Consider the following 57,671-nt stretch of genomic DNA (forward strand, 5'->3'; position numbering starts at 1 on the left):
TCGTTGCCGGTCTTGCCGACCGTGCACAGCGCGGTATTGCCCGCCGTCACGCCGGACAGCGCGACGGATTTCTTCGGCTTGAAACCACCCGCTGCTGCGGGCGCGTCGGTCGTTGCGGTATCGCTCATTGCTTCAAGTCTCCTGTGAACGCTCGTGCAGCAGCGTCGTCTCTTTTGCTTGAAAGGCGCGCCGGGTATTCGGCCCGTACGCGGCGTAACGAAACCTTTGCATTCAAGCCGCGCTTCCCGTCGATGCCGCTGCGAACAGCGGGGCGCATTCGTCGGGGATCGCGTGGCCGGTCGCTTGCGCGCGGCGCAGCACGGACCAGTAATAGCGATAGCTCGCGCGATCGTGGAGCGTGTCGCCGTGGCGCGTCGGACCCCACTGCGCGCGTTGCGCGGCCAGCAGAATTTCGGCGGCGAGCGCGATCTCGTCGGCGCGCGGCGAAAAGGCATCGACGATGGGCCGGATCTGCGACGGATGAATGCTCCACATGCGCGTATAGCCGAACTCATTGCGGGCGCGGGCGGCATCGTTCGCGACGACGCTCATGTCCCGCACTTCCGTCGACACGTTATGCGAGGGCGCCTTGCCATGCGCGTGACATGCGGCCGCGATTTCCAGCTTCGCGCGACGCACGAGCGGATGCTCGAACTGGCCGGGCGAGCGCATGGCGGTATCGGGAATGGCGCCGTTGTGCGCCGACACGAAGTCCATCAGGCCGAAACTCAGCGATTCGACGCCGGGCAGCGCGGCCAGCTCGAAGACTTCCGCGAGTGCGCCGTGCGTTTCGATCAGCAGATGACACGGAATGGATTGCGCGATGCCGAACTCACTGCGCGATGCCTCGATGAACGCGATCATCTCGGCGGCGTCGAACACGCTGCGTATTTTCGGCAGCATCACGAAGGCGGGCGCTTTCTTCGCCTGGCGAAGGATGATGCGTACGTCGTCCCGCCACGCGCGATGATGAAAGTCATGGATGCGAACGCCGACGCGCCCGAAACGGTCATTCTCGCCGCCGACGAACGACGCCACCATCTCCGCATGTCCGGCTTCGTGGCCGACCTGCGCGCCGTCCTCGCAATCGAGCGTGATGTCGAACACCGGCCCGAGTTCGGCCTGCAGCGCGAGCGACTTCCGGATCAGCTTTTCGCTGCCGGCATAGTGGTCGCAGGGCGGCAGGACGGCGGGCTGCGGCTCGCCGTCGAACAGCACTTCTGCGGGTGTGAGAGCGGGCATTGTCGGCGTCGGCTCCGATTAAAAAGAGAGTTCGATGCTGCTCGTGCTTCTGATTCGGACGCGCTCGAAGGCTTGCTGGCTTTCGTTCAAGCGCGATCGGATCAGCCGCGAACGCCGCGAAGCGTTCGCGCTGACGGGAACCGCGAAGGCTCCCGATGATGCCGTGCTGCTTACTTGCCCAGGAGATGCGCCACGCCGTCGCGCTCTTCGAGCAGTTCGTTCAGCGTGCCGTCCATCTTCTCGCGCGAGAACGCGTCGATTTCCAGGCCTTCGACGCGCTTGTACTCGCCGTTTTCACACGTGACCGGGACGCCGTAGACGATGTCTTCCGGAATGCCATACGAGCCGTCCGACGGAATGCCCATCGTGACCCACTTGCCGTTGGTGCCGAGCACCCAGTCACGCACGTGATCGATGGCCGCGTTAGCCGCCGATGCCGCCGACGACAGGCCGCGCGCTTCGATGATCGCCGCGCCGCGCTTGGCGACGGTCGGGATGAACGTGTTGCGGTTCCATTCGTCGTCGTTGATCAGCTTCGTGAGGCTTTCGCCTTCGGCGGTTGCGAAGCGGAAATCGGGGTACATCGTCGGCGAGTGATTGCCCCACACGACGAGCTTTTCGATCGACGCGACCGGCTTGCCCGACTTGGCCGCCAGTTGCGACAGCGCGCGGTTGTGGTCCAGGCGCAGCATGGCGGTGAAGTTCTTCTTCGGCAGATCCGGCGCCGACTTCATCGCGATATAGGCGTTCGTGTTCGCCGGGTTGCCGACGACCAGCACCTTCACGTCGCGGCTCGCGACATCGTTCAGCGCGCGGCCCTGAACCGTGAAGATTTCGGCGTTCGCCGACAGCAGGTCCTTGCGTTCCATGCCCTTCGAACGCGGACGCGCACCGACCAGCAACGCGATGTCGGCGTCCTTGAACGCGACCTTGGGATCGTCCGTGACGACCACGCCCGCGAGCAGCGGGAATGCGCAGTCTTCCAGTTCCATCACGACGCCCTTCACGGCGGCTTGCGCTTGCGGCAGATCGAGCAACTGAAGGATCACGGGCTGGTCTTTGCCGAGCAGATCGCCATTGGCGATACGGAACAGCAGCGAGTAGCCGATTTGACCTGCGGCGCCGGTTACGGCAACGCGCTTTGCGGACTTAGCCATTGAAACTCTCCTGACGGTGCGTGGAACGCTAGGGAAAAACGCTATTTTATGCGCGTTACGCGAAGCGTTGATGAAGACATGCCGGCGATGCCGCAGCGCTCTCCGATAGCGGCGCAACGCATGGCTCCGCATGAAAGCGTGACGGCATGGCTGTCATGCCATGAATCCTTCTTCGAGCGAGAGGCTGCGCGGCGTGACGTGAGGAAACGGCGATTCGCTAGAGTCTGACGGACAAGCGCCCATTCGAGACGGCGCTGGACGTTGCGAGGCGGTAGGCAGGCAGCGGCGCGCGAATCGATTGGCCGATCGGCGTGAGGCGAAAGCGAAAGGGCGTGCCTGGCGGTTGGCGGCGCTGCCCGCGATGTGCCGAACGCACCGTTCACCGGCGAAATGCGCCGATTGAACCGGTCCAAACGAACTTCTCACGGACTGCGCGGCGACCCGCAAACCCTTGCTCGCCAAGGAGTGTAGGATTGGTCGGAGGCAAAGTCAACAGTATCTTATGTCTTATATAAGACATAGGATCATGCGTGAAATTGTGGACGCGCGGCAGCCCTTTGTGTTGAAATGCGCGGCATGAATTCCAACGCGGCAAATCCGGCGAGCACTACCTCACCCAACGGCAACGCACAGTCGGCCGAGGGCGCGCCGTCGCCGACGTTCAGTCCGCTGTATCAGCAGATCAAGGCGCTAATTACGCAGGGTCTCGAATCGGGCGAGTGGAAGCCGGGCGAGCTCATCCCCAGCGAAGTGGAGCTGGCCGCGCGCTATAAGGTGAGCCAGGGCACCGTCCGCAAGGCCATCGACGAACTCGCCGCCGACAATCTTCTCGTGCGCCGTCAAGGCAAGGGCACGTTCGTTGCGACGCATAGCGAAGATCGCGTGCAGTTTCGCTTTCTGCGCCTTCTGCCCGACGACGGCGACGTTCATCCCCACGTAAGCCGCCTGCTCGAATGCCGGCGCCTGCGTGCGCCCGCCGAAATCGCGCGTCAGCTCGATCTCAAACCCGCCGATCCCGTGGTGCTCATCAAGCGCCTGCTGCAGTTCGACGGCGAAACGACCGTGTTCGACGAAATCTGGCTGCCGGGCGCGGTTTTCCGCGGACTGACGGCCGAGCGGCTTGCCGATTACAAAGGGCCGCTGTACGCGATGTTCGAAACGGAGTTCGGCACGCGCATGATCCGGGCGTCGGAGAAGATTCGCGCGGTGGCGGCGGACGAGCCGGTCGCGCAATTGCTGCAAGTGCAGCCGGGTTTCCCGCTTCTTTCGGTCGAACGGATCTCGTACACGTACGGCGATCGCCCGGTCGAAGTGCGGCGCGGCTGGTATGTGACGACCGGCTACTACTACCAGAACGACTTGAGTTGACCGAATGAACAGACGCGGCGGGCATCGGCCGGGCAGTCCGCGAAGCATCGACAAAGCATTCACGTTCGCCATTCTCACGCGTGCAGCAATAGTCTCTTGGGCGGGTTTTCCCTGCAGCGTGAAATAAAAAGGCGCTAAAATCGCGGGTTAGTGTAATAACAAGTTGGGGTCTAGCATGGCTGAAGCCGTAAAAAAACCAAGGCCCGAGTACCGGAACATCGGGCTTGGACAGATTGCGAAATATCGCTTGCCGCTAGCAGGGAAGGTCTCCATCCTGCACCGTATCAGCGGCTTGCTGCTCTTCGTTGCACTGCCGTTCCTTCTCTATCTGCTCGATCAGAGTCTGACGTCGGAAATTAGTTTCGACGCATTCAAAGGCTTCCTCGCTCACCCCATCGTCAAAATCATCACGCTCGTGCTGTCCTGGGCGTATCTGCATCACTTCTGCGCAGGCATCCGCTTTCTCGTGCTCGACACGCACGTCGCCGTGAACAAGGAAGGCGGCCGTCAGACGGCGCTTGCCGTGCTCGTCGTGTCGCTGCTGCTGACGCTCGTCGTCGCCCTGAAACTTTTCGGAGCCTTCTAAACATGGGTACCCAGAACCGAGTCGGCTCCAAGCGCCTCGTCGTCGGCGCGCATTACGGCCTGGGCGACTGGCTCGCCCAGCGCGTGACCGCAATCGTCGTTGCCGTGTACACCCTCGTCCTGCTCGTGCTGTTCTTCGGCGCGCACAGCTTCTCCTATGAAGGCTGGGCGTCGATCTTCGCGATGCAGTGGATGAAGCTCGCCACTTTCGTAGCCTTGCTTTCGCTCTTCTATCACGCGTATGTCGGCGTGCGCGACATCTGGATGGATTACGTGAAGCCGGTTGGCTTGCGCCTGTTCCTGACGGTGCTGACCGTGCTCTGGCTCATCGGATGCGCCGGCTACGCTGCACAGATTCTCTGGAGAGTTTAAAGAATATGGCTGCAATCAAGACTTCCCTGCCGCGTCGCCGTTTCGACGTGGTCATCGTCGGCGCGGGCGGATCGGGCATGCGCGCATCGCTGCAACTCGCCCGTGCGGGCCTGTCGGTCGCGGTGCTGTCGAAGGTGTTCCCGACGCGCTCGCACACGGTCGCGGCGCAAGGCGGCATCGGCGCATCGCTCGGCAACATGAGCGAAGACAACTGGCACTATCACTTCTACGACACGATCAAGGGTTCCGACTGGCTCGGCGACCAGGACGCGATCGAGTTCATGTGCCGTGAAGCGCCGAACGCGGTTTACGAACTCGAACACATGGGCATGCCGTTCGACCGCAATGCGGACGGCACCATTTATCAGCGCCCGTTCGGCGGCCACACGGCGAACTACGGCGAGAAGCCGGTGCAGCGCGCCTGCGCGGCAGCCGACCGTACCGGCCACGCGCTGCTGCACACGCTGTATCAGCAGAACGTCGCAGCCAAGACGCACTTCTTCGTCGAATGGATGGCGCTGGACCTGATACGCGACGCCGACGGCGACGTGCTCGGCGTGACCGCGCTCGAGATGGAAACCGGCGAAGTCTATATCCTCGAAGGCAAGACCACGCTGTTCGCCACGGGCGGCGCGGGGCGCATCTTCGCGGCATCGACGAATGCGTTCATCAACACGGGCGACGGCCTCGGCATGGCGGCGCGTTCGGGCATCGCTTTGCAGGACATGGAGTTCTGGCAGTTCCACCCGACCGGCGTGGCCGGCGCGGGCGTGCTGATCACCGAAGGCGTGCGCGGCGAAGGCGGCATTCTGCGTAACTGGAACGGTGACCGCTTCATGGAACGCTATGCGCCGACGCTGAAGGATCTGGCGCCGCGCGACTTCGTTTCGCGTTCGATGGACCAGGAAATCAAGGAAGGGCGCGGCGTGGGTCCGAACAAGGATCACGTGCTGCTCGACCTGTCGCACATCGGCGCCGAGACGATCATGAAGCGTCTGCCGTCGATTCGCGAGATCGCGCTGAAGTTCGCGAACGTGGACTGCATCAAGGAGCCGATTCCGGTTGTTCCGACCATCCATTATCAGATGGGCGGGATTCCGACGAACATGCACGGTCAGGTCGTCGGCACGGCGAACGGCTACAACGAGCCGGTGAACGGCTTCTACGCGGTGGGCGAATGCTCGTGCGTTTCGGTGCACGGCGCGAACCGCCTCGGCACGAACTCGCTGCTGGACCTGGTGGTATTCGGCCGCGCGGCCGGCAATCACATCATCAAGTACGCGAAGGAAGCGCGGGAGCACAAGCCGCTGCCGGCCGACGCCGCCGATTTCGCGCTCGAGCGCCTCGCCGTGCTGGAAAAGTCGACCTCGGGCGAATACACGCAGAACATCGCGAACGACATCCGCTCGACGATGCAGGCGCATGCCGGCGTGTTCCGCACCTCCAAGCTGCTGTCGGAAGGCGTGGACAAGGTCGCGGAACTGGCCGAGCGCGTGAAGCACGTGCATCTGAAGGACAAATCGAAGGTGTTCAACACCGCGAAGGTCGAAGCGCTGGAACTGGCGAACCTGATCGAAGTCGCCCGCGCGACGATGGTCTCGGCGGAAGCACGCAAGGAAAGCCGTGGCGCGCACGCGCACAGCGACTACGAGCATCGCGACGACGACAAATGGATGCGCCATACGCTGTGGTTCAGCGAAGGCAATCGCCTCGACTACAAGCCGGTTCAGATGAAGCCGCTGACCGTCGAATCGGTGCCGCCGAAGGCGCGCACCTTCTAAGGGCAAGGGAATCGAAATGGCAAAACGAATTTTTGAAGTCTACCGCTACGATCCGGACAAGGACGCGGCCCCGCGCATGCAACGTTACGAGCTCGAAATCGACTCGCACGAACGCATGCTGCTGGACGCATTGGTGAAGCTGAAGGCGCTGGACGAAACCTTGTCGTTCCGCCGTTCGTGCCGCGAAGGCGTGTGCGGTTCGGACGCAATGAACATCAACGGCAAGAACGGCCTCGCGTGCCTGACGAACCTGAACGACCTGCCGGAGCGCATCGTGCTGCGTCCGCTGCCGGGCCTGCCGGTTGTGCGTGACCTGATCTGCGACTTCACGCAGTTCTTCAACCAGTATCACTCGATCAAGCCGTACCTGATCAACGACACGCCGCCGCCCGAGAAGGAGCGTCTGCAGTCGCCCGTCGAGCGCGACGAGCTGGACGGCCTGTACGAGTGCATTCTGTGCGCCAGCTGCTCGACGTCGTGCCCGAGCTTCTGGTGGAATCCGGACAAATTCGTCGGACCGGCGGGCTTGCTGCAAGCCTATCGTTTTATCGCGGACAGCCGCGATGAAGCGACGGGCGAACGCCTCGACAATCTGGAAGATCCGTATCGTCTGTTCCGCTGCCACACGATCATGAACTGCGTCGACGTGTGCCCGAAGGGGCTCAATCCGACGAAGGCGATCGGCAAGATCAAGGAATTGATGGTGCGCCGGGCTGTCTGAAATGGACAATGCGATGGTCGACCAGCAAGACAGCGCTCACCAGTCCGACCCTCTTCGCCGTGCGCGCCTCCGGTGGCGTGCACGGCGCGGCCTGCTGGAAAACGATCTGATCTTCGAGCGTTTTTTCAGCCGATATGAGCATGACCTCAGTGACGCCGACGTGGCCGCTTTGACCCGCCTGCTGGAGCTGAGCGACAACGAACTGATGGACCTGCTGCTCGCGCGGACCGAACCGGAAGGCGAGCTTGCCACGCCGGACGTGATTCGCCTGATTCAGATCCTGCGTTCCGTGTGATTTCGGCAGAGATCCGCGGAGTTTTGCACAATGCGCCGTGAGTCCGCGCGCCAAGCGGTTGAGAGCGGACAGCGGTCGATCGTGCAGTCCTGCCGCGCAGCTTCCGTCGTGCAAATTATCGAAAACCTGTATCCATACTTCGATTGAGGATGTGCTATGACCCCGTCAGATGTTAAAGCCACGCTATCGTTCAGCGACAACTCGCCGAGCGTTGAAATGCCGATCTACAAGGGCACGATGGGCCCCGACGTGATCGACATCCGCAAGCTGTACGGTCAGACCGGCAAGTTCACGTATGACCCGGGCTTCATGTCGACGGCGGCGTGCAATTCGGCGATCACCTACATCGACGGCGACAAGGGCGAGCTGCTGTATCGCGGCTACCCGATCGAGCAGTTGGCCGTGAACGCCGACTTCCTCGAAACGTGCTACTTGCTGCTGAAGGGCGAACTGCCCACGGCTGCGCAGAAAGAGGAATTCGTGGACACGGTCACGCGTCACACGATGGTGCACGAGCAGATGCACTTCTTCTTCCGCGGCTTCCGTCGCGACGCGCATCCGATGGCCGTCCTGGTGGCGGCGGTCGGCGCGCTGTCCGCGTTCTACCACGACTCGCTGAACATCAACGATCCGCGTCACCGCGAAGTCTCGGCAATCCGCATGATTGCGAAGCTGCCGACGCTCGTCGCGATGGCGTACAAGTTCAGCATCGGCCAGCCGTTCGTGTATCCGCGCAACGAGCTGTCGTACAGCGCGAACTTCATGCACATGATGTTTGCGAACCCGTGCGAAGAGTACAAGGTCAACGACGTGCTCGTGCGCGCGCTCGACCGCATCCTGATTCTGCACGCGGATCACGAGCAGAACGCGTCGACGTCGACGGTGCGTCTGGCCGGTTCGTCGGGTGCGAATCCGTTCGCGTGTATCGCAGCGGGTATCGCGTGTCTGTGGGGCCCGGCGCACGGCGGCGCGAACGAAGCCGCGCTCAACATGCTGGAAGAGATCGGCTCCGTCGACAACATTCCTGAGTTCATCAAGCAGGTGAAGGACAAGAACTCGGGCGTGAAGCTGATGGGCTTCGGTCACCGCGTGTACAAGAACTACGATCCGCGTGCGAAGCTGATGCGCGAAACCTGCCACGAAGTGCTGAACGAACTGGGCCTGCACGACGACCCGCTGTTCAAGCTCGCGATGGAACTGGAAAAGATCGCGCTGGAAGACGAATACTTCGTGTCGCGCAAGCTGTACCCGAACGTCGACTTCTACTCGGGCATCGTGCAGCGCGCGCTGGGCATCCCGACGTCGATGTTCACGTGCATCTTCGCGATGGCGCGTACGGTGGGCTGGATTGCGCAGTGGAACGAGATGATCGCTGATCCCGAGCAAAAGATCGGCCGTCCGCGCCAGTTGTTCATCGGCCACACGCCGCGTGAAGTGAAGCCGCTCGACAAGCGGTAAGTCGGTTAGTTGGAGCGATATTCGAAAAAGCCCCGGCGGGCGACTGCCGGGGCTTTTTTGCGTCTGGCGGGAGTTCAGCGGTGCGGCGCAAGAAGCGTATTCTCGAGCGGCTGGCCCGTGAGCGAACCTGGGCGAGCCATAAGCGCTTGCATACAGTCGCACCGTAGCTTGCGGTGGCCGCGACGGTGCGGACGGCCGCGACGGTGCGCTTCCGAATCAAGCAGGTAGTCCCAATCCAGGTATCGCCACCACTACGATAACCCACTGAATTTGCACGCTTTTTTCGTTTAGCCTAGTACCACGCGCCGTGATGGAAGTGGCATAATCGTCCAACAGGCCGCACCCCATAACACCCCGCAGTCACCTACGAAAGCGCTCACCATGTCCCAGACTCTCTACGACAAGTTGTGGAACACGCACGTTATCCACACGGAAGAGGACGGCACCTCGATCCTCTATATCGATCGTCATCTGCTGCACGAGGTCACGAGCCCGCAAGCGTTCGAAGGTCTGAAGCTGGCCGAGCGCCCGGTGTGGCGCATCAGCGCGAATCTCGCCGTGTCCGACCACAACGTGCCGACGACCGACCGCTCGCACGGCATCGCCGATCCCGTTTCGAAGCTGCAAGTCGACACGCTCGACGCCAATTGCGATGCATTCGGCATCACGCAGTTCAAGATGAACGACCTGCGTCAGGGCATCGTGCACATCATCGGGCCGGAGCAGGGCGCGACGCTGCCCGGCATGACGATCGTCTGCGGCGATTCGCATACGTCGACGCACGGCGCGTTCGGCGCGCTTGCGCATGGCATCGGCACGTCGGAAGTCGAGCACGTCCTCGCCACCCAGACGCTGCTGCAAAAGAAGAGCAAGAACATGCTCGTCAAGGTCGAAGGTCAGTTGCCGCGCGGCTGCACGGCGAAAGACATCGTGCTCGCAGTCATCGGCAAGATCGGCACGGCGGGCGGCACGGGCTATGCAATCGAATTCGGCGGCTCGACCATTCGGTCGCTGACGATGGAAGGCCGCATGACCGTCTGCAATATGGCGATCGAAGCGGGCGCGCGCGCGGGCATGGTGGCCGTCGACGATACCACCATCAACTACCTGAAGGACCGTCCGTATTCGCCGCAGGGCGTCGAATGGGATCAGGCGGTCGAATACTGGCGTCAGTTCAAATCGGACGATGGCGCGCAGTTCGATCGCGTCGTCGAGATCAACGCGGCCGAAATCGTGCCGCAAGTGACGTGGGGCACATCGCCGGAAATGGTGACGTCCATCGACGGCCGCGTACCCGATCCCGAGCGTGAAAAAGACCCCGTCAAACGCGACGCGATGGAGCGCGCGCTCACTTACATGGCGCTGCAGCCGAATACGCCAATCGAATCCATCAGGCCGGACAAGATCTTCATCGGTTCCTGCACGAACGCGCGCATCGAAGACCTGCGCGCGGCGGCGTATGTCGTCAAGTCGCTCGGCAAGCGCGTCGCGCCGAATGTGCGGCTCGCGATGGTCGTGCCGGGTTCGGGTCTCGTGAAGGCTCAGGCCGAACGCGAAGGTCTCGACAAGATTTTCACGAACGCCGGTTTCGAATGGCGCGAGCCGGGTTGCTCGATGTGTCTCGCGATGAACGCCGACCGCCTCGATGCAGGCGAGCGCTGCGCGTCGACGTCGAACCGCAATTTCGAAGGGCGTCAGGGCGCGGGCGGCCGCACGCATCTCGTCAGCCCGGCGATGGCTGCCGCCGCCGCGATCGAAGGCCATTTCGTCGACGTGCGCAAGCTCGCGTGATCAATCGGGACACTGAGAAAGACCATGGAAAAATTCATCGTTCATAGCGGGCTCGTGGCGCCGCTGGATCGCGAGAACGTCGACACGGACGCGATCATCCCCAAGCAGTTCCTGAAGTCGATCAAGCGCACGGGCTTCGGCCCGAATGCGTTCGACGAATGGCGCTATCTGGATGTCGGCGAACCCGGCCAGGACAACAGCAAGCGTCCGCTCAATCCGGATTTCGTGCTGAATCAGTCGCGCTATCAGGGCGCGTCGATCTTGCTGACGCGCAAGAATTTCGGCTGCGGCAGCTCGCGCGAGCACGCGCCGTGGGCGCTGGATCAATACGGCTTTCGGGCGATCATCGCGCCGAGCTTCGCGGACATTTTCTATAACAACTGCTTCAAGAACGGCTTGCTGCCGGTCGTGTTGTCGGAGCAGCAGGTCGACAAGCTCTTCAACGAAACGTATGCGTTCGTCGGCTTCAAGCTGACGATCGATCTGGAAGCGCAAGTCGTGCGAACCGGCGACGGCACCGAGTACGCGTTCGATGTCCCCGGCTTCCGCAAATTCTGCCTGCTGAACGGTTTCGACGATATCGGCCTCACGCTGCGTCACGCCGACAAGATCAAGGCGTTCGAAGCGGAGCGGCTCGCGAAGCAGCCGTGGTTGAACAATCGCTTGATCGGATAAATCAAAGGAAGAGACAGATGAAAATCGCAGTGTTGCCCGGCGACGGGATCGGCCCCGAAATCATGGCCGAAGCGGTCAAAGTGCTGAACGCGCTCGGCGAAAAGTTCGAGCTGGAAGAAGCGCCCGTCGGCGGCGCGGGGTATGAAGCACATGGCCATCCGCTGCCGGAATCGACGCTCAAGCTGGCGAAAGAAGCCGATGCGATCCTTTTCGGCGCCGTCGGCGACTGGAAATACGACAAGCTCGAACGCGCGCTGCGTCCCGAGCAGGCCATCCTCGGGCTGCGCAAGCATCTGCAACTGTTCGCGAACTTCCGTCCGGCGATCTGCTATCCGCAATTGACGGCCGCGTCGTCGCTGAAGCCGGAAATCGTGTCGGGTCTCGACATCCTCATCGTGCGCGAACTGAACGGCGACATCTACTTCGGCCAGCCGCGCGGTGTGCGTCAAGCGCCGGACGGTCCGTTCGAAGGCGCGCGCGAAGGCTTCGACACGATGCGCTATTCGGAGCCGGAAGTGCGCCGCATCGCGCATGTCGCGTTCGCCGCCGCGCAGAAGCGCCAGAAGAAGCTGACGAGCGTGGACAAGGCCAACGTGCTGGAAACTTCGCAACTCTGGCGCGACACGATGATCGACGTCGCCAAGGAATATCCGGAAGTCGAGCTGTCGCACATGTACGTCGATAACGCGGCGATGCAGCTCGTCAAAGCGCCGAAAGCCTTCGACGTGGTCGTTACCGGCAACATGTTCGGCGACATTCTCTCGGACGAAGCCGCGATGCTGACCGGCTCGATCGGCATGCTGCCGTCGGCGTCGCTCGACAAGAACAACAAGGGCTTGTACGAGCCGTCGCACGGCTCCGCGCCGGACATCGCGGGCAAGGGCGTGGCGAATCCGCTCGCGACCATCCTGTCGGCGGCAATGATGCTTCGCTATTCGCTCGGCAAAGCGGAACAGGCGGATCGCATTGAAAGCGCGGTGAAGAAGGTGCTGGAGCAGGGCTACCGCACCGGCGACATCGCGACGCAAGACGGCAAGACTGTCGGCACTAAGGAAATGGGCGCCGCAGTGCTGGCTGCGCTTTGAACGGTCGATAAAACGATCGGCCGTTTCTTTTCGAAGCGGCCGATCCGGTAGCATTGACGCGTCGTTCGAATCGATCCACGGCGCGCGCCGCAACCGCGGACCAACGCGCCGCAGATCGTGTATATTGCTAGGTCATGGCGAAGAACTCTCAATTCTCTACGGATTCCATCGGTCGCGGCATCGACGCTCGCGCGACGGGTCTCGTCATCGTCAAGCGCATCGGCGTCATTACGTCGAAAACGCGCATTACGAAAGTCTCCATTAAAGCGATCACGATTCGCTGATCGTCCCTCGTGTCCGAGCGTCTTCCCCGCGCGGCCACGCCGGGCAAGGATGCGGGGAAGAATCCACACATAAGGTTAGTCATGAACGTAGGTCTCGTTGGTTGGCGCGGTATGGTCGGCAGCGTCCTGATGCAGCGCATGCAGCAGGAAGGCGATTTCGACCTGATCGAACCGGTGTTTTTCAGCACCAGCAATGCGGGCGGCAACGCGCCGTCGTTCGCCAAAAACGAGACGAAGCTCAAAGATGCAACGAGCATCGACGACCTGAAGAAATGCGACGCCATCATCACCTGCCAGGGCGGCGACTACACGAACGACGTGTATCCGAAGCTGCGCGCGGCGGGCTGGAAAGGCTACTGGATCGATGCGGCATCGGCGCTGCGCATGAAGGACGACGCGGTCATCATCCTCGACCCGGTCAACCTGAACGTCATCAAGGATTCGCTCGTCAAGGGCGGGCGCGATTTCGTCGGCGGCAACTGCACGGTCAGCCTGATGCTGATGGCGCTGGGCGGCCTGTTCCGCGAGAACCTCGTCGACTGGATGACGGCCATGACGTACCAGGCCGCGTCCGGCGCGGGCGCACAGAACATGCGCGAACTGCTGTCGCAAATGGGCGCGCTGAACGCGTCGGTCGCGGACGATCTCGCGAATCCGTCGTCGGCTATTCTCGACATCGACCGCAAGGTTCTGTCGACGATGAACAGCGACGCCATGCCGACCGAGCATTTCGGCGTCCCGCTCGCCGGGTCGCTGATTCCGTGGATCGACAAGGATCTCGGCAACGGCATGTCGAAGGAAGAGTGGAAGGGCGGCGCGGAAACCAACAAGATTCTGGGCAAGCCCGCGATGGGCCAGCCGGGCTCGATTCCCGTCGATGGCCTCTGCGTGCGGATCGGCGCGATGCGTTGCCACTCGCAGGCGCTGACCATCAAGCTCAACAAGGACGTGCCGCTCGACGAGATCAACGGCATTCTGGCTTCGGCGAACGACTGGGTGAAGGTCGTGCCGAACGAGCGTGAAGCGTCGATGCGCGATTTGTCGCCGGCCGTCGTCACGGGCACGCTGACGGTGCCGGTCGGCCGTCTGCGCAAGCTGGCGATGGGCGGCGAGTATCTGTCGGCGTTCACGGTCGGCGACCAGCTTCTGTGGGGCGCCGCCGAGCCGCTGCGCCGCATGCTTCGCATTCTGCTGGACAAGTAAAGTAAACTACGCGCCAGAAAGCGCGGACCTCGAAGAAAAAGCGTCGCGTTATCGCGGCGCTTTTTTGTTTGTGCGCCCGATGGTGTGGCGCTGTGCGCGAATGGCCGGTCATGACCGTTTCGGGCGCGCGAGTCTTCGTTCCTGTCTCAATTCTTCGCCGTACCCTGGAGTTTCAATGATTCGACGACCCCGCCGGTCTTTCATCCCGTCATCGCGTGCGGCGCTCGCCGCGGCAAGCGTCGCCGTCTGCACGCTGCTCTGGACGAACCCCGGCGCGGCGCTCGCGCAGGCGAGCGGCGCCGCCGCTGACACAGCCTCGGCGGCCGTCGCGGGCGCGTCCGGCCAGCGGTACGCGGTCAAACCGGGACAGTCGCTCAACGACGTCGCCGCGGAAATCACCGGGTCGAAGGAACGCGTCGTTCGGGAAAAAATGGCGCGTGAGCTCTTCGACGCGAATCCGAACGCGTTCGCCGGGCACGACATCAACAGGCTCAAGCTCGGCGCGGTGCTCAACGTGCCGGCGGGCGATACCGGCGCTGCATCCGCGACGCAGGCTCCGGCCGGCGCCGATCAGGCGAGTGCGCCAGCGGTCAGTCCTGCTGGCCCGGTTGCGTCGTCGCCGGAAGCGCCGGCGGAGGCCGCTTCGGGCATCGCGCCGGCTTCGGGTATCGAACAGGCTTCGGAGCCGCAGCCCGCGCCCGCCGTCGCACCAACGGCCAGCGCACCAACGGCCAGCGCCCCGGCGCCGGAAACGGCCCCCACGCGCCGTGTCGGCCCCGATCCGATGCTGTTCGGTCTCGCGATCGCGGTACTCGTCCTGCTGTTCCTGCTGATGATGTGGCGCAGCGCAAAACGCCGCCGTGCGGTGGCGCAAGCCGAAGCCGATGCGCGAAATAGCGAGCGCCCCGTGACGCCCGCGTTCCCCGCACCGCCGGCAGGCTCCGGCGCGGCCGAACTCGAGGGCAAGGCCGTCGAGCGCGATCAGTCGGAATTGAACGCGGTGGCGGCGAGCATCGAGAGCTACGAGGCGGCTCAGACCTTCGCCGCCCCGTCCGACGACGATGCCGTGCCCTCCGTCGATACGCCGCCGGCGTCTCTGCCGACCGCGCTGCACGAAGCCGAACCGGCGACGCCGCACGCGCCCGAGTCCGTCGAAACACGCGCCGAGCCGCCCGCGCCGTTCATGCCGTCGCCGCCCGCGGCGATTCACGCGGGGTTCGTGCCGCCGCTGCAACACTCCGGCACGGCGGACGGGCAGGACAGCGATGCTAACGAGGGAGACATCGCCGCTCGCGAAGCCGCCGCCCGCGAAGCCGAAAAGTGGGAAGCCGAAGAACGTCAGGCAGCCGCCCGGCAAGCCGCGACGCGCGAGGCCGAAGAGCGCGAGATTCGCGCACGCGAGGCAGCAGCGCGCGACGCGCTCGCCGCCGAAATGGCGCGCCACGAAGGCGAAGCCGCCGAACAGGAAGCGCAGGCGCAACATGCCCGCGAGGCGGCTGCGCGGGAGATCATCGCGCGCGAGGCTGAATTGCGCGAGGCGCAGGCGCAGGCTGCCGATGAGCAACGCGCGGCGGAGCAGGCGGCGCGCCGCGAGAGGCATCCGGAAGAAGCTGCGGACGACGACGAACCGACGCGCGGCGATCGCTTCCCGATGCCCAAGTTTCCGACCGAAGCCGTCGAGGCCCTCGGCTCGCTCGACCTGAGCTTGCCGCCGCGCATGGATTTGCAACTGGGAACGCCGGGCGATGCCGGCGCTGCCCCCGCTTTGCGCGAGTCGCAAACGCCGATCGAGCCGGTGCCGTTCGTGCCGCAGCCCGTCGCCGGCACGGACGCCGGGCGACTCCGAAAGATGGAGCCGCCCTCGGCCGCCGCGCAGATCGAAGCGGGAACGGCCGGCGCTGCGTCGGTCGCCGGTCTTGGCGCGACGCCGTACGGGCCGCTCAGCCTGGATTTCGATCTGAATCTGCCGTCGAGCCATACCGAGCCCCTGCCGGCGCTGACCCCGGCGCAACTGGCGACGATCGCACGCAACAAGCTCGAGCTGGCGGTCGAGTACATTGAACTGGGCGATCTGGGCGGCGCGCGCACGCTGCTGCAGGAAGTCATCGCGTCGAACGATACGGCCACGCGCCAGCAAGCCGCCGCGCTGCTTTCGACGCTCGCACCGCATTCCTGATATGCGCATTGCGTTAGGCGTTCAGTACGACGGCGCCGCGTTCAGCGGCTGGCAATCGCAACCGCACGGCAACACGGTGCAGGACGAACTCGAACGCGCGCTCGCGGAATTCGCGCAGACGCCGCTGCAAACGGTTGTCGCGGGCCGCACGGATACGGGCGTTCACGGTCTCGGTCAAGTCGTCCATTTCGATACGGACCTCGAGCGCACGGTGTTCTCGTGGGTGCGCGGCACCAACGCGTTCCTGCCGGAATCGGTCGCGGTGCAGTGGGCGAAGCCGATGCCCGACGATTTCCACGCGCGCTTCGCGGCATTCGAGCGCACTTACTATTACGTGCTGTACGTCAATCCGGTGCGTTCACCCATGCTCTCGAAGCGCGCGGGCTGGGTGCACACGCCGCTCGATGTCGCCGCGATGCGCGAATCGGCGGCGTGTCTCATCGGAGAGCACGATTTTTCGTCGTTTCGTGCAGCGGATTGTCAGGCGAAAACGCCGGTCAAGCATATGTATCGGATCGACGTGCGCGAGCAGGGCGATTTCGCCCACTTCCGTTTTCGCGCCAACGCGTTCCTGCATCACATGGTGCGTAATCTGATGGGATGCTTTGTCGCGATCGGGCGCGGCCGGCACCCCGTCTCGTGGATGGCCGACGTCCTCGCCGCCCGCGACCGCCGCGCCGCTGCGCCGACGTTCATGCCCGACGGACTTTATCTGGCGGAAGTGGGCTATCCCGAACGCTTCGCGGTGCCGCCGCCGCATATCGCGAGCATGCCGTGGAGCGCCATTTGGACCGATCAGACATGAACGACCAGAACTTGCATCGAACGAGAATCAAGCTCTGCGGATTGTCGCGCGTGGATGACGTCAAGCACGCCGTCGCGCTCGGCGCGGATGCGGTGGGCTTCGTCTTCTATCCGCCGAGCCCGCGTTCGGTGAGCATCCCGCAAGCCGTCGAACTGGCGCGGCACGTGCCGCCGCTCGTCTCAGCCGTCGGCCTGTTCGTCAACGCGACGCCCGAATGGATCGCGGAAGTCACGTCCAGCGTTCCGCTTTCGCTTCTTCAGTTTCACGGCGACGAAACGCCCGAGCAATGCGCCAAACTTGCCGCGATTGCGGGTTTGCCCTATTGGCGCGCAGTGCGTGTCGGGCCTGATGCGGCTGCAAGCGATTTGGTAGAATCGTCGCTTAAATATGCAGCCGCAGGCGGCATCCTGCTCGACGCGCTCGTCGAGGGCTTCGGCGGCGGTGGAAAGGTATTCGATTGGTCACTTATCCCAACAGATCTCGGGCATCGGGCCGTTTTGAGTGGTGGGTTGAACACGCAAAACGTCAGTGAAGCCATCCGGCGCGTGCGCCCGTTCGCGGTCGATGTCTCCAGCGGCATCGAAGTGCCGGGCGCCAAGGGCGTGAAGGATCATGCCCGAATGACGGCGTTCGTGCGCGCGGTGCGCGAAGCGGACGCCGCCTGATTCCGAATGCGGCGCCGACTTGAATTGTCGGACCGCCACCGAGAGAGTGACGCAATGTACAACTTGCCTGACGAAAGAGGCCACTTTGGCCAGTATGGCGGCGTTTTCGTTTCCGAAACGCTCATTCATGCCCTCGACGAACTGCGCCGCGCCTATGACGCGGCCCGCCAGGACCCCGAGTTCCAGGCGGAATACGACTACGAACTGAAGCACTACGTCGGCCGTCCTTCCCCGATTTATCACGCGAAACGCTGGAGCGAGATGCTCGGCGGCGCACAGCTTTATCTGAAGCGCGAAGACCTGAATCACACCGGCGCGCACAAGGTGAACAACGTGATCGGCCAGGCGCTGCTCGCGCGCAAGATGGGCAAGCCGCGCGTGATCGCCGAGACGGGCGCGGGCCAGCACGGCGTCGCCACGGCGACCATCGCGGCGCGCTTCGGCATGGAATGCGTCGTCTACATGGGCGCGGAGGACGTGCGGCGGCAAGCGGCGAACGTCTATCGCATGAAGCTGCTCGGGGCGACCGTCGTGCCGGTCGAATCCGGCTCGCGCACGCTCAAGGACGCGCTCAACGAAGCCATGCGCGACTGGGTCACGAACGTCGAAAACACGTTCTACATCATCGGCACAGTCGCGGGTCCGCATCCGTATCCGATGATGGTGCGCGACTTCCAGCGCGTGATCGGCGACGAATGCCGCGTGCAGATGCCTGAAATGGCGGGCCGTCAGCCGGACGCGGTCATCGCGTGCGTGGGCGGCGGATCGAACGCTATGGGCATTTTCTATCCGTATATCGACGACACGGACGTGCGGCTCATCGGCGTCGAGGCCGCGGGCGATGGCATCGACACGGGCCGTCATGCGGCGTCGCTGATGGGCGGCAGCCCCGGCGTCCTGCACGGCAATCGCACGTATCTGCTGCAAGACGACGACGGCCAGATCATCGAGACGCATTCGGTGTCGGCGGGGCTGGATTATCCGGGCGTCGGTCCCGAGCACGCGTGGCTGAAGGACGCGGGCCGCGCCGAGTACGTCGGCATCACGGACGACGAGGCGCTCAAGGCGTTCCACGACTGCTGCCGCATCGAAGGCATCATCCCGGCGCTCGAATCGAGCCACGCGCTTGCCTACGGCGCGAAGCTCGCGAAGACGTTGCCGCGCGACAAGGTGCTGCTCGTCAACCTGTCGGGCCGTGGCGACAAGGACATGCACACGGTCGCGGAGCGATCGGGCATCCAGTTCTAAGCCGCAGATGCGCACTGTCATCGACGAACCGTTGTCCGCCGGCGCGCTGCAAGGCGCCGGCATCGACATTCGCAACCGCGATTTCCTGGCCGATGCCGCGAACATTCCCGATGCGTCGATCGACCTGATCGTCGCCGATCCGCCCTATGGACTGGGCAAGGATTACGGGAACGACTCGGATATGTTGTCGGGCGACGCCTTTCTGGAATGGACGTATCGCTGGCTCGACATGGCGATTCCGAAGCTCAAGAAGAGCGGCTCGCTGTATATCTTCTGCACCTGGCAATACTCGCCCGAACTGTTCGTGTTCCTGAAGCGCCGGTTGATGATGGTCAACGAGATCGTCTGGGACCGGCGTGTGCCGAGCATGGGCGGAACGACGCGCAAGTACACGTCGGTGCACGACAACATCGGTTATTTCGCGGTATCGAGGGATTACTACTTCGATCTCGATCCGGTGCGCATCCCTTACGACGCAGCGACGAAGAAAGCGCGCTCGCGCAAGATCTTCGAAGGCAGCAAGTGGCTGGAGCTGGGCTATAACCCGAAGGACGTCTGGTCGGTATCGCGGCTGCATCGCCAGCACGCGGAACGCGTCGATCATCCGACGCAAAAGCCGCTGGAAATCGTCGAGCGCATGGTGCTGGCAAGTTGTCCGCCGGGCGGCCGCGTGCTCGATCCGTTCATGGGCAGCGGCACGACGGCGGTTGCGTGCGCGCGCCACGGACGTTTGTTCACGGGTTACGAAATCAACGCCGATTACTGCGCGATCGCGGAAGGCCGCATCGCGCACGCAAATGCGGCGCCTCCGAAGCCTGCAGCCGTTCCGCTTGCCGCCGAAGCGCAAGCCGCGCAATAGCGTCGCTGACCGCGTCTATCGACGCCTACCGAATACGACTACGAGAATCACCATGTCCCGTATCAAGAACACGCTCGCGGCGCTCGCCGCTCAAGGCAGGAAAGGGCTGATCCCGTTCATCACCGCGGGCGATCCCAACCCCGAACAGACCGTCGAATTCATGCACGCGCTCGCGAAGGGCGGCGCGGACGTCATCGAACTGGGCGTGCCGTTCTCCGACCCGATGGCCGATGGCCCTGTCATCCAGCGTTCGTCCGAGCGCGCACTGGCGCGCGGCGTGACGTTGAAGCGCGTGCTCGCCGATGTCGCGCGCTTCCGCGAAACCGACGACACAACGCCCGTCGTGCTGATGGGCTACGCGAATCCGATCGAGCGCATGGGCGCTGAAGCGTTCGCGCAAGCCGCGAAGCAGGCGGGCGTGGACGGCGTGCTGGTCGTCGATTATCCGCCGGAGGAATCGGAAAACTTCAGCACGACGATGCGCGCCGCAGGCATCGATCCGATCTTCCTGCTCGCGCCCACGTCGACGGACGAGCGCATCGCGGCGGTCGGCAAAATCGCCAGCGGCTACGTCTATTACGTGTCGCTCACCGGCGTGACCGGCGCCGCTAATCTGGACGTTTCCCGCATCGCGAGTAAAATCCCGGCCATCAAGTCGCACGTGCCCCTGCCGGTCGGCGTCGGTTTCGGCATTCGCGACGCCCAAACCGCCCGTGCCGTGGCCGAAGTCGCGGATGCCGTGGTCATCGGCAGCCGGCTCGTGCAGTTGCTCGAAGAGGCGCCGCCCGAAACAGCTGCGGCGTCGCTTTCGAGCTTCATCGCGGAAATCCGCACGGCGCTCGACTCCGCCAGGTAATTTTCGCCGCCGCGCCGCGCGACTCGCGCGCCGCGGCCCCCGAACAGTCAAGGAAAAACGATGAGCTGGCTCGACAAACTGCTGCCGCCCAAGATCAAGCAAACCGACCCCAAGAGCCGCAAGGGCATCCCCGAGGGCCTGTGGGTCAAGTGTCCGTCGTGCGAAGCGGTGCTGTACCGCAATGACGTCGAGGCGAATCTGCATGTTTGCCCGAAGTGCAGTCATCACATGCGTATCGGCGCGCGCGAGCGGCTCGATCGCCTGCTCGATCCGGAAGGCCGCTATGAAATCGGCCAGGAAGTCGTTCCGGTCGACGCGCTGAAGTTCAAGGACAGCCGCAAGTACCCGGATCGTCTGAAAGAGGCGATGGAAGACACCGACGAAACCGACGCGATGGTCGTCATGGGCGGTGCGATCCACACGTTGCCGTGCGTCGTCGCGTGCTTCGAATTCTCGTTCATGGGCGGCTCGATGGGCTCGGTCGTCGGCGAGCGCTTCGTGCGCGGCGCGCGCAATGCCATCGAGCAGAACGTGCCGTTCATCTGCTTCACGGCGTCGGGCGGCGCGCGCATGCAGGAAAGCCTGCTTTCGCTGATGCAAATGGCGAAGACCACCGCGCTCCTGACCAAGCTGTCCGAGGCGAAGCTGCCGTTCATTTCCGTGCTGACCGATCCGACGATGGGCGGCGTGTCCGCGAGCTTCGCGTTCCTCGGCGATGTCGTGATCGCGGAGCCGAAGGCGCTGATCGGCTTCGCGGGTCCGCGCGTGATCGAGCAGACCGTGCGCGAAAAGCTGCCGGAAGGCTTCCAGCGCGCCGAATTCCTGCTGCAGAAGGGCGCGGTCGACATGATCATCGATCGCCGGAAGATGCGCGAGGAAATCGCCCAGTTGATGGCGTTGATGACGGGGCAGCCCGCCGATTCCGTCGCCTGAGGCCGTTTCCGTCCCGCGCCGCGCCGCGCGTGAACCCGCGAGGTTCCGCGCGGCGTTTTTGCTTTCTCGATCTCGACAATGAACACTTTCCCCACACTCGACGCGTGGCTCGCCCATCTTGAGGCGGCGCATCCCGTCGGCATCGACATGGGTCTGACACGGATCGGCCGCGTGAAAGACGCGCTTGGGCTGACGTTCGACTGCCCGGTCATCACCGTCGGCGGCACCAACGGCAAGGGCTCGACCTGCGCGATCCTCGAAACCATTCTGCTGCGCGCCGGGTATCGCGTGGGCTGTCACACGTCGCCGCACTTGCTCGCGTTCAACGAGCGGGCGCGGATCGACGGCGCGGAAGCCAGCGACGCCGAGTTGCTCGAACATTTCGAAGCCGTCGAGAAAGCGCGCGCGAGCCTGCCTGAGCCGGTTTCACTGACGTATTTCGAATTCACGACGCTCGCGATCCTGCATCTCTTCGCGTCGCGCGGACTGGACGCGGTAATTCTCGAAGTCGGGCTCGGCGGGCGGCTGGATGCCGTCAACATCGTCGATACGGATTGCGCGGTGATTACGAGCATCGACATCGATCATACGGACTACCTCGGCGATACCCGCGAGAAGATCGCATTCGAGAAAGCGGGCATCTTCCGTTCGGGAAAGCCGGCGGTGTGCGGCGATCCCTCGCCGCCGCAGACACTGATCGATCACGCCGAGGCCATCGGCGCGGATCTGTGGCTCGTCGGCCGCGATTTTCGCTACGAAGCGCAGCCGGGCAACGAGCGGCAGCAATGGAGCTACATCGGGCGCACGCAGCGGCGCTCGGCGCTCGCTTATCCGGCGCTGCGCGGCGCGAATCAGTTGATCAACACGTCGGCTGCGCTGGCCGCCCTCGAAGCGTTGCGCGACCGGCTGCCGGTGTCCGCGCAGGACATTCGCCTCGGGCTTGCGAACGTTGAGCTTCCGGGACGATTCCAGGTGCTGCCGGGCAAGCCGCAGATCATTCTGGATGTCGCTCACAATCCGCACGCCGCCGCCGTGCTGGCGCAGAACTTGGGCAACATGGGCTACTTCCCGTACACCTACGCGGTGTTCGGCGCGATGAACGACAAGGATATCGACGGCGTCATCCGCCAGTTCCGCGGTGAAATCGATCACTGGAACGTGACCGCGCTGCCGACGCCGCGGGCGGCATCGCCGGAGCGGCTGGAAGCGGTGCTGCGGGAAGCCGGTGTCAACGAAGGCCCCGACAGCAGCGTTGCACGCTTCAACAGCCCGGCCGATGCTTTTCAAGATGCGTTAAGCCGGGCGTCCGAAAATGATAGAATCGTGGTTTTCGGTAGTTTCTATACGGTGGCTGGGGTCATGGCCTACCGCAAATCGCAGCATCACTGAGACGGTCGGCCAGGCCGGGCGTCCAAGCATCTCGCACCAAGCCATACATGGGACTTTTCTCGTTCGGCAAGAAAGACGACGCACGCGCGGCGAGCGACGCATACCCCGATTCCCCGCGCGGCTCGCGTCATACCGTGCGCACGGAACGCCGCACGCGCCGCTCGGAGCGCACGGACGCCGACGCGATGATGCTCGACCCCACCCTACCCGAGAAGCAGCGCGCGCGCCGCAGGCTGGTCGGCGCGATCGCGCTGGTGCTGGCGGCGGTCATCGTTCTACCGATGGTGCTGGATTCGCGCCCGAAGCCCGTCACCGACGACATTTCCATCGACATTCCTAGCCGCGCCGCGCCGGCCGCGAAGCAATCGCGCGACGCGGAAGACGCCGATACGCAAGCGGGCGTCGCGCATGACGGTCCTGCGCCAACATCGGCGCCGGCCGTGGCGCAAACGCAGCAGCCGCAAGCGTCCGCGCCGGTTGCGCAAGCGAAGCCTGAACCGAAGCCCGAAGCCAAGTCGGAACCGAGGCCGGAACCGAAGCCAGCCGTTGCCGCGAAGCCGGCCGCCAAGCCGCAGGCTGTCGAGCAGGCAGGAGACACAGACAACACCAGCAACACGACTTCCGCCACCGCGAACACGCCGTCGTCGCCCGCAGGCAGCCGCTTCGTGCTGCAAATCGGCACCTTCGACGACGAAACCGCCGCGCAGAACTGGGTTCACAAGTTGAAAGCCGCGGGTGTGCCCGCATATGTCGAGCATCGGCAGCAGACGGACGGCTCGTCCCGTGCGTTGCTGCGAGCGGGACCGTTCCCGGATCGCGCGGCGGCGTCGGCGGCGCTCGTGAAGGTGCGCCAGGCGGGACTCGCCGGCGGCAAGCGTTCGGCGTCGAACTAAGCGCCGATGTTTACGAGCTTCGACTACGCGGTAATGGCGGTGATCGGCTTGTCGGCGTTGCGCGGCATGTGGCGCGGGTTGCTGGCCGAAGCCTTCGGACTGGTGGGGTGGATTGCCGCGATACTGATCGCGGGCCGCTTCGTCGGCGTCGTCGTGCCGTATATCCCGTCCACATGGCCGGGCGGCGCGCTGACGCAATGGCTCATCGCGTTTCTGCTGGTGGTCGGCGCAGTGCTGCTGCTGTCGAGCGTCCTGTCGGCGCTTTTGACGCGCATCACCGAAGTCACCGGCCTGCGCGGCGTGGACCGCTCGCTGGGCTTGCTGTTCGGCCTCGCCAGAGGCGCGATACTGGTGGTGATCCTGGTCGCCCTTGCCGGCTTGACCGAATTGCCGCAGAAGGATTTTTGGCGCAATGCGCTGCTCAGGCCGACGGTCGAGCAGGGCGTGCGCGAACTGAAACCGCTGCTTCCCGATACGCTCGCCGCGTATGTGCACGTCGCCCCCGATCCGGGCGATCCGGCGCGAAACGCCGCACAATAGACGAACGGCTGGCTACACGAGGAACGCGCGACGCCACACTGCGTCGCCTCTGGTTCGGCTTGTACGAGCCGGGGCAACGCGCGCAGGCGGCACGCCTTTCGACCCCGTTTCGACTCTTTGAAGGACCATGCCATGTGCGGCATCGTAGGTGTAGTTTCCCAAAGCCCTGTCAATCAGGTCATCTATGACGCCTTGCTGCTGCTGCAGCATCGCGGTCAGGACGCGGCGGGCATCGCCACGGCCAACGGCAACAACTTCCACATGCACAAGGCCAACGGCATGGTGCGCGACGTGTTCCGCACGCGCAACATGCGCAGCCTGCCGGGCACGGTCGGCATCGGGCAAGTGCGCTACCCGACGGCCGGTTCGGCATCGAACGAGGAAGAAGCCCAGCCGTTCTACGTCAACGCACCGTTCGGCATCATCCTCGCGCACAACGGCAATCTGACGAACTGGATGCAGTTGAAGGACGAGATGTTCCGGATCGATCGCCGGCACATCAACACCGCATCGGATACCGAAGTCCTGCTCAACGTCTTCGCGCACGAACTGCAGCTGGCAAGCTCGGGCCTGCAGCTCGACGCCGCCGCGCTGTGGAAGGCGGTCGGGGGCGTGCATCGCCGCGTGAAGGGCTCGTATGCGATCGTTTCGCTGATCGCGGGCTACGGTCTCGTCGCGTTCCGCGATCCGTTCGGCATTCGCCCGCTCGTGCTCGGCAAGCTCGAAACGTCGACGGGCGTCGAGTGGATGGTCGCGTCGGAATCGGTGGCGATCGAGGGTATCGGTTTCGAGTTCGTGCGCGATGTCGAGCCGGGCGAAGCGATTTTCATCGACGCCGAAGGCAATCTGCACAGCCACCAATGCGCCGAAAAGCCGGTGCTGAACCCCTGCATCTTCGAACTGGTTTATCTCGCGCGTCCGGATTCCTGTCTGGATGGCGTGCCGGTCTACAACGCGCGTCTGCGTATGGGCGACTATCTCGCCGAGAAGATCAAGCGCGTGCTGCCCGACGTGCCGATCGACGTCGTCATGCCGATTCCCGATTCGTCGCGCCCCGCCGCGATGCAGGTGGCGGCGAAGCTCGGCGTCGAATATCGCGAGGGCTTCTTCAAGAATCGCTACGTGGGCCGCACGTTCATCATGCCGGGCCAGGCGGTGCGCAAGAAGTCGGTGCGTCAGAAGCTGAACGCAATGGGCATCGAGTTCAAGGGCAAGAACGTGCTGATCGTCGACGATTCGATCGTGCGCGGCACGACCTCGCATGAAATCGTGCAGATGGCCCGCGATGCCGGCGCGAACAAGGTCATTTTCGCGTCCGCCGCGCCGCCGGTGAAATTCCCGAACGTGTACGGCATCGACATGCCGACGCGTGGCGAACTCGTCGCGCATGGCCGCAGCGACGACGAAGTCGCGCGCATGATCGGCGCGGACTATCTGGTGTATCAGGACGTCGAGGATCTGAAGAGCGCGGTGCGCGATATCAATCCGGCGCTGAAGGAGTTCGAGGCATCGTGCTTCGACGGCAATTACATCACCGGCGATGTCACGACGGACTATCTCGATCGCATCGAGACCGCGCGTCTTGCGCCGCAGGAGCAGACGGATCGCGACATCGCGGGCGAAGCGCTCGATGGCGGTCCGGCGCGCTCGCAACTGCATTTGCAACTGTCGGTGGAATAAGCCCTTTGCGGCTTTGATTGAAGCCCGCTGCGTCGTTCAGACGAGCGGGCTTTTTTGCGTCTACTGTGCGCGCATGAGGCCGCTGTTGCGCCATTGCCCCGGCGCGATGCCGAAGCGTCTGGAGAACGCATGCGTGAACGCGCTTTGATCGGCGAAGCCGACATCGAGCGCGATAGCGGTCAGCGTAGTGCGCGGATCGGCAAGCAGCGTGAGCGCCGTATCGAGCCGCAAGCGCAGCAGATAGCGATGCGGCGTCTCGCCGAACGCTTCGTTGAACAGTTGATGAAAGCGCCGCATGCCGAAGCCGCAGTGCGCGGCGAGATCGGCCACCCGCAGCGGCTCCGAGAGATGCGCGCGCAGCCATCGGTCGATGCGGGCGAAGTCGAGCGCGCGCATTTCATCACCCGGCGATGCGCCGGCGTCGGCCATCAATGCGCTGCACAGACGCGTGGCCGCTTGCCAGGCAAAACGTCGCGGCAACGCGGCATCGTCGATGGTCACGCTGGTAGCCACGTTCGCGACGAGTTCGGTGATGCAGGCATCGAGATCGACAGTGCGGGCGCGTTCGAAGAAGCGCGCCGGCACCGCCACCGATGATGCCGGGAGATCCAGCACGAGCTGGCGATTCACCCCTTCGGCCCAGTATTCGTGACGCGCGCCGGCCGGAATGATCCACGCGCGATGGCGGTCAATCTGCGACTCGCGGCCATCCACAGCCATGCCCATCGCACCGTCGAAGCCGAGCACGATCTGATGAAAGTCGTGTTCATCCGACGCCTGCACCTGTTCATAGCGGCGCAGTGAGACCGTGGGCGTGGAGAGGGCGAGCGGCGCGCTCACGTGTACCTCAGACGTCCAGCAGTTCCACTTCGAACACGAGCGTCGCGTTCGGCGGAATCACGCCGCCTGCGCCGCGCACGCCATAGCCGAGTTGCGCCGGAATGGTGAGACGGCGCACGCCGCCGACCTTCATGCCCTGCACGCCTTCATCCCAGCCCTTGATGACCATGCCGCCGCCGAGGACGAAGGCGAAGGGCTCGTTGCGATCCTTGCTGGAATCAAACTTCTGGCCGTCGGTCAGCCAGCCGGTGTAATGCACGCTGACCGTCTTGCCCGCGACGGCTTCGGCGCCTTCGCCGACGGTGACGTCTTCATACTTGAGACCGGAATCGGTCGTGACTGTCGACATGTTTGCTCCCTGGTTGCACGGCATAGCGCCGATGGTCGAAACCAGCATTGTAGAACGGAGCGGGGGAAGGGATGAGGCGTGCGCCGGAGGGCGCCATGCAAGCACCACCGCTCGCATGGCGCCCCCAGCTTACTTCGCGAGCAAATCAGAAGGCTGCGGCGATGCCGGGTCATACGCGCCGCGCGATGGCGTCGCCGGCATCATCACGTTCTGCGCCTGCGCTTCGAATACCTCGCGCGAGAAGCGGCGGCGGAAGTCGCTGGTGAGCGCGGCCATCGGCACGTCGCGGGCGGCAAAGATGCGCTCGACGAAAGCGTCGTGATCGCCGGCGGGGAAAAGCAGCGCATCGGGCAGATACGAATCGAGGCCGCAGATGCGGGATACCACGATGGGACGCTCCGCGAGCACCGCTTCGATCATCACGAGCGGCACGCCTTCGAAAGCCGATGGCAGCACGAGCGTATCGCTCGCGACGATATACGGCAGCACGTCGCTCTTCGGACCGGCGATCCGCACGCACGCAGTCAGCGTCGGGCTGGCATCGACCATCGCTGCGAGCCGCGCCGCATCGGCGCCTTCACCGATGATCAGCACGATGGTCCGCTTGAACGCTTCCGGGTGACGCTCGATCGCTTCGAGCAGAAAGTCCTGGCGCTTCTGCTTGAAGTTGATGCGGCCGATGTGCGCGATGACCGTGGTTCCATCATCGGGCAAGCCGAGCGATGCGCGCGCCGCTGACTTCGTCAGCATCGAGCGGCTGAAGCGGTCATCGACGTAGTTCTCGAGAATCATCGTTCGCGCATGCGGCGCGAGCGTGCGCAGCTTCCCGCGCAGATGCTCGTTGAGGGTCACGAATTCATCAGGCATCCGATACATTACGCGCTTCGCGAGCCACTTGACCTTATCCGTTGAGCTTTCGGTGGCCGGGCCGTCATCGACGAGCGGCAAGTAGCTCAACGCACGCACACGCGCATAACGCGCGGCAAACAGCCCGGCGATGCCCGATACGATCGTGCCCTGCGCGATCAACAGCTTCGAAAGCTGCAGCGTGCGCAGCGTCGCAGCGGTTGAGCGGATCGCGCGGAATAGCGCGAACAGATCGCCGCGTATCGATTCCGCGGTGTATGACAGGCTCACCATGCGCACCTTGGCATTGTGGCGCGCCAGTTCGCTCACATAGCGATGCAGCGCCGCATTGCTCTTCGGCACGAGGATGTGCAGCGTTTGTACATTTCCGCTCGTGATGAGCGCGAGCATGAACCGCTTGAGCATCTCTTCATGCCCACCGTTGATGCCCGAGTCACAATAGATTCCAACGTTCACCGGCTTTCTCCCCTAACAGCGCGCGCCGTGCGCGTATTTACTGCCTGTTGACGAATTGCATCAGCAGCCGCGCACTTTCCGTCCAACGATAGCGCTCGGCGTGCGCGAGTCCACGGCGCCTGAGGTCTTCGCTTAGCTTAGGCGAATCGAGCAGTTCCCGCAGCTTTGTCGCCATGTCGTCGACCGAATAAGGATCGCAATAGATCGACGCGTCACCGCATGCTTCCGGCAGCGCCGCAGCGCGTCCGACGAGCGTGGGGCATCCGTTGCGCATTGCCTCCAGCGGAGGAATGCCGAAGCCTTCATAGATCGACGGATACAGGAAACATGCTGCATGCTGATACAGCGCCTTGAGTTTTTCGTCGCTCACATAGCCTGCTTCCTTGATGTTGGGTGCGTTCGACAAATCCTGTGCCTTACCGAAAATCGCTGTATTCTTCATACCGACGATGACGAGGTCGATCGACGGATCGTTCAGACGCATGAAAGCCTCGACCAGCCGCTTGAAATTCTTGGTCGGATTCATGCTGCTCACTGCCAGGACGTAACGATTGGCCGTGAGATTTAATTCCGCGATGACTGAATCATCGGCTACGACATGATCGAGATGATCCGCAGCGAGCGGCACCACGCCGATGCGCTCGGGCGCAACGCCCACATGATGCGCAAGCCGGTCCCGCGAAAACATCGAGTTCGTCAGCACACAACTCGACGTGCGCGCGAGAATCCAGAACATCACGCGATACCACATGCGAAACTTCCACGAGAAATGCGCGGGCGTGTCGAACACCGCCGCATCGTGCATGTAGATGATCTGGTTGCGACGAAAGATCGAGCCCGAGTTGCTCAAATTGACGATGCGCGATCGCCCTGCAAATAGCGGCAGCACGAACTGCTCCCACAGCACACCCTTGCCGAATCCGAGCTTGACCGTGGGCACGCCATCGACCGGCACGAGCCCGGACTGCGGAGGCACCGCGAGCATCACGTGCGCGCCCTCCGGCAGCTTCACGAGCGCAGCGACGAGTTCGCGTGCGACACGCTGCACGCCCGTCGTCTTCTGGCTCGTGAATCGCCCGTTATAAACGAGCTTGCTGGTTGCGATCGAAGTGTCCATGTATTTCGCTTTAAAACTGTGAATCCGGCCGGGCTTCATACGATGCGACTTCGTTTGCCCCGAGTGGTTCGCGCACCGGCTTGCCGGATCCCGTTTCGTAGATCGACAGCCATTGACGAAAGATCGTGTCCATCGAGAAGCGCGCGCTCGCGGCGTGTCTCGCGGCAGCGCCCATGCGCGCACGTAGCGCGGGATCGTCACGCAGGCGGGCGATGTATGCCCCCATCTCTTCGATGCTCGTCGCGACGAAGCCTGTCACACCATGCCTCACGACATCGCGATTGCCGACGACATCCGTGACGACAGCGGGAATGCCGGCGACCTGTGCTTCGATGAGCGCGATCGGCATGCCTTCCCAGCGTGATGTCTGCACATAGACATCGAGCTGCGCAGTCAGTTCAAGCGCACGATCGCGCGGGACCCATCCGCTGCATGCAACGGCGCTGCGCGCTTCAACGGGCAACTCGTCGGGATTGCCGCCTATCCACGAGAAGCCGACGTTCGGCGTTTGCAAAGTAGTTGCAAGCCTGGCGAATGCTTCGTGATTTTTCTGATACGACGCGCGTCCGCTCATGCCGATCACGATGCGATCATCGTTCTTCTCGATGCGCGGCGGTATCTCCGATACGTTGACACCGTTCTCTATCAGCACCGCGCTGCGCGGATTGACCTTGCTTTCGATCTCCTGTAACTCACTCGCCGAACACGCGACGATGACGCCGCCCATGCGCGCCGCAATGCGTTCGAAGTTCAAGTAAGCCAGTTGCTTTGCAGGCGATACATCACGGCGCAGAAAGGACAGGCCATGAGGCGAATAGAAGATCCGTGCGTCAGGCGTTGCAATGCGTGCGGCAGCGCGGCCAAGCACGCCTGCCTTCGACGAATGAAGATGCACCACGGAAGGATCGCAATGGCGAAGCGCGCGCACGAGATCCCAGAGACCGGTCCAGTCCTTGACCGGATGAACATCACGGCACATGTCCACGTGGACGAGCCTGACTGCGGGATGAAAGAGCTTCGAGAAGTTGACGGGGCTCTCCGGCCGTATGGAATGAAGGATCGTGACACTGACTCCTGCCGCCGCTGCGCGGTTCGACAGTTGCGTCAGCATAGACAACACCCCGCCACCGAACGCCTCGGTTATGTGGACGATCTCTTTCATTCCTGGACTCTTTTTTTTAGTGTATTGCCACGCACCCCGTTGCACTCGCAATGGAGAATATGCGCGGCCAGGTCCTGTCAATAGTTGGTAGCACACATATCCCCGAGCTAAGCAGGGCGGGACTGTGCGCGAATACACGTTGAAAGCGAAACACAAGGGAATGAAGCCGACACGCAGCATCACTAATCGAATGCAATGTCGGCCACTCGATTCACAAGTCTTGTTTTGCTGCTCGATTGAATTGTGTGCGTTTCGTTGATACAGGAGCCAGCCTGTTCAGCGAAAGGCTTTCCTCGCACCAGGCGAGGAATTCAGTTTCGGCAATCGGAGTCGCGCCGTCCCGTCGAAAGACGGCGCATTCTTCGATACGCGAGTGAGTTTGCACGACGCAAAGCCGGTAGTGAATGTGTAGCCGTGCGACTTGCCGTTGCGCCCCTAGTCATCAGGGGCGGCAAGATCGACAGCGAGCTTTGGGTCCTGCTGCCGAAGTCAATTGACTTCGGGTTCGGCCTTGGCATTCGCCAATGCCTGCTGCGAGAAGGCGACTTCGCAAACTTCGAGAAGCACCCGCAAATCCTTGACCGGGATTGCAGCCGATTGCATGCGCAGGTTTTCGGCGCGCTCCACCAGCTTCTGCACGCGTTCGAACGAAAGGTCGTCTGGTTTCATTCCACCGCTCACAATAAGTATTCTTACCTAGTACCTTAAACCCCGAACCGTCGCCCGTCCGTGCGGAACCCCACATACAAGGCTCCAACATCTGGAGTAGCGCAGCGCTCAGGCGTGCAAAGGCCGCTGCTGTTGAGCGGCCAATTCGGGTTTCAGGGCGTTAGGCACGGACGTTCCGGCGGTGCCGGAACGGGAAAGGGAGCACGTCTACCAGCAGGAAACGCGCCAGGGTGATTAATTGGCGCCTTCCGTCATCGGACGCTGGCGCTTGAGCAACGGCACGCCTTCGAGATGCAGCGTAAAAGCCATTGCCGCCGCGATGGCGGTCTCGACGACCAGCACGGTCGCCGCTGCGCCCTGCTCGTGGAACAGCGTCGCCAGCACCCCGAGCAACGCGAAGTTGAGCACGGCGGAGCCAATCAGCACGCGGCTGAAGTGCGACTTCATGCCGAGCGGAAGCATCGTCTGAACGCCGAAGAGATCGGCCAGCCCGGACATCAGAGGGACGAAGGCCATCCAGCGCAGCACGTCCACCGTCGGGCCGAACTGCGGTCCGTAGAGCAATTTCACTGCGAGCGGTGCGCCGAAGAAAATGCACACCGAGATGATCGACACGATCGCGCCTTGCACCACGAACATCTTTCGCAGGAACGCGAATGCATCATCGCGTGCATGGTGCATCAGAAAGCTCACACGCGGATACGCGGCGGTCTTGAGCGGCCGCAACATGTTCAGCGCCGCGCGGATCAACTTGTCGCCCGCAGCGAAGTAACCGCCCGCCACGTTGCCCGCGATGAAGGTCAGCAGCACGATATTGCTCGACGCATAGATATCGACGAGCGATGTGGCCATGAAGACGCTCCAGCCATCCTTCAGCCGTTCGATGATGGTCTTCAGCGATACGTGGACGAAGTCGAGCTCGCGCCGCAGATACAGGTAGAAGCAGATAGCGATGCCCGACAGCAGCGGCACGAGCGTGTTGACGAGCATCGCGTTGTTGACGTCATCGTGATGGCGCACGAACAGATACATCGCCGGAATGCTGAGCGCGCGGCCCACGAACACGATTGCGCTGATCACGCCAAGGTCTTCGACGCCCTGGAAATACCACGTGGGAATGAGCATGGAGCCGATCGCCATGCCGAAGCCGACGAGCAGGAGGCCCCGGTTTTCCGCGAGCATCGGCACGATGAACGTCAGCAAGACCAGCACGATGAAGCCCGCGATGGACAGTGCTATCTGCGCGTACATCGTCTCCCAGAACATCTTGGAGCGCAGCGCACGGTTATCGCGGTTAATCGAAATCTTGGGTGTCGCGGTGAGCGAGAAGCTGTAGTTGGTCAGCGTGATGAAATACGTGGTGAAGGCCATCGCGAAGGAAAGCCGTCCATATTCGCTAGGGCCGAGGACGCGCGCCAGCCACGGCAGCGTCAGAAGCGGTGCTAGGTACGTCGATACCTGCAACGTCATCAGAATGGTGAAGTTCTTTCGAAAAGATGCCATTGAGCGATTTTTCCCGACTTGAATTGCTGCCCTGGTGTCGATGACGCAAAAAGTGCTGCCTTCTGCATTTTTGCCCTTTCAACCGGGCATTTCCATGACAACGCCCGAGACGAATAGTTTCGTCCGGCGTTATTCCTTCATGGCAGAGGCGCACGGCCAAGGAGGGTAAAGCGTCCGTGCCTTGGCCTGACAGCGGATGCGAAAGGGGCATTGCGAGAGGTGAAGCAACGCTGGAACGACTGCGCGTCAGTGCGGCGCCATTGACCAGCCGCCGGGGATGACGCGACGCGTCCGCAGCGAGCATTAAACCGGAAAAAAAATAAATCTTCAGTGGGGTTGCACACGCAAATTCTCCGCGCAATGTGCTGTGCGGGAAAAACGACCGCCGGGCCGCGCGGCTCCGGCGGGCAAATCGCTCAGGCCGATGCGTTGTCGGCTATCTTCCGTGCGCCTCGTTCCGCGCCGTCGATGATCGCATCCGAACGCACAATATGATGCGGCGGCAAGCCGATGAACCGGCGCACTACATTGCGCGTGATCTGGTCCACCACGAGCCGGCTTTCAGCGTGTTTGTCCATCAGCACGCGGGCCCAGTCAGTCGTGCCGCCGTTGAATACGAGCCCTTTCGTGACGCTGCCGTCGCGATTCGGCCGATACACGCCCATCGCACCGATGCCGCCCATGTCCCAGCCTTCGAGTCTCACTGTATCGGCGAGCGTGACGAAACCATTGGGCGCGGGCGGCACGCCATCGACTTCATAGCCGACGAGGCGATCCACTGCGCCGAAGGTTTGTCCATTGCGCAAGCCCGTGCCGCCGAAAACCCAGTGGTTCGCATCGCGCACGGTGTAGCCGATTGCTTCGCGCTCGCGCTTGATCCAGCCGCCGCGCAGGCGCTTCCATACGCCGTATTTCCCGCCGCCGTATCCATACGAGAGGCCGATGAGATCTGACTCGTCGTGTCCCGGCCATTTCTCGCCAAGGCGATTCATGACGGCGTAATCGCCATCGATGGGTGCGTCCGCGTAATCGATCGGGCGAAAGCAGGTATTGCCGCTAAAGATCGCGAGATTGCCGCCATCGGCGATAAAGCGCGCGACATGCCCGCGCATCTCCTTGCTCCAGTACTCGTGATGCCCCACGCTCAACATGCAGCGATAGGCTTCGAGCTTGAGGTGCGAGCCGCGATGCAGGTCGTGATCGGTATAAAAGTCACACGCAATGCCTTCGGCTCGCAGCCAGCGAATGAATTTCGCGTCCCAGTGCGTGAACTGCTGACGGGGCGAGCGCATGTCGTATGGATCGGCGGGTTCGCCGAGTTGAGCGCCAAGACCGCCGCCCGGCCGCAAGAGGCTCACGCGCGTTTGCGCCTGTGTGCGATGGATCGGATCGCCGTAATAGCATCCGCCGCCCATCGAGTTATACGCGTGATACGTATTGATCGGGACGATATACGCGATATCCGCGGAGGGCGTGCGCGGCCTCGCGATGATGAGCGCCATGCTGTCGCTATCGGGCGGCCCGGCGAAGATGGACTTGTGCGCAGCGACGCGACGTCCGAGGTCGGTCAGCGGCTCGCCATTCGTGCCGACTTCATAGGCGATCGCAACATACGCGCCGCTTTCGAGATCGTCGTTATTCGGCTTGATGGTGACGATGGGCCAACGCCAGTGTTCATCGAAACGCACGGGCTTGAGATTGCCCGGCGACTGAAACACGATCCTGCCGTTGATCATTTCGGCACGCACGTTGCCGCCCGGTTGAACGGCGACACCGCCAACGCTCGTCAGGTCTTCATCGCTGCGTTGCTGATAGATGGCGATGGAAAATCGCGAGCCCGGTTGCACCGCAAGCTCGAACCAGTCGCCAGCCGTGAAGCCGGGCCTTATCATATAGATCTGCATGTCACGCCCTCGTTCTGGCCTTGTTATTCGTTCTTGTCATTGATTGGCGGTGGCGATGGTGCGCGGCGCGGGCGACGGCGCGCGCAACTCCTTGCCGAGCACGCGCTTCACCATGCGCTTGGTCTGGAACCAGCGCCGGTCCGCGACGATTCGCGTATGAAAGCGCAGCACCGAAGGCGTATCCGTGCGATTCGCGGCAAAGACGCGATAGCGCGCGGCGGTCGCTTCCATCATTCGCATTGATTCAGCGAAGCCGCGTGCATCGACGCGTGCGGCTTCATGGCAGGCGTACGCGAACACCTTATGGAACATCGCGAGCCAGAAGGTATCCAGCGAGCCGCCGTTACAGCGCGCGAGTGTTTCTTCCGCGCATGTCGTGAGACTCATCACCGTGAACGGCGTCGCTTTAGTGGTGATGCTGCCCGCGCGCCGGCGATAGAAATACAGATCGTCGGCGAGGCGATAAAGCGTTTGCGCACGCGAATAAACGAGCGGAATCGCGGAAGCGTCCTCGTACACGCGGCCCGCTGGAAATTCGATCCCGTTCCACAATTCGCGCCTGTACACGCGCGCCACGGGAAAGACCTGATAAACACGTGCGAAATCGAGTAGCGCGTTGAGATCGCACGGGCGGGGACCGGTCGTGGCGGGGTGGACCAACTCGAGATGCTCGATGAGCTTGCCGTTCGAATTGATGATGCCGACGTTGAACTCGACAATGTCCGCCACGTTCCTGTCGAGCAGCGGCATGATCTTCGCGGTGAAATCGGCGGACCACACATCGTCCGAATCGAGGAACCCGATGAACGGCGATGACGCCAGCGCGATCGCCCGATTGCGGGCAGCCGACACACCACGGTTTTCCTGGTGAATCACCTGAATATGCTGTCCGCGCTCGCTGCGCTGAACTTCGCGGATGCGTTGCAGTGTGCGGTCTGTCGAACCGTCGTCGATGACGATGATTTCGATCTCGTTGGCGCGTGGTTGCGAGAGTGCCGATTCGAGCGAAGCGGCGATGTAATGCTCGACGTTATAGGCAGGAATAATCACCGACAGCAATGTCGGCGCGACGCTGCGGGCGCGTTTCATGGACTCGTGTACCCGGTTGATGTTTTGAGTTAAGGCTTACCGTGGCCGAGAGCGGCGTTGCTGATCGGAATTCGACTCCCCGTCGCGGCCCATGCTGTTGCAGGGCCGGCCGACCAGTGCGCTATCTTGAGAAGCAGCTTATAGTCATTTGTAAGGGTAAAGTGTTCGAAGACGCACGATGCCCCGGCGCGTCGCCGACCGCTTGGTGTGTTGAACCGCATATACGAAACGCAACGGCAATTGCAAAGCGCCGCGCACGGTGATTGCTGATTCGATGCATTAAGCGTTTTACGCTTCGCAAACGGGAGAGGCGCTCACATATAATGATTTGGTCGGGCTCCGACAAGCATCCGTTTCTTGGCGACATGAACCGCAACATCGATATACGCAAGGACCAACAACCGTGACCACGTCTTTCTCCAGTACGGTCGAGCCCGGAGGCGCGCAGCAGATTGATCCGGCCGCTTCAGGAAATGACGGCGTGCTCGTGCTCGATGCCGCCCAGCGTTGCCTCTCTGCCGACGCCGCCTTTGCACATATCTTCGATACCGGCTCCGCCGGCCTCACGGGCCGCGCCCTGACTGAAACGTCCTTGCCAAAGCCGCTCGTTGCTGCGCTCGCCGAGGCTGCGGATGCCGCGCTTGCTGGCAACGGCATCCGTCGTGCACAGGTTTCCATCGAAGAAGACGAGTCCACGCGCAGCTTCGCCATTCTTGCGCTGCCTTCGAATGAATCGGTCACGCTCGTCGTTTCGCCTTGCACGGGTGCTTCACAGACGCAAGGAAAAGCCGAGCGCTTCGCGCATTTGCGGGCAGAGGCATCGCTTTTCATGCGCGATCATGTCTTGTCGGTCGTGTCGCATGACTTGCGCGGGCCGCTCAATGCGATTCATAGCTGGGGTTACGTGCTCGAACGAAAGGTCGACGCCAAGGATCCCGCCGCGCAGCGCGCGCTTGCGGGCATACGTTCGGGTGTCGAGCAGCAGGTGAAGCTGATCGAGCAATCCGTCGATACGACGCGTGCCGAAACCAAGGCGCTCGCGTTGTCGCTTGCGCCCGTGGCCGTCCGGCCAGTGCTCGATAAAAGCGTGTCGCTTGCGAAAGGCAGCCTTGCGCTGCAGCGTGGCGTCGCTATAACGGTTGACTCTCCGCTAGCGGAGGAGCAGGTCGAAGGCGATGCCGAACGTCTCACGCAGATGCTGTGGCTCATGTTGACGTTTGCGGTCGAAGCCAGTGCGCCCGATACGACCGTGCAGGTCGTGAGCGTGATCGAGGGGAACATGTGGCGCACGGACGTGCGATTCACGGCATCGGCCAAGGCGCTCACGGATGCATCGGCGCCGCATGCGCTCGAAGCCTTTGCGAGACGGCAGGCGCTCGAGCCGCGCGAGGGCGGGCGGATTGCATGGGCGTTCGCGCTGTGCAAGCGCGTGACCGAAGCGCACGGTGGTGCGTTCGAACATGCGAATATCGTCGATGGCACGGAGGTGGTGCTATCGGCGCGCATCGCGGTTGCCGGGATGTAATTTCACTTTCGATTGCCTGTCGCCCATATACTGACGCTTTCCACTTTCGAAGAGAGTTGCTTTGGCTCAGGTTGTCGCGCTGATCGGCGCATTGTTGCTGGTCGCCCTGAATGGCTTTTTCGTCGCTGCTGAATTCGGGCTCGTCAAACTCAGGGCGACGCGTGTCAAGGCCATTGCCAGGACCAACGGTCTACCGGGCCGGCTGCTCGCGAAAGTTCACGGGCAGCTCGACGCCTATCTCTCCGCATGTCAGTTGGGCATTACGCTGGCATCGCTCGGGCTCGGATGGATTGGCGAGCCCGCTTTCGCATCGCTGCTGCATCCGCTTTTCGCGCTGATCGGTGTGGAGTCGGAGCGGCTCGTCGACTCTATCTCCCTGTTCTTCGCGTTCACGGTCATTTCTTTCCTGCACATCGTCGTTGGCGAACTTGCGCCGAAGTCATGGGCGATTCGTCGTGCCGAGCAGGTGGGATTGTGGCTTGCCACGCCGCTTTACGGTTTCTATTGGCTGATGTACCCGTTTATCTGGGTGCTGAATTCCAGTGCGAATCTGGTGTTGCGGCTTTTTGGCATATCGGCCGAGCATGGCCATGACGCACATTACTCCACCGATGAACTCAAGCTGATCTTGCGCGGGCGCCGGCTTGGCGGGGCATCGTCGTATAACGCGGATGAGTGGAACACCATTGCGCATTCGCTCGATTTCAGCCGCATGACGGTGTCGGACCTGATGCGGCCGGGGCATGAGCTTGTCGGTCTGCGCAATGATTTATCGGTGCGCGAAAATCTTGCGGTGATTGCGCGGCATCGCTTCAGCCGATATCCGCTGTATGCGGATGGATCGGGCGAGCGGGTGATCGGCATGATCCATCTGAAAGACTTGTTGCTTGCGCGCGATGGCGGGAGCAAGACGTTCAGCTTCAGTTTCAGCAAGGATGGCGAGAAGCTTGAAAAGCTGTCGCGTTATGCGCGGCCGGTGCAGTACGTTGCGCCGAATCTGTCGGCGCTGGAGTTGTTCAGGCGTTTTCGCAAGGGTGCGCCGCATTTCGCGCTTGTCGGGAGGAAGGGCGCGAAGCCCATTGGCTTCATTACGCTCGATAACTTGCTGGGTGCGCTGGTGGGCCAGATTCACGATGAGTTCCGTCAGGGCGATGCGGACTGGTCGCGCATGGACGATGGCACTTTGATGGGCAAGGGCTCGTTGCCGGTTGTATCGCTGGAGCGTGCGCTCGGGATCGATATCGATGAAGGGCGGGCGGAATCGGTCGGGGGGCTGGTCATTAATGCGCTTGGCGACTTACCGTCGGAGGGGCAACGCGTTGCGTTCGATCGGTTTGATATCGTCGTTAAGAAGATGAATGGGCCTCGGATTGTGCTGGTTCGGGTTTATCCTCGTGAGGAGGAGGCTTTTGCTTAGGCGGCGGGTTTTTTTGCTTCTTGATTCTGCTTCGTAATTTCGTATCGGTCTATCAGTGCGCCCCGGGGAGGGGCGAGCACATAGACCGACAAGAAAGCGAGTAACGCGATGAAAAGGGGCGTCGACTTAAGTTGGCAAGAAAGCGCCCCCGCCCCGGAAAGAGGCGACCAACCCGACCAATACCGGACTATTCACATGCCCCACACCCCGGCACGCCTTCCTCCACGAGCAACGCCACTGGCATAACCCCCAACGCATCGCGCAAGAAAAGCCGCTCGCCATCGCCCTTAGGCGCGTTAGGACTGAGCCAGTCAAACAACGCCCGAGAGTGAAGCGCCTCGGGTAGTACCACACAGGTATCGCCCCAAACCGAAGGTTCAACGAGCGGCACATCACGTTGATCGCCGAGCAGAGCCGCAGAAAGCCTCGTAGCGATGACGACCGCATAAGCACTGCCAGCATGCCGCGCATAAGCGATCACATGCTTCGCATGTTCCCCCTGCACGGTCAGAGGCAAATATTCGCCTTGCGCAAACAGCGATTCGCAATGCTTGCGTAAAGCAAGCGCCCGCCGCACGAGCCCAAGCTTCACGCGGCCATCGCGCCAATTAGACATCTGCTCCGAAGGCGGTCCCTTCTCGTCGATTTCCTCGAGCCACCGGCGACGCAACGCATAATCCACCGGCCGGCGATTATCAGGATCCACGAGACTGAAGTCCCACAGCTCCGTGCCCTGATAAAGATCCGGCACGCCAGGCGCGGTAAGACGCAGCAGCGTCTGCTGAAAACTGTCAATCGCACCGACCGGCCCGATCCGCGCAACGAACGACGACAACTCCTGCAAAAAGCCATTACGCCGCTGCGGCGAAACGATATCGAACAGGAAGTCACGGCACGCCTGCTCATACGCCTCGTCCGGCGCAAACCAGCTCGTGCGCAGCTTGCCCTCGCGCAAAGCCTTCAACTGCCACTGCGCCACGCGCTCGGCCAGCTCCTGAACGCCGGCTTCATCGTCCGGGGCGAGGGTCAGCGGCCAGCAGCCCACGAGCGTTTGATACAGCATCGCTTCGGCAGCCGGGCCGGGCGCCCAGTCGTGCCCGTCGCTCGCCCCGCGCCGCAACGGCGTATTCAACGTCGACCATGCCTTGAGCGTCGCGGCCCATTCATCGGGAATCTCGCTCAATGCGGCGATGCGCGCGCGAACGTCCTCGCCGCGCTTGTGATCGTGCGTCGCGGTGCAAAGCATCGCATGCGGAAAGTCGGCGAGACGCTCGCTATTGCCCTTGTGAAATTCCTCGACCGACAACGCGAACTCGCCCGGATCGGCGCCCACTTCGTTGCGCGAGATGAGCCGGCCATAGCGATAACACGCCGTGTCCTCCACCGCCTTCGCCGCCACCGGCGATGTCAGTTGCGAGAACAAAGTCTGCGCCGCGCGCCGTTGCGAGCCAGTCGAAGCCTGCGGATTCTGTCCCGCCTGCGCCTGATTGCGATCACGATCGCGGCCACGCTCAACAGCACGCTCCCGCTGACGATCGTTCCTTTCGTTGCGATCAGCCGCCGCCGTCTCTTCCGGCAACTTGCCGCCGAGCCATTGCGCGACCTGATCGAGGATGACGTGATCCGCGCGAGCGAGCGATGCACGCGCCTTCTCGAGCGCCGGGGAGAAGTAACGCTCGTCTTCGGCACTGCGCACGCCGCCAACCGGATAGATGCGATACACCGGAAAGTGCACGACCAGTTCCGCGACGACGCGACGAATCGACGTGAACGTGAAATCGCGCGTGCTCTGCGCATCACGCGCAATACGATGCAACGCACGCGTCACGCGATCCAGTTCCGCCGCGAGGTTCTCCGCCAATATCTTGCGTCGCGCGATCAACGCTTCATCGGCGAACTCGCTGCTCTTACCGGTGATCTCGGCCCACAGCGCGGCAAGCGGCTCCGCGCCCGCCGGATCGTGCAGCAATGCGCCGACATCGTTCATGAAGTCGTAACCGGTCGTGCCGTCCACTTCCCAGTCGCGGCGAAGCGGCTCACCGCGCGCCAGGATCTTCTCGACTACGAAGTAAGTACGGCTACTGCCGTGGCGCAACGCCTCCGGACGTTCAGCGGATAGCTCTTCGAGCCGCGCACGCAAACGCTGACAATACTCACGCGGCTCCGCGAGCCCATCGACGTGATCGATGCGCACTCCATCGATCAGCCCTTCGGTAAAGAGCCGGAAAATAAGCGCATGCGATGCCTCGAACACTTCAGGCCGCTCCACGCGCACGCCGCCGAGCGTGCTCACATCGAAAAAGCGCCGCCAGTTCACTTCGTCCGCCGCGGTGCGCCACCACGCAAGCCGGTAATGCTGCCGTTCGAGCAGTCGATGCAAACGGTCGCGTCCCGCCTGCGTCTCTGACGAATGCGCCGCAAGCACGGCGGCAATCGCGGCCTGTCCGCCTTCGGTTTGCGCGATGGTCACGAGCGCGGTGCGCGCTTCGGCGGCGCGCGGCTGATCGGCGGGCTGCGTCGTCAGGCCGCTGAAGCGCTGTGCAAGCTCGGGCGCTTCCTGGAGCACGGACGGGTAGTCGACCGGGCAGACAGGAAACACATGCGAGTAATACTCGATGACGAAGCGCCCCTCGTCCGCGCGATACGCAAGCTTGATCTTGCCGCCCTGCAACTCTTCGCCATACGCTGCACCGAGAAACGGCGCGAGCACCTTGCCGCGCAATGCGGGATCGGGCGAATGCCAGTCGACATCGAAGAAACGCGCGTGCGCCGCATGCCGTCCCCATTCGAGAATGTCCTGCCACCACGCGTTCTCGGACCCGCCGACGCCCATGTGATTGGGCACGACATCGACGATCAGACCCATGTCGTGCGCGCGGAGCTTTTCGACGAAGCGGCGCAAGGCTTCTTCGCCGCCAAGCTCGGGATTGACCTTCGTGTAGTCCACGGTGTCATAGCCGTGCGTGGAGCCGGATGTTGCAGTCGTGATCGGCGATGCATACGCATGGCTCACGCCGAGCGACGCGAAATAGTCCACTTGCGCGGCGGCGTCGTCGAACGTGAAGTCCTTGTGAAGCTGGAGCCTTAGCGTGGAGCGCGGTACGGTCATGGCGATTCGGGCTTTGGGGTATCTGAGTTATCGGGGTGAAAGGCGCGCTTGCGGGCTGAATCCACGGCGAGAAGGCGATCACAAAAGGCATCGTCGAGAAACAGTTCATCGACCGGCAGCGTGAGACGGCGCCGCCAGTTCGGGTGCTCGTCGATCGAGCCGGGCAAATTCGGCTGCTCCGCGAGGCCGAGCAAATCTTCGAGCGGATACGTGACGAGCGGGGCAGGCGTCATGCCGACGAAGGCAAGCGCTTCATCCACGGGCGCGTTATCGACCGGCGGCGCTTCCACATCCGCAGGCGCAACGCCCGCCTCCTGAAACGCGCGCCACAGATGTGCGCGATCTTCACCGCGCTCTTCCATCGCGACTTCGACGGGATCGCGGCCATCGTCGCGCGCCATCGTCTGGCCGATCTTCGAGCGCCATTCGATATCCTCGCCGCGCCACCATCCGGTGACGGTGGGCAGGTCGTGCGTCGTCGTCGTTGCTGTCACGCCGTTGCTCCATTCGCGAGGCGGCTTGAATCCTTCGCCCTCCTCAGCACGTTCGAACCACAGCACACGAATACCTAGCAAGCCGTGCTCCTGCAATCGCTCGCTGAAGCCGGGCGGCACCGTGCCGAGATCTTCACCGACGACGATCGCGCGATGCCGCCACGATTCCAGCGCAATCAGCCGCAACAGGTCGTCGATCGGATAACGCAGATACGCGCCATCCTTAGCGCTTTCGCCTTCGGGCACGAGCCAGAGCCGCCGCAAGCCGAGAATGTGATCGATGCGAATGCCACCGGCTTGCGCGAACGAGCAGCGCAACATGTCGATGAACGCCGAGAAGCCCTGCACGCGCATCGCGCGAGGCGAAAACGTCGTGAGACCCCACGACTGCCCCGCCTGATTGAAGAGATCGGGCGGCGCGCCGACGGACACGCCCGTGAGCATCTCATCGCGATACGACCATGCGTGACTGCCCGCGCTATCGCATCCGACGGCGAGGTCCGCGACGAGACCCACCGCCATGCCCGCATCGCGCGCCGCGTGCTGGGCATGCATCAGACCTTTGGCCGCGAGCCATTGCGTGAAGAGAAAGAAGTCCACTTCGCGCCGGTTCGCTTCCGCGAACGCGGCGACCGCATCGCTGCGCGGATCGCGCAAAGCTTCCGGCCAGTTGCGCCAGTGGCCTTCGCCGTTCTGCGCGATCTGTTCGGCTTGCAGGGCTTCGAATCGCGCGTGGTCTTCGAGCGGGCGTCCGCCTTCCTTCACGAACGACGCGAAGTCCTTTGCGAATGCCGAGTCGCTATCTTGCGAGAATGCATCGAACAGCGCGCGCAACACCGCAATCCGCGCTTTCATCGCACGCGGCCAGTCGATCAGCGGCAAGCGTTCCAGTTCGGCCAGTTCATCGGCGACGCCTGCTTTTTCGATCGCGGCGCGCGCAGCGGGCGCGCCGAGTACCGCAGCGGGGTCGACGTGCGCGATGTTGAAGAAGAGCCGCGACGACGGCGAATATGGGCTGTACTTGTTCGGCTCCGCGCTGAACATCGCGTGCATCGGACTGATGGCGAGCGCGTGACTGCCGTGCTTCGCCGCCTTCGTCGCAAGCGATGCGAGCGCCGTGAAATCGCCGATGCCGCCGTCGCCATTGCGGCGCAAGCCATACACCTGAGCCGCGATGCCAAAGAGCGGCGGCGCTTCTTGCGCGTCTTCGTTGACCGAGCGCCAGGCATCGTCGATCGTATAGCAGCGTGCCGGGGCGACAGCTAGCGTAGTGCGATGGTCGTTGATGACGAGCGCGTGATAGCCCGGCTCCGCGATCGGCGCAAGCAAGGCGGTTTCGCCTTTGGGCGATGTAAAACGTCCGTCGATGATTTCGCCGCTTTCAAGCTCCACGCGATAGCGCGCGCCCGACTTCGCCACCGACACCGGCAGCGCAATGCCACGATCCACTTCCGCCGTGATGAGCGGCGGCAGCTTGCGTCCGCTCGCTTCGGCATCGACGGCGGCCATGCTCTGCTTGATCTGCGTGGCGTTGCCGCATGGCAGGCCGAGCTTCTCGAGCAGGATGCGCAACGTATTCTCGGGCACACGCTGGGTGGTCTTGTGCGCGTCCTGCCATTCGACTTCGAAGCCCGCGCGTTCCGCGAGCGTTTCGAGCGCCGAGCGTGGACGCGCATCCTTTTGCTGGTTCGCGTTCACGTGCGTTTTCCTTCGATCGGTTCCAGATGACGCGCATCGTGCGCGCTCGCGTATTCATTCACTTCGCCGGTGATCCATGCGACGAACGTGCGCGCGCTCAGTTCGCCTTCGCTCGCGCGATCCTGCGCACGGGCGGGCGTTTCGAAGACGACCTTGCCTTGCGGCGCATCGGTCAGCGCGACGGGCGCATCGGCGAGATTGAGCGCAATGGTCAGCGTTTCGCCGTCGCCGAGCTTCCATCGCGCGACGACCGCCTTCTCGCCGAGCACCGTCGCGCCCAGCGCCTTCGCGCCTTTCAGACGCGGCGTGACGAGCTTCGCGCGCACCGTCAGCGCGGAGCGATAGAAGTGCAGCCAGTCGAGCCTGTCGAGTTCATCGCTCTTGTTCGCCACACTGGGCGACGACATCTCGAACGTGCGCTTGTCGTTCGGATCGGGAATCTGCGCGCGGCGCTTCTCGTCGGCGAATGCAGAGAACTTTGCGAACTCGCGGCGGCGGCCTTCGCGGACCGCATCGGCGAGTTCATCGTGATAGTCGGTAAAGAACAGGAACGGCTGCTTCGAGCCGTATTGCTCTTCCATAAAAAGCATCGGTATTTGCGGGGAAAGCAGCAAGAGTCCGGTCGCGGCAAAGAGCGACTGATCGTCGGTGAGCGAGCGCAGACGTTCGCCCATCGCGCGATTGCCGACCTGATCGTGATTCTGCAAGAACATCACGAAAGCGGTCGGCGGCAGGTGGGCGCTCTTTTCGCCGCGCGGCGCGCCGTCATGGATCGGCGACGGATCGCCCTGATACACGAAGCCTTCCGACAGCACACGCGCGAGCTTCTCGATGGGCTGCTCCGAATACGCGCCGTAATAGCTTTCGCTCTCGCCGGTCAAGAGCACATGCAGCGTGTTGTGCGCGTCATCGCTCCATTGCGCGTCGAAGTGCTTTTCCAGCAGGTTCGCCGTGTTGTGTTCGTTCTCGAGCACGAGGTGCACATGACGTTGGTCTTCGACGGAACTGCGCACGCGGTCGGCTAGTTCGCGCAGCCATTCGTCGTCGTTGATCGCGTGCACTGCGTCGAGGCGCAGGCCGTCGAAGCGATACTCGTTGAGCCAGTAGAGTGCGTTGTCGAAGAAGAAGTCCCGCACTTGCGGACGTTCGAAGTCGATCGCCGGACCCCACGGCGTATCGACGCCTTCGCGGAAGAAGGTCTTCGCATAGGCGTGCAGATAATTGCCGTCCGGGCCGAAGTGGTTATAGACGACATCGAGAAACACCATGAGGCCGAGGCCATGCGCGGTGTCGATGAGTTGCTTCAGTTCTTCGGGGCGGCCATAGGCGGCGTCGGGTGCGTAGGGCAGCACACCGTCATAGCCCCAGTTGCGCGTGCCGGAGAAATCGTTGAGCGGCATCAGTTCAATGGCCGTGATGCCCAGTTGTGCGAGTTCCGGCAGGCGCGCGGTGACGCCCGCGTAGCCGCCCATTGCGCCGACGTGCAGTTCATAGAGCACGGTCTCTTCCCACGGACGGCCGTGCCAGTCCGTGTTGGTCCAGCGATAGGCGCGCGGATCGACGACCTCGCTCGGCCCATTCACGTCCTGCGGCTGAAAGCGCGATGCGGGATCGGGCACCGCGAGGTTTTCGTCGAGGCGATAGCGATACAACGTGCCTGCGCCGGCATCGGCTTCCGCTTCGAACCAGCCGTCACCGGTCGCCTGCATGTCGATGACATCGGGCGTCGCGCTGCCGGGACGCTGAAGCTCCACTTGCACGTGGTCGCGCGACGGCGCCCAAAAGCGAAAGCGCGTGCGCGGATGCTCGCGCTCCGCGCCCGTGAGATGCGCGCCGAAGGGAAGGCAATGCGCATGTTGATGCTTGTGAGGATCGATCGGACGTTCGGACATGATTTCGTGCCTGGTTGCTAACGCATTGCCACTTTGATGTGATGCCTGCCGCACGAGCCTCGATGCATGACGCGTTGCTTCGCTAGGACGTCGAATCGGTCTCTGGCGTCTGATGCGATGGCAGCGTTCCGGGGTCCGGCGGCAGGGCGGTCAGAAGACGCGGGCCTTGATGGGCGCCCGCCATCCATACGGCTTGCCAGTCCGCTTCGCCGGCCGGCTGCGCGAGCAGCACGACGATGCTGTGCGCGGCCAGTTCCAATTCACTCCCGACGAGCGGTCTCTCGACCGCGTCGGGCTCCGCGCTATCCAGGAGCACGTTCCATTCCAAGTGCGGCGCCGGCGGTGCGAACGTGAGCGCCTGCGCGGAGCCGTTGATCATGAGCAGGACGACATCGATTTCGCCCGTGAGTCCCGGCCCCGCGCGACGCAGGACCAGCGCCCGTCCTTGCGGGTCTTGCCATGCTTCTATAGCAAGCGCGTTGCCGCGTTCGTCGAACCAGCTGACGTCGTAGAGGCCGGGCAGCACTTCGCGATCGCCATAGAGAAAACGCGTCTCGCGCAGCACCGGGTACTTTTTGCGCAGCGCGATCACGCGCGCGACGAACTCCGTCATTTCGACGCCGCGCGGGCTATGAGCAGCGTCCCAGTCCATCCATGAGATCTCATTGTCCTGGCAATACGCGTTGTTGTTGCCGTGCTGCGTGCGAAGGAATTCGTCGCCGCCGAGAATCATCGGCGTGCCGAGCGAGAGCAGCGTCGTCGCGAGCATCGAGCGGGCGACGCGTGCACGGATATCGAGAATCGCGGGATCGTCGGTCGGACCTTCGACACCCCAGTTCGCGCTGCAATTCTCGTTGTGGCCGTCGTTGTTGCCTTCCTGGTTCGCTTCGTTGTGCTTCTGCGTGTACGCGGTGACATCGGCGAGTGTGAAGCCGTCATGCGAAGCGACGAAGTTCACGGATGCCCACGGCTTTCTGAAGCGGCGATTGAACAGTTCAGCCGAGCCGGTCAGACGCGCCGCGAGATCGGGGCGCGTGCCAGCATCGCCGCGCCAGAAGCGCCGCACGCCGTCCCGGAACTTGTCGTTCCATTCGGCGAAGCCGGGTGGATGATTGCCGACCTGATAGCCATCGGGACCGATATCCCACGGCTCCGATATGAGCTTGCGCGTCGAGAGAATGGGATCTTGCCGGATTGCATCGAAGAAGCCGGAGCCGGGATCGAAGCCGTGACCTTCGCGCCCGAGGGTAACGCCGAGATCGAAACGGAAGCCGTCGATGTTGAACGCGGTGGACCAGTAGCGCAGCGAGTCCATCACCATTTGCAGCACGCGCGGATGCGAGAGATTGACCGTGTTTCCGCAGCCTGTATCGTTGATGTAGCGCCGTTCGTCGCCGGGAACGAGGCGATAGTAGCTGGCGTTGTCGAGCCCGCGCCATGAAACCGTCGGCCCGAGTTCGCTGCCTTCGCATGTGTGGTTGTAGACGACATCGAGAATGACTTCGATGCCTGCCGCGTGCAACTGGCGCACGGCGATGCGCATTTCGTTGAGCCGATGCGTCGACAGATACGACGGCTCGGGCGCGAAGAAGGCGGCGGTGTTGTAGCCCCAGTAATTGCGCAGTCCGCGTTCGACGAGAAAGCGGTCGTTGAGAAACGCATGCACGGGCAGAAATTCGACGGCAGTGATGCCGAGCTTTTGCAAGTGCTCGATGAACCACGGCGATGACAGTGCCGCGAACGAACCGCGTTCGTGCTGGCGGATATCGCTGCGCTTCATGGATGCACCGCGCACGTGCGTTTCGTAGATGATGGTTTCGCCCCACGGCGTATCGGGGCGCACGTCGCGGGACCAGTCGAAGGCGTCGTCGGTGACGATGCATTTGGGCATGGCGGGCGCGGAGTCGCGCCGGTCCATCGACATGTCGAGGCGATTCGAATGCACGCGATAGCCGAAGAGGGCGTCGGACCAACGCCAGGGGCCGACGAGTTTCTTCGCGTAGGGATCGAGCAAGAGCTTGTGCGGATTGAAGCGATGCCCTTGTTGCGGCTGATAGGGACCGTGGGCGCGGAATCCGTAGACGGTGCCGGGATGTGCGCCGGGCAGATAGCCGTGCCAGACTTCGTCGGTGCATTCGGGCAGGTCGAAGCGCATCAATTCCTTGCGGCCGGTGCTGTCGAAGAGACACACCTCGATGCGGTGAGCATTCGAACTGAATACCGCGAAGTTGACGCCGAGTCCGTCCCAGTTGGCTCCGAGCGGGTAGGGAGCGCCCGGGAGTAACTTATCGGGGAGTGCGTTGGGCATGGTCGGTTGTTTTCTTTGCTTGGCGGCGCTTGGGGTGGGTTTTGGTCTTGTATGGACGTTGAACTTGTATTCGTGTCGGTTTATTAGCTCGCCCCTCCCCGGGGCGGGGGTTACTCTTTTTGCTGTCGACCAGAGTCGGCGCTTTAGCGCCTTACTCTGGTCCCATGCAAAGAAAGTAACCAAAGAAAGCAGCTCTTCGGGCCCGCAGCATGTGATGCGTGGGCACTCCGTAGGAGGACGGTGGCTCTCAAATTAATTAGCAGCCTTGAATAACCGTCCACGCCCACTGAGCGCCACCCCATGCGAGCCCCTTGGCTCGTCAAAAACATCGGTTGTGCTGGGCGCGACGCAAAGATTGAGGCGGAAGCAGACAGGCGAATGCATGAATGTGATGCATTCCACTCTTTCGCTACATTTCGTCCCGCGATGCTAAAGGTGTGTAGTGCCACGTCTCGACGCTCGCGGGACGCGCATTCCGTTGCAATCCATTTGGTTTTGTCGAGCCAGGGGGCTCGCATGGGGTGGCGCTCAGCGGGCGTGGAAGGTAATTCAAGGCTGTTGATTAATTTGAGTGCCACCGCTGTTCTACGGAGTGGCCACACAAGTTTGTGCATCGTGCGGTTCGAAAAAAAGCTGCTTTCTTTGGTTACTTTCTTTGCATGGGACCAGAGTAAGGCGCTAAAGCGCCAACTCTGGTCGACAGCAAAGAAAGTAACCCCCGCCCCGGGGAGGGGCGACCTAATAGACCGACACGTAATGAACAAAACCAACATCAATCAGCCCGCAAAACAATAGTAGCCAAAGGCGGCAAAGTCAGTGCAGCAGACTGCTGCCGCCCATGACTGAACATGTCATCGGCATGAATAACCCCCCCGTTCCCGGTATTCGACCCACCATAGACGGAAGCATCCGAATTGAGCACTTCACTCCACCGGCCGCCGCGAGGCAGCCCAACGCGATACCCCGCCCTAGGCACCGGCGTCATATTGCAAACCACGACCAGCTCGCGTCCCTCGGCATCCGTCCGCCGATAAGCAAACACGCTATTGGCGTTGTCATCGCCAACGATCCACTCGAACCCGCGCGGATCGCTATCGAGCTTGTGCAACGCAGGCTCACCCACATAGAGCAGATTCAGATCGCGCACGAGTTTCTGCAACCCGCCGTGGAACGGATCATCCAGCAAATGCCAATGCGGCGATGCATCGTGATTGAACTCCGCCACCTGCCCGAACTCACCGCCCATGAACAGCAGCTTCTTCCCCGGATGCGTCCACATGAAGCTCAAGTAAGCCCGCAAATTTGCGAACTTCTGCCACCGGTCCCCGGGCATCTTGCCGATCAGCGATCCCTTCCCGTGCACCACTTCATCGTGCGAAAGCGGCAGCACGAATCGCTCGGAATAGGCATATACCATGCCGAACGTGAAAAGGTGATGGTGATACTGCCGATACACCGGGTCTTCCTGCATGTAATGCAACGTGTCGTGCATCCACCCCATGTTCCACTTGAAGTCGAAGCCCAGCCCGCCACTCTCCACGCTCGCCGTCACGCCGGGCCATGCCGTCGACTCTTCCGCAATCGTGATCGCGCCCGGAATGTGCCGCACTTCCTGATTCAAGCGCTTCAGGAATGCAATCGACTCCAGATTCTCTCTGCCGCCGTAAATGTTCGGCACCCATTCGCCCGCCTTGCGCGAATAGTCGCGATACAGCATCGACGCGACCGCATCGACACGCAAGCCATCGACGTGATAGCGCTTCAGCCACGCCAGCCCCGATGCGATCAGGAACGCGCTCACCTCGTTGCGGCCGAGGTTGTAGATCATCGTGTTCCAGTCCTGGTGATAGCCCTCGCGCGGGTCGGCATGCTCGTAAAGCGGCGTGCCGTCGAATTCCACGAGGCCATGCGCATCGTTCGGAAAATGCGCGGGCACCCAGTCGATGATCACGCCAATCCCCGCCTCATGCGCGCGATTCACGAACTCCGCGAATTGCTCCGGCGTGCCGAAGCGCGCGGAAGGCGCGAATTGCCCGAGCGGCTGATAACCCCACGAGCCGCCGAACGGATGCTCTGCCACCGGCATGAATTCAATATGCGTGAAGCCCATCGTCTTCACATACGGAATCAGACGCTCGGCAAGCTCGTGCCAGTTCATGCCGCGATTGCCTTCCTCCGGCACGCGCAGCCATGACTCCGCATGCGCTTCGTAAATGGCGATCGGCGCTTGCGGCGTCTGCTTCGCGGAGCGCGTGTTCATCCATTCATCGTCGGTCCATGCGTAATGATCGATGGCGTCGGCATCCGCCACCACCGATGCCGTCGACGGCGGCTTCTCGCTCTGCATCGAGCAGGGATCGGCCTTCAGCGGCAGCGTATGGCCTTCGCGCGTGACGATCTCGTACTTGTAGCGCGTGCCCGCGCCGATGCCAGGGATGAACAACTCCCACACACCGGCGTTATGGCGCAGACGCATCGGATGACGACGGCCATCCCACGTGTTGAAGTCGCCGACCACCGACACGCGCCGCGCATTCGGCGCCCACACCGCGAAGCGCACGCCCGCCACGCCGCCATGCGTGACCGGCCGCGAGCCGAGACATTCGAGCACCGCATAGGGATCGGCGCGCGACAGGCGATCGAGCCATTCATCGGACAGCACCGGGCCGAAGGAGTAGGTGTCGTACGTTTCCTGCGGCGTGCCGTGCCAGTCGATCACCAGCCGATAAGCAGCGGGACGTTCGACATAGCCCGCGAAAAGCCCTGCATCGTGGATGCGCGTGAGCTGGCCCAACGGCTCGCCGTTCGAGGCATCGACGACACTTACACCGGACGCATTCGGCAGGAACGCGCGCACGACATAGCCGTGCTCGGTCTGATGCAGGCCGAGCATCGAGAACGGATCGGGGTGCCGCGCTTCCACGAGCGCATCGATGTCGAGCGGATTGAGGCCATGCGCCGGGTTACGCGTGTCCGATCCCGCGTCGCTACGGTTATTCATGGTGGGTTCCATCCGGATTGTCCTTGGTGGCGTCGGTCACGTGACGCGTGCCGGGCGCGGGCGGCGCGCCGGTGTCGCCGAGCAGCCGGCTCGCAAGCGATGCGAGACCGCGCAGCGGCAGGCCGATCCACGTCGGCCGGTTCGCGGCTTCGTAACGGATCTCGTAAGCGGCTTTCTCGATGAGGAAAAGATCGAGCAGGGCCGTGAAGACGCGCGCATCCGCAATCGTCTCCGGCGATGTCTCGATGGCCTGCCGATACTGCCGCAGGAACTTCTCTTCGGCGAACGCGCGCATCCTTTCGAACAACGCGCGCTTGCGATCGGCCGTCTGTGCAGGCGCGTTTTCCGTCGTCGGTTGCGCCGCGGCGCTCGCGTACGACAGCGAACGCAGCAGGCCGGCGACGTCGCGCAGCGGGCTCGTCTTGCGGCGGCGCTCCTCAAGCGTGCGCGCGGGCTCGCCTTCGAAGTCGATCAGATACGCATCGCCTTGCGCCATCAGCACCTGACCCAGATGGAAGTCGCCGTGGATGCGCGTGCAGAGTGCATCGGCATCCGAAGGAACGAGCTTCTTGACGGCGTTGAGCAGCATCTCGCGACGATCAAGCAGGCTTTGCGCGAGCCCCCGATCGTGCTCGTTGAAGCTGGCCGCCTTCTGCTCGAGGATGTCCAGCGCGCTCGTGAGCAGTTGCAGCGTGCCGTCCACCCAGCCCTTCACGTCCTTGGCGGTGGCACGGCGCGGCGAGAACGCTTCGTCATCGGTCGGCGAGGCGAGTGCGACGTGCAGCTCGCCGAGCCGCTTGCCGATGATGCCCGCGATGTTGCCGTAGCCTTCGAATCCGCCAGCCTGCGCGGCCTGGTCGGGCTTGGCGTCGTCGGTTTCGCCGGTGACCGCGAGTTCATCGACGACACGGCGCAGATAATCGAGCGCGTAGTTCCACGCATCGCCCTGGTTGTCGACGAAGCCCTGCAGGATCACGAGCGTATGCGGCACGCCTTGCGGATCGACGCGCACCACTTCGCCATACAGCGGGCCGGTGTTCGCATAGCCGAGCTTCGTCAGATAGCGGCTCATCTCCGCTTCCGGATGAATGCCGCCGACCACGCGCCGCACGAGCTTCAGCACGATCTTGTCGCCGATCACGAGCGAGCTGTTGCTTTGCTCGGCCGCAAGCCAGCGGATTTCCGGCGGCGATGCCGGATTCATGTCGAGCTCGTCGAAGCGCTCCGTGGGAATGAAGCGAATTTCGCTCTTCTGCACGGTCGGCACCACGGCGCGTTGCTTGAGCTTGCGCAAGATGCCGTAGGTGAACTGCGGCACCGCGAACGCATCGGTGATATGGCCGATGGTGCGGCCGCGGCGCACGCGAGCGAGCGCAAGCTGCATATAGAGCGGCGAAGTCGTTTCCGTGCCCCACGCAATCGAAAGCGGCAGCACGTAACGCTCGGTATGCTTGCCGACGTCCGCTTCGATCTCGGTGAAGGCGAAGCCTGCGCCTTCGATCGTCGTCAGCGCGGCGAGGCGCACTGCATGCAGCTTCTGATCCTTCGACGCGAACCAGCGGCGCTTGCTCAGATAGCTCGGCAATACTTCGGACTCCAGAAGACGCACGTTCTCCGGCGTCGGTCCCGTTTGTCCCGCGCGAATGACCATTGTTACGAACTCCGGCAATTGCTCTGACGGCGCCTGCGACCATGCGGGCCGCATGTTGCCGGGGCAGAGCTGAAACCACAAAAAGCCATAGGGCGGGAAGGTCAGCAGATACGTCAGTTGGCCGATGGCGGGGAACGGCGAATCCGCCGTCATTTCGAGCGGCACCGAGCCTGCGAATTCCGACAGATCGAGTTCCACCGCTTGCGGCGCACGCGAGAGGTTCGCGACGCACAGCACCGGCGGCTCGCCTTCCAGTTCGCGCAAATACGCGAGAATCTTGCGATTGCTCGGCTTCAGGAAGCGGATCGAGCCGCGCCCGAATGCATGCTTCGAGCGGCGCACCGCAAGCATCTTGCGCGTCCAGTTCAGCAGCGAATGCGGATCGCGGCTCTGCGATTCGACGTTGACCGCGTCATAGCCATAGAGCGAGCCCATCACCGGCGGCAGCACGAGCTGCTCTGGATCGGCACGCGAGAAGCCGCCATTGCGGTCCGACGACCATTGCATCGGCGTGCGCACGCCATCGCGATCGCCGAGGTGGATGTTGTCGCCCATGCCGAGTTCGTCGCCGTAATAGATGACGGGCGTGCCCGGCATCGACAGCAGCAGCGAGTTGATCAGTTCGATGCGCCGCCGGTCGCGCTCCATCAGCGGCGCGAGACGCCGGCGAATGCCCAGGTTCAGGCGCGCGCGGCGATCGGCGGCATACGTGCTCCACAAATAATCCCGCTCGGAGTCCGTCACCATCTCGAGCGTGAGTTCATCGTGATTGCGCAGGAAGATCGCCCATTGATTCGTGGCCGCGAGATCCGGCGTCTGACGCATGATGTCCGTGATCGGGAAGCGGTCCTCGCTCGCAATCGACATGTAGATGCGCGGCATCAGCGGGAAGTGGAACGCCATGTGGCATTCGTCTTCGTCGCCGAAGTATTCCTTGACGTCTTCCGGCCACTGGTTCGCTTCCGCGAGCAGCATGCGGTTCGGATACTCGGCGTCGATGGTCGCGCGAATCTGCTTCAGGATGGCGTGCGTTTCCGGCAGATTCTCGTTGTTCGTTCCTTCGCGTTCGACGAGATACGGCACCGCATCCAGCCGCAGACCGTCGATGCCCATGTCGAGCCAGAAGCGCATCACGCTGAGCACTTCCTTGATGACCGCAGGATTGTCGAAGTTCAGGTCGGGCTGGTGCGAATAGAAGCGATGCCAGTAGTACTGGCCCGCAACGGGATCGTGAGTCCAGTTCGAAGGCTCCGAATCGATGAAGATGATGCGCGTCTCTTCGTACTTCTTGTCCGTATCGGACCACACGTAGTAGTTGCGATGATTTGATCCCGGCTTGGCGCGCCGGGCGCGCTGAAACCACGGATGCTGGTCCGACGTGTGATTGATGACCAGTTCCGTGATGACGCGAATGCCGCGCGCATGCGCTTCCTGGATGAAGCGTTTGACATCGGCGATCGTGCCGTAGTCCGGATGCACGTTGCGATAGTCGGCGATGTCGTAGCCATCGTCGCGACGCGGCGAGGGATAGAACGGCAGCAGCCAGATCGCATCGACGCCGAGTTCCGCGATGTAATCGAGCTTCGCAAGCAGACCTGCGAAGTCGCCGATGCCGTCGTTGTTCGCATCGAAAAACGACTTGATGTGAACCTGATAAATGATTGCGTCTTTGTACCAGAGCGGATCATCGCTCAGCAGCGATGTCTTCTTATTGCGCTTCACCCTTGTATCCACGGTTTGCTCCAAGTGCTCTTAGTAGGCCATGTGCCCTGTTATCGGTTCACCGTCGTTCGGTGCGCGCATTCACTGTTCCCCGGCGAGCCGAGGCTTCGGCAAACCTCCGGCCGGCGAGATGCGCCAGATCGCGAAGGGCAGCGAATGGGGATTGAGCCGCACGTGTTGCCGCCGCCCGCGCCATTCGAAACGGTCGCCCGTCACCTGATCCTCGACCGCGATCGCGTCGCCTTCGTGCACACCCCAGCGTTCCAGCGTCTTCCACGGCAGTTCGATATCCGCGCCCTGCTCGTTGAACGGATCGAGATTGATGGCGACGAGCACGATGTTGTCGCCCGATGCGTTCGTCTTCTCGAAGAAGAGGATGTGATCGTTATGCGCGGGCAGGAAGTTCACGCCGAGATGTGTCTGCAACGCGGGATTCGCGCGGCGGATGCGGTTCAGCGCCGTGATCTCGCCAACGATGTTGCCCGGCCGGTTCCAGTCCCACGCCCTCAACTGATACTTCTCGGAATCCAGATACTCCTCGCTGTTGGGCAGTGCGGCTGACTCGCACAATTCGAACCCGCTATACACGCCCCACAGTCCCGACAGCGTCGCCGCCAGCGCCGCGCGGATCACGAAGCCGGGACGCCCCGAGCTTTGCAGGAAGCGCGGATTAATGTCCGGCGTATTCACGAAGAAGTTCGGGCGGAAGTAATCCTTCGCGTCGGTCTGCGTGAGGTCGTGCATGTACTCGACAAAGTCGCGCTTCGTTTCGCGCCACGTGAAGTACGTGTACGACTGCGAGAAGCCGAGCTTCGCCAGGCGATTCATCACGCGCGGCCGGGTGAACGCTTCAGCGAGGAACATCACGTCGGGATGACGCGCGCGCACATCGCCGATGACCCATTCCCAGAACGGGAACGGCTTCGTGTGCGGGTTATCGACGCGGAAGATGCGCACGCCCGCCGCGATCCAGTGCAGGAACACGTCACGCAGCGCGAGCCACAGATCGGGCTTGGCGTCCTTCGCATAGAAGTCCGGATTCACGATGTCCTGATACTTCTTCGGCGGATTCTCCGCATAGCGCAGCGTGCCATCGGGCCGCCAGGCGAACCAGGTCGGATGCTCCTTCAGCCACGGATGGTCCGGCGAACATTGCACCGCGAAGTCGAGCGCGATCTCCAGCCCATGTTCGTGCGCGGCATCGAGCATGCGCTTGAAGTCGTCCAGATTGCCGAGTTCCGGATGCACGGCGGTATGGCCGCCTTCCTTGCCGCCGATGGCATAGGGGCTGCCGACATCGTCCGGGCCGGCCGTCAGCGAGTTGTTCTTGCCCTTGCGATTCGCGATCCCGATCGGATGAATCGGCGGGAAATACAGCACGTCGAAACCCATCTCGCGAATGCGCGGCATCTTGCCGATCACATCGATGAAGGTGCCGTGGCGGTTCTCGTCGTCGCTCATCGAACGCGGGAAGATTTCGTACCAGCTCGCGAATCGAGCAGCGGCGCGTTCCGAGTCGATGCGATACACCACCGGATCGCGCGACAGGAACGGCCGATGCCGCGCCGCAGCCACCGCTTGCGCCGTCGCAGGAGCAATCACGAGTTCGAGCTTGCGCGCGTCGTCGGCTTTCGTGAATTCCTTGACGATTTTTTCGAGCGGGGCGCTGTCCGAGTCCTCGACCGTTTTCACTTCCGCGAGGATCAGCGCGAACAGATGCTTCGCTTCCTCGACTTCGAGTTCGACGGTCTGCCCGGCTTTGAGCTTCTTCTGCATGTGATCGACGAGCGACGCGTAATCGTCGCGCCACGCCATCACGACGAATTCATGGCGGCCCACGCGTTCGAGCGGAATGCGCGTGGTCCACAAGTCGAGGCCGAGCGGCAGCACGGGCGACATCGGCGTTTCGTGCCATTCGGTCTCGTCGGCGGCGCGCCATTGCACCGCGGCGGCGATCTTGTCATGGCCTTCCGCGAAGATCGCGGCCTGAATCTCCACCGCTTCGCCGACGATGCGCTTCGCCGGAAAGCGCCCGTGATCGACCGATGGCGTCACGCTTTCAATCGACACGCGCGGGGCGGCAATCGCCTCGGCCACCGATTTCTTGTCGGCGGCCTTCGCGCCGCGCTTCACTTGCGGCTGCGCGAGCAGCACAAACGGCTCGGCTTCGGCGCGAAACAGGCGCACTTCGCCCGCCTTCAGCGTGAGCGACGCGAGGCGTTCGGGCTTGGCGGCGGCATCGTCGAGGGGCGCAAAGCGCGTATAGTTGCCCGGGACGCCTTCGAGCAGATGTCGCGTATCGACCTGCACGGGCGCGACGAGGTCCGGATTGATGACGATCAGCACCGCCGATTCGCTATGCCGCAAGTCGCCGCCCGCCGCGCGGATCAGCGCCGCGTACGGCGTGCCCGCGCCCGTCAGCGCGCGCAGTTCGCCGACGCCGGAAAGCGTCGCGGTTTCGCGTTGCAACTTGTTCGCGCGCTTGACCTGCGCGGACAGATCGAAACGCGCTTCTTTCTTCGCGCGCTGATATTCGGCGGCGACGCCATACTGCTGCGACATCGGCAAGCCGACGCCATATTCGAAGCCCATCGGCACGAGCAGGCCCGTGCCGAGCGCAGCGGCAGTGAAGAGCGCGCGGCAGTATGCGCGTTCGATGAGCGCGGTGTCGCTGGTATCGCTCAGATCCGCGATCAGGCGCGAGCCGTAGGGTTCTTCCGGAAACGTAACCGGCGGCGCGATGCGCGACAGCGCCGCGTGTTCATCGACGAGCCACGCGCTCTTGAAATCCCACCAGCGCGTCGAGGCGAAGACGGCATCGAAGCCGGCATCGACGA

Annotated in this window: 43 protein-coding genes and 1 pseudogene (1 of these 44 running past the window's edge); 25 read left to right on the top strand and 19 right to left on the bottom strand. The window is 62.8% G+C overall.

All coding sequences use genetic code 11. The features are described from left to right. The 3 genes and pseudogenes from AB6804_RS15910 to AB6804_RS15920 all read right to left on the bottom strand — a co-directional run. Positions 1 to 128: pseudogene (locus tag AB6804_RS15910) on the bottom strand (2-methylcitrate synthase); the annotation flags it as partial. Between the two features lie 103 nt (positions 129 to 231). Beyond that, positions 232 to 1,242, bottom strand: a complete 1,011-nt coding sequence (locus tag AB6804_RS15915; RefSeq protein ID WP_370887245.1) for a CoA ester lyase — start codon at positions 1,240 to 1,242, stop codon at positions 232 to 234. A 170-nt stretch (positions 1,243 to 1,412) separates the two neighbouring features. Further along, entirely contained in the window at positions 1,413 to 2,399 is a 987-nt protein-coding gene (locus AB6804_RS15920) for a malate dehydrogenase (RefSeq protein WP_370887246.1), read from the bottom strand. Positions 2,400 to 2,975: 576 nt separating this feature from the next. On the opposite strand from AB6804_RS15920, the gene AB6804_RS15925 reads away from it, so the two are divergent. The 23 genes from AB6804_RS15925 (at position 2,976) to purF (ending at position 26,061) form a co-directional block, all read left to right on the top strand. Next, entirely contained in the window at positions 2,976 to 3,767 is a 792-nt protein-coding gene (locus AB6804_RS15925; RefSeq protein WP_370887247.1) for a GntR family transcriptional regulator, read from the top strand. Positions 3,768 to 3,942: 175 nt separating this feature from the next. Further along, positions 3,943 to 4,353: a succinate dehydrogenase, cytochrome b556 subunit gene (gene sdhC / locus AB6804_RS15930; RefSeq protein WP_035968885.1), complete on the top strand. Its 411-nt coding sequence runs from the start codon at positions 3,943 to 3,945 to the stop codon at positions 4,351 to 4,353. A gap of 2 nt (positions 4,354 to 4,355) precedes the next feature. Beyond that, entirely contained in the window at positions 4,356 to 4,724 is a 369-nt protein-coding gene (gene sdhD, locus AB6804_RS15935; protein ID WP_035968882.1) for a succinate dehydrogenase, hydrophobic membrane anchor protein, read from the top strand. 5 nt (positions 4,725 to 4,729) lie between these two features. After that, positions 4,730 to 6,505 (top strand): succinate dehydrogenase flavoprotein subunit, encoded by a 1,776-nt coding sequence (sdhA, locus tag AB6804_RS15940; protein ID WP_370887248.1) that lies wholly within the window; start codon positions 4,730 to 4,732, stop codon positions 6,503 to 6,505. Between the two features lie 16 nt (positions 6,506 to 6,521). Further along, entirely contained in the window at positions 6,522 to 7,226 is a 705-nt protein-coding gene (locus AB6804_RS15945) for a succinate dehydrogenase iron-sulfur subunit (RefSeq protein ID WP_370887249.1), read from the top strand. A gap of 1 nt (position 7,227) precedes the next feature. Continuing rightward, entirely contained in the window at positions 7,228 to 7,521 is a 294-nt protein-coding gene (locus AB6804_RS15950; RefSeq protein WP_370887250.1) for a succinate dehydrogenase assembly factor 2, read from the top strand. A 156-nt stretch (positions 7,522 to 7,677) separates the two neighbouring features. Beyond that, the gene (gene gltA, locus AB6804_RS15955; protein WP_035968876.1) at positions 7,678 to 8,979 is read left to right on the top strand and encodes a citrate synthase; all 1,302 of its coding nucleotides are present in this window, start codon (positions 7,678 to 7,680) and stop codon (positions 8,977 to 8,979) included. 381 nt (positions 8,980 to 9,360) lie between these two features. After that, positions 9,361 to 10,770 carry a 3-isopropylmalate dehydratase large subunit gene (gene leuC, locus AB6804_RS15960; RefSeq protein ID WP_035968873.1) on the top strand — a complete coding sequence of 470 codons (1,410 nt, stop codon included), beginning with the start codon at positions 9,361 to 9,363 and terminating at the stop codon, positions 10,768 to 10,770. Between the two features lie 24 nt (positions 10,771 to 10,794). Further along, positions 10,795 to 11,445 (top strand): 3-isopropylmalate dehydratase small subunit, encoded by a 651-nt coding sequence (leuD, locus tag AB6804_RS15965; protein ID WP_370887251.1) that lies wholly within the window; start codon positions 10,795 to 10,797, stop codon positions 11,443 to 11,445. 17 nt (positions 11,446 to 11,462) lie between these two features. Beyond that, positions 11,463 to 12,530, top strand: coding sequence for a 3-isopropylmalate dehydrogenase (gene leuB / locus AB6804_RS15970; RefSeq protein WP_370887252.1), 1,068 nt, complete (start codon positions 11,463 to 11,465; stop codon positions 12,528 to 12,530). 134 nt (positions 12,531 to 12,664) lie between these two features. Then, positions 12,665 to 12,814, top strand: coding sequence for a hypothetical protein (locus AB6804_RS15975; RefSeq protein ID WP_160174749.1), 150 nt, complete (start codon positions 12,665 to 12,667; stop codon positions 12,812 to 12,814). Positions 12,815 to 12,895: 81 nt separating this feature from the next. Next, positions 12,896 to 14,017, top strand: a complete 1,122-nt coding sequence (gene asd / locus AB6804_RS15980) for an aspartate-semialdehyde dehydrogenase (RefSeq protein WP_370887253.1) — start codon at positions 12,896 to 12,898, stop codon at positions 14,015 to 14,017. A gap of 175 nt (positions 14,018 to 14,192) precedes the next feature. Beyond that, the gene (locus tag AB6804_RS15985) at positions 14,193 to 16,193 is read left to right on the top strand and encodes a FimV/HubP family polar landmark protein (protein ID WP_370887254.1); all 2,001 of its coding nucleotides are present in this window, start codon (positions 14,193 to 14,195) and stop codon (positions 16,191 to 16,193) included. A 1-nt stretch (position 16,194) separates the two neighbouring features. Beyond that, entirely contained in the window at positions 16,195 to 16,998 is an 804-nt protein-coding gene (gene truA / locus AB6804_RS15990; protein ID WP_370887255.1) for a tRNA pseudouridine(38-40) synthase TruA, read from the top strand. Then, positions 16,995 to 17,663, top strand: coding sequence for a phosphoribosylanthranilate isomerase (locus tag AB6804_RS15995; protein WP_370887256.1), 669 nt, complete (start codon positions 16,995 to 16,997; stop codon positions 17,661 to 17,663). Before truA ends, AB6804_RS15995 begins: the two co-directional genes overlap by 4 nt. Before the next feature lie 54 nt (positions 17,664 to 17,717). Further along, positions 17,718 to 18,911: a tryptophan synthase subunit beta gene (gene trpB, locus AB6804_RS16000; protein ID WP_035968859.1), complete on the top strand. Its 1,194-nt coding sequence runs from the start codon at positions 17,718 to 17,720 to the stop codon at positions 18,909 to 18,911. A 7-nt stretch (positions 18,912 to 18,918) separates the two neighbouring features. Continuing rightward, positions 18,919 to 19,770, top strand: coding sequence for a site-specific DNA-methyltransferase (locus AB6804_RS16005; protein WP_370887257.1), 852 nt, complete (start codon positions 18,919 to 18,921; stop codon positions 19,768 to 19,770). 52 nt (positions 19,771 to 19,822) lie between these two features. Beyond that, complete coding sequence (gene trpA, locus AB6804_RS16010) at positions 19,823 to 20,626, top strand: tryptophan synthase subunit alpha (RefSeq protein ID WP_370887258.1); 804 nt, start codon at positions 19,823 to 19,825, stop codon at positions 20,624 to 20,626. Positions 20,627 to 20,686: 60 nt separating this feature from the next. Further along, complete coding sequence (gene accD / locus AB6804_RS16015) at positions 20,687 to 21,559, top strand: acetyl-CoA carboxylase, carboxyltransferase subunit beta (protein ID WP_035968851.1); 873 nt, start codon at positions 20,687 to 20,689, stop codon at positions 21,557 to 21,559. Positions 21,560 to 21,637: 78 nt separating this feature from the next. Next, on the top strand, positions 21,638 to 22,948 hold the full coding sequence (folC, locus tag AB6804_RS16020; RefSeq protein WP_370887259.1) for a bifunctional tetrahydrofolate synthase/dihydrofolate synthase: 1,311 nt from the start codon (positions 21,638 to 21,640) through the stop codon (positions 22,946 to 22,948). A gap of 47 nt (positions 22,949 to 22,995) precedes the next feature. Continuing rightward, positions 22,996 to 23,841 carry an SPOR domain-containing protein gene (locus tag AB6804_RS16025; protein ID WP_370887260.1) on the top strand — a complete coding sequence of 282 codons (846 nt, stop codon included), beginning with the start codon at positions 22,996 to 22,998 and terminating at the stop codon, positions 23,839 to 23,841. Between the two features lie 6 nt (positions 23,842 to 23,847). Next, the gene (locus AB6804_RS16030) at positions 23,848 to 24,381 is read left to right on the top strand and encodes a CvpA family protein (RefSeq protein ID WP_035968846.1); all 534 of its coding nucleotides are present in this window, start codon (positions 23,848 to 23,850) and stop codon (positions 24,379 to 24,381) included. Between the two features lie 132 nt (positions 24,382 to 24,513). Beyond that, positions 24,514 to 26,061 carry an amidophosphoribosyltransferase gene (gene purF, locus AB6804_RS16035; protein WP_370887261.1) on the top strand — a complete coding sequence of 516 codons (1,548 nt, stop codon included), beginning with the start codon at positions 24,514 to 24,516 and terminating at the stop codon, positions 26,059 to 26,061. 60 nt (positions 26,062 to 26,121) lie between these two features. Here purF and AB6804_RS16040 read toward each other — a convergent pair whose 3' ends face one another. The 9 genes from AB6804_RS16040 to AB6804_RS16080 form a co-directional block, all read right to left on the bottom strand. Next, positions 26,122 to 26,901, bottom strand: coding sequence for a helix-turn-helix domain-containing protein (locus AB6804_RS16040; protein ID WP_370887262.1), 780 nt, complete (start codon positions 26,899 to 26,901; stop codon positions 26,122 to 26,124). Positions 26,902 to 26,908: 7 nt separating this feature from the next. Next, positions 26,909 to 27,250 carry an FKBP-type peptidyl-prolyl cis-trans isomerase gene (locus tag AB6804_RS16045; RefSeq protein ID WP_244795515.1) on the bottom strand — a complete coding sequence of 114 codons (342 nt, stop codon included), beginning with the start codon at positions 27,248 to 27,250 and terminating at the stop codon, positions 26,909 to 26,911. Positions 27,251 to 27,379: 129 nt separating this feature from the next. Next, complete coding sequence (locus tag AB6804_RS16050) at positions 27,380 to 28,573, bottom strand: glycosyltransferase (protein ID WP_370887263.1); 1,194 nt, start codon at positions 28,571 to 28,573, stop codon at positions 27,380 to 27,382. Between the two features lie 37 nt (positions 28,574 to 28,610). Further along, positions 28,611 to 29,690 carry a glycosyltransferase family 4 protein gene (locus tag AB6804_RS16055; RefSeq protein ID WP_370887264.1) on the bottom strand — a complete coding sequence of 360 codons (1,080 nt, stop codon included), beginning with the start codon at positions 29,688 to 29,690 and terminating at the stop codon, positions 28,611 to 28,613. A gap of 10 nt (positions 29,691 to 29,700) precedes the next feature. Continuing rightward, on the bottom strand, positions 29,701 to 30,852 hold the full coding sequence (locus AB6804_RS16060; RefSeq protein WP_370887265.1) for a glycosyltransferase: 1,152 nt from the start codon (positions 30,850 to 30,852) through the stop codon (positions 29,701 to 29,703). A 489-nt stretch (positions 30,853 to 31,341) separates the two neighbouring features. Then, positions 31,342 to 31,533, bottom strand: coding sequence for a hypothetical protein (locus AB6804_RS16065; RefSeq protein WP_370887266.1), 192 nt, complete (start codon positions 31,531 to 31,533; stop codon positions 31,342 to 31,344). A gap of 222 nt (positions 31,534 to 31,755) precedes the next feature. Beyond that, positions 31,756 to 33,024, bottom strand: coding sequence for a flippase (locus AB6804_RS16070; RefSeq protein ID WP_370887267.1), 1,269 nt, complete (start codon positions 33,022 to 33,024; stop codon positions 31,756 to 31,758). A 416-nt stretch (positions 33,025 to 33,440) separates the two neighbouring features. Then, positions 33,441 to 34,928 (bottom strand): N,N-dimethylformamidase beta subunit family domain-containing protein, encoded by a 1,488-nt coding sequence (locus AB6804_RS16075; RefSeq protein ID WP_370887268.1) that lies wholly within the window; start codon positions 34,926 to 34,928, stop codon positions 33,441 to 33,443. A gap of 36 nt (positions 34,929 to 34,964) precedes the next feature. Continuing rightward, complete coding sequence (locus tag AB6804_RS16080; RefSeq protein ID WP_370887269.1) at positions 34,965 to 36,017, bottom strand: glycosyltransferase family 2 protein; 1,053 nt, start codon at positions 36,015 to 36,017, stop codon at positions 34,965 to 34,967. Between the two features lie 403 nt (positions 36,018 to 36,420). Between AB6804_RS16080 and AB6804_RS16085 the strand changes: the two genes are divergently transcribed. Both AB6804_RS16085 and AB6804_RS16090 read left to right on the top strand, forming a co-directional pair. Beyond that, positions 36,421 to 37,542 (top strand): sensor histidine kinase, encoded by a 1,122-nt coding sequence (locus tag AB6804_RS16085; RefSeq protein WP_370887270.1) that lies wholly within the window; start codon positions 36,421 to 36,423, stop codon positions 37,540 to 37,542. A gap of 61 nt (positions 37,543 to 37,603) precedes the next feature. Continuing rightward, a complete protein-coding gene (locus AB6804_RS16090) occupies positions 37,604 to 38,959 on the top strand; it encodes a hemolysin family protein (RefSeq protein WP_244795522.1) in 1,356 nt (451 codons plus the stop codon). Positions 38,960 to 39,146: 187 nt separating this feature from the next. Here the strand turns inward: AB6804_RS16090 and treY are convergent, their stop codons facing one another. From treY to AB6804_RS16125, 7 genes are all read right to left on the bottom strand, one after another. Then, a complete protein-coding gene (gene treY / locus AB6804_RS16095) occupies positions 39,147 to 42,068 on the bottom strand; it encodes a malto-oligosyltrehalose synthase (RefSeq protein ID WP_370887271.1) in 2,922 nt (973 codons plus the stop codon). Beyond that, positions 42,065 to 44,260 (bottom strand): 4-alpha-glucanotransferase, encoded by a 2,196-nt coding sequence (gene malQ, locus AB6804_RS16100; protein ID WP_370887272.1) that lies wholly within the window; start codon positions 44,258 to 44,260, stop codon positions 42,065 to 42,067. The genes treY and malQ overlap by 4 nt, the downstream gene beginning before the upstream one ends. Continuing rightward, entirely contained in the window at positions 44,257 to 46,152 is a 1,896-nt protein-coding gene (gene treZ, locus AB6804_RS16105) for a malto-oligosyltrehalose trehalohydrolase (protein ID WP_370887273.1), read from the bottom strand. Before treZ ends, malQ begins: the two co-directional genes overlap by 4 nt. 82 nt (positions 46,153 to 46,234) lie before the next feature. After that, positions 46,235 to 48,460: a glycogen debranching protein GlgX gene (glgX, locus tag AB6804_RS16110; RefSeq protein WP_370887274.1), complete on the bottom strand. Its 2,226-nt coding sequence runs from the start codon at positions 48,458 to 48,460 to the stop codon at positions 46,235 to 46,237. A 772-nt stretch (positions 48,461 to 49,232) separates the two neighbouring features. After that, the gene (gene glgB / locus AB6804_RS16115; protein ID WP_370887275.1) at positions 49,233 to 51,461 is read right to left on the bottom strand and encodes a 1,4-alpha-glucan branching protein GlgB; all 2,229 of its coding nucleotides are present in this window, start codon (positions 51,459 to 51,461) and stop codon (positions 49,233 to 49,235) included. Next, complete coding sequence (treS, locus tag AB6804_RS16120; RefSeq protein WP_370887422.1) at positions 51,454 to 54,834, bottom strand: maltose alpha-D-glucosyltransferase; 3,381 nt, start codon at positions 54,832 to 54,834, stop codon at positions 51,454 to 51,456. The genes glgB and treS overlap by 8 nt, the downstream gene beginning before the upstream one ends. A gap of 81 nt (positions 54,835 to 54,915) precedes the next feature. Further along, a protein-coding gene (locus AB6804_RS16125; RefSeq protein WP_370887276.1) for a maltotransferase domain-containing protein crosses the window boundary here: on the bottom strand, positions 54,916 to 57,671 show its 3' portion. 643 nt of this gene lie beyond the right edge of the window; 2,756 of the gene's 3,399 nt are visible here — the last part of the coding sequence; its start codon lies beyond the right edge, outside the window; it ends in the stop codon at positions 54,916 to 54,918.

The sequence above is a fragment of the Caballeronia sp. RCC_10 genome (genome assembly GCF_041360715.1).
GTDB classification, from domain to species: Bacteria; Pseudomonadota; Gammaproteobacteria; order Burkholderiales; family Burkholderiaceae; genus Caballeronia; species Caballeronia grimmiae.

Bases quoted from the DNA above. Each gene is read 5' to 3' on its own strand.
- AB6804_RS15915 (WP_370887245.1), bottom strand. From the start codon at position 1,242: ATGCCCGCTCTCACACCCGCAGAAGTGCTGTTCGACGGCGAGCCGCAG.
- AB6804_RS15920 (WP_370887246.1), bottom strand. From the start codon at position 2,399: ATGGCTAAGTCCGCAAAGCGCGTTGCCGTAACCGGCGCCGCAGGTCAA.
- AB6804_RS15925 (WP_370887247.1), top strand. From the start codon at position 2,976: ATGAATTCCAACGCGGCAAATCCGGCGAGCACTACCTCACCCAACGGC.
- sdhC (WP_035968885.1), top strand. From the start codon at position 3,943: ATGGCTGAAGCCGTAAAAAAACCAAGGCCCGAGTACCGGAACATCGGG.
- sdhD (WP_035968882.1), top strand. From the start codon at position 4,356: ATGGGTACCCAGAACCGAGTCGGCTCCAAGCGCCTCGTCGTCGGCGCG.
- sdhA (WP_370887248.1), top strand. From the start codon at position 4,730: ATGGCTGCAATCAAGACTTCCCTGCCGCGTCGCCGTTTCGACGTGGTC.
- AB6804_RS15945 (WP_370887249.1), top strand. From the start codon at position 6,522: ATGGCAAAACGAATTTTTGAAGTCTACCGCTACGATCCGGACAAGGAC.
- AB6804_RS15950 (WP_370887250.1), top strand. From the start codon at position 7,228: ATGGACAATGCGATGGTCGACCAGCAAGACAGCGCTCACCAGTCCGAC.
- gltA (WP_035968876.1), top strand. From the start codon at position 7,678: ATGACCCCGTCAGATGTTAAAGCCACGCTATCGTTCAGCGACAACTCG.
- leuC (WP_035968873.1), top strand. From the start codon at position 9,361: ATGTCCCAGACTCTCTACGACAAGTTGTGGAACACGCACGTTATCCAC.
- leuD (WP_370887251.1), top strand. From the start codon at position 10,795: ATGGAAAAATTCATCGTTCATAGCGGGCTCGTGGCGCCGCTGGATCGC.
- leuB (WP_370887252.1), top strand. From the start codon at position 11,463: ATGAAAATCGCAGTGTTGCCCGGCGACGGGATCGGCCCCGAAATCATG.
- AB6804_RS15975 (WP_160174749.1), top strand. From the start codon at position 12,665: ATGGCGAAGAACTCTCAATTCTCTACGGATTCCATCGGTCGCGGCATC.
- asd (WP_370887253.1), top strand. From the start codon at position 12,896: ATGAACGTAGGTCTCGTTGGTTGGCGCGGTATGGTCGGCAGCGTCCTG.
- AB6804_RS15985 (WP_370887254.1), top strand. From the start codon at position 14,193: ATGATTCGACGACCCCGCCGGTCTTTCATCCCGTCATCGCGTGCGGCG.
- truA (WP_370887255.1), top strand. From the start codon at position 16,195: ATGCGCATTGCGTTAGGCGTTCAGTACGACGGCGCCGCGTTCAGCGGC.
- AB6804_RS15995 (WP_370887256.1), top strand. From the start codon at position 16,995: ATGAACGACCAGAACTTGCATCGAACGAGAATCAAGCTCTGCGGATTG.
- trpB (WP_035968859.1), top strand. From the start codon at position 17,718: ATGTACAACTTGCCTGACGAAAGAGGCCACTTTGGCCAGTATGGCGGC.
- AB6804_RS16005 (WP_370887257.1), top strand. From the start codon at position 18,919: ATGCGCACTGTCATCGACGAACCGTTGTCCGCCGGCGCGCTGCAAGGC.
- trpA (WP_370887258.1), top strand. From the start codon at position 19,823: ATGTCCCGTATCAAGAACACGCTCGCGGCGCTCGCCGCTCAAGGCAGG.
- accD (WP_035968851.1), top strand. From the start codon at position 20,687: ATGAGCTGGCTCGACAAACTGCTGCCGCCCAAGATCAAGCAAACCGAC.
- folC (WP_370887259.1), top strand. From the start codon at position 21,638: ATGAACACTTTCCCCACACTCGACGCGTGGCTCGCCCATCTTGAGGCG.
- AB6804_RS16025 (WP_370887260.1), top strand. From the start codon at position 22,996: ATGGGACTTTTCTCGTTCGGCAAGAAAGACGACGCACGCGCGGCGAGC.
- AB6804_RS16030 (WP_035968846.1), top strand. From the start codon at position 23,848: ATGTTTACGAGCTTCGACTACGCGGTAATGGCGGTGATCGGCTTGTCG.
- purF (WP_370887261.1), top strand. From the start codon at position 24,514: ATGTGCGGCATCGTAGGTGTAGTTTCCCAAAGCCCTGTCAATCAGGTC.
- AB6804_RS16045 (WP_244795515.1), bottom strand. From the start codon at position 27,250: ATGTCGACAGTCACGACCGATTCCGGTCTCAAGTATGAAGACGTCACC.
- AB6804_RS16055 (WP_370887264.1), bottom strand. From the start codon at position 29,690: ATGGACACTTCGATCGCAACCAGCAAGCTCGTTTATAACGGGCGATTC.
- AB6804_RS16060 (WP_370887265.1), bottom strand. From the start codon at position 30,852: ATGAAAGAGATCGTCCACATAACCGAGGCGTTCGGTGGCGGGGTGTTG.
- AB6804_RS16070 (WP_370887267.1), bottom strand. From the start codon at position 33,024: ATGGCATCTTTTCGAAAGAACTTCACCATTCTGATGACGTTGCAGGTA.
- AB6804_RS16075 (WP_370887268.1), bottom strand. From the start codon at position 34,928: ATGCAGATCTATATGATAAGGCCCGGCTTCACGGCTGGCGACTGGTTC.
- AB6804_RS16080 (WP_370887269.1), bottom strand. From the start codon at position 36,017: ATGAAACGCGCCCGCAGCGTCGCGCCGACATTGCTGTCGGTGATTATT.
- treY (WP_370887271.1), bottom strand. From the start codon at position 42,068: ATGACCGTACCGCGCTCCACGCTAAGGCTCCAGCTTCACAAGGACTTC.
- treZ (WP_370887273.1), bottom strand. From the start codon at position 46,152: ATGTCCGAACGTCCGATCGATCCTCACAAGCATCAACATGCGCATTGC.
- glgX (WP_370887274.1), bottom strand. From the start codon at position 48,460: ATGCCCAACGCACTCCCCGATAAGTTACTCCCGGGCGCTCCCTACCCG.
- glgB (WP_370887275.1), bottom strand. From the start codon at position 51,461: ATGAATAACCGTAGCGACGCGGGATCGGACACGCGTAACCCGGCGCAT.